The organism is Acidipropionibacterium jensenii, from assembly GCF_005890135.1.
GTDB classification, from domain to species: Bacteria; Actinomycetota; Actinomycetes; order Propionibacteriales; family Propionibacteriaceae; genus Acidipropionibacterium; species Acidipropionibacterium jensenii.
In genome coordinates, this window is record NZ_CP040635.1 from 1,495,440 (window position 1) to 1,552,628 (window position 57,189).

52 protein-coding genes, 1 pseudogene and 1 riboswitch (2 of these 54 running past the window's edge) are annotated in these 57,189 nt (G+C 69.7%); of the genes and pseudogenes, 33 read left to right on the forward strand and 20 right to left on the reverse strand.

What is annotated here, in order from left to right; all coding sequences use genetic code 11:
• From FEZ32_RS06525 to FEZ32_RS06565, 9 genes are all read left to right on the forward strand, one after another.
• On the forward strand, positions 1-250 hold the final stretch of the coding sequence (locus tag FEZ32_RS06525; protein ID WP_028702201.1) for an ABC transporter substrate-binding protein. Its footprint begins 1,595 nt before the window's first position; 250 of the gene's 1,845 nt are visible here — the last part of the coding sequence; the start codon falls outside the window, past its left edge; it ends in the stop codon at positions 248-250.
• A gap of 126 nt (positions 251-376) precedes the next feature.
• Positions 377-1,408: an ABC transporter permease gene (locus FEZ32_RS06530; RefSeq protein ID WP_028702200.1), complete on the forward strand. Its 1,032-nt coding sequence runs from the start codon at positions 377-379 to the stop codon at positions 1,406-1,408.
• A 116-nt stretch (positions 1,409-1,524) separates the two neighbouring features.
• Entirely contained in the window at positions 1,525-2,331 is an 807-nt protein-coding gene (locus FEZ32_RS06535; protein ID WP_236082195.1) for an ABC transporter permease, read from the forward strand.
• A 3-nt stretch (positions 2,332-2,334) separates the two neighbouring features.
• Positions 2,335-3,993 carry an ATP-binding cassette domain-containing protein gene (locus FEZ32_RS06540; RefSeq protein ID WP_138680258.1) on the forward strand — a complete coding sequence of 553 codons (1,659 nt, stop codon included), beginning with the start codon at positions 2,335-2,337 and terminating at the stop codon, positions 3,991-3,993.
• Positions 3,990-5,060: a S66 peptidase family protein gene (locus tag FEZ32_RS06545; protein WP_138680259.1), complete on the forward strand. Its 1,071-nt coding sequence runs from the start codon at positions 3,990-3,992 to the stop codon at positions 5,058-5,060. Before FEZ32_RS06540 ends, FEZ32_RS06545 begins: the two co-directional genes overlap by 4 nt.
• A gap of 1 nt (position 5,061) precedes the next feature.
• The gene (locus FEZ32_RS06550; RefSeq protein ID WP_127822634.1) at positions 5,062-5,520 is read left to right on the forward strand and encodes an Lrp/AsnC family transcriptional regulator; all 459 of its coding nucleotides are present in this window, start codon (positions 5,062-5,064) and stop codon (positions 5,518-5,520) included.
• A gap of 64 nt (positions 5,521-5,584) precedes the next feature.
• Positions 5,585-6,460 (forward strand): serine hydrolase, encoded by an 876-nt coding sequence (locus FEZ32_RS06555; protein ID WP_138680260.1) that lies wholly within the window; start codon positions 5,585-5,587, stop codon positions 6,458-6,460.
• A complete protein-coding gene (locus tag FEZ32_RS06560; RefSeq protein ID WP_138680261.1) occupies positions 6,457-7,515 on the forward strand; it encodes a C45 family autoproteolytic acyltransferase/hydrolase in 1,059 nt (352 codons plus the stop codon). The genes FEZ32_RS06555 and FEZ32_RS06560 overlap by 4 nt, the downstream gene beginning before the upstream one ends.
• Complete coding sequence (locus FEZ32_RS06565; RefSeq protein ID WP_028702193.1) at positions 7,512-8,348, forward strand: serine hydrolase; 837 nt, start codon at positions 7,512-7,514, stop codon at positions 8,346-8,348. Before FEZ32_RS06560 ends, FEZ32_RS06565 begins: the two co-directional genes overlap by 4 nt.
• A 210-nt stretch (positions 8,349-8,558) precedes the next feature.
• Here the strand turns inward: FEZ32_RS06565 and FEZ32_RS06570 are convergent, their stop codons facing one another.
• From FEZ32_RS06570 to FEZ32_RS06580, 3 genes are all read right to left on the reverse strand, one after another.
• Entirely contained in the window at positions 8,559-8,897 is a 339-nt protein-coding gene (locus FEZ32_RS06570) for a P-II family nitrogen regulator (protein WP_028702192.1), read from the reverse strand.
• The gene (locus tag FEZ32_RS06575) at positions 8,894-10,201 is read right to left on the reverse strand and encodes an ammonium transporter (protein WP_338028410.1); all 1,308 of its coding nucleotides are present in this window, start codon (positions 10,199-10,201) and stop codon (positions 8,894-8,896) included. The genes FEZ32_RS06570 and FEZ32_RS06575 overlap by 4 nt, the downstream gene beginning before the upstream one ends.
• A gap of 212 nt (positions 10,202-10,413) precedes the next feature.
• The gene (locus tag FEZ32_RS06580; protein ID WP_138680262.1) at positions 10,414-11,364 is read right to left on the reverse strand and encodes a serine hydrolase; all 951 of its coding nucleotides are present in this window, start codon (positions 11,362-11,364) and stop codon (positions 10,414-10,416) included.
• Positions 11,365-11,480: 116 nt separating this feature from the next.
• On the opposite strand from FEZ32_RS06580, the gene FEZ32_RS06585 reads away from it, so the two are divergent.
• Positions 11,481-12,260 carry a hypothetical protein gene (locus FEZ32_RS06585; protein ID WP_097798289.1) on the forward strand — a complete coding sequence of 260 codons (780 nt, stop codon included), beginning with the start codon at positions 11,481-11,483 and terminating at the stop codon, positions 12,258-12,260.
• Between the two features lie 48 nt (positions 12,261-12,308).
• On the opposite strand, the gene FEZ32_RS06590 is transcribed toward FEZ32_RS06585, so the two are convergent.
• Positions 12,309-12,797 (reverse strand): SixA phosphatase family protein, encoded by a 489-nt coding sequence (locus FEZ32_RS06590; RefSeq protein WP_138680263.1) that lies wholly within the window; start codon positions 12,795-12,797, stop codon positions 12,309-12,311.
• A 120-nt stretch (positions 12,798-12,917) separates the two neighbouring features.
• On the opposite strand from FEZ32_RS06590, the gene FEZ32_RS06595 reads away from it, so the two are divergent.
• Complete coding sequence (locus tag FEZ32_RS06595) at positions 12,918-13,919, forward strand: acetylxylan esterase (protein ID WP_138680264.1); 1,002 nt, start codon at positions 12,918-12,920, stop codon at positions 13,917-13,919.
• A gap of 40 nt (positions 13,920-13,959) precedes the next feature.
• Here FEZ32_RS06595 and FEZ32_RS06600 read toward each other — a convergent pair whose 3' ends face one another.
• Positions 13,960-14,976 (reverse strand): TRM11 family SAM-dependent methyltransferase, encoded by a 1,017-nt coding sequence (locus FEZ32_RS06600; RefSeq protein ID WP_138680265.1) that lies wholly within the window; start codon positions 14,974-14,976, stop codon positions 13,960-13,962.
• A gap of 146 nt (positions 14,977-15,122) precedes the next feature.
• Positions 15,123-15,683 carry an inorganic diphosphatase gene (locus FEZ32_RS06605; RefSeq protein ID WP_097798292.1) on the reverse strand — a complete coding sequence of 187 codons (561 nt, stop codon included), beginning with the start codon at positions 15,681-15,683 and terminating at the stop codon, positions 15,123-15,125.
• Between the two features lie 175 nt (positions 15,684-15,858).
• Here FEZ32_RS06605 and dacB point away from each other — a divergent pair, with 175 nt between their 5' ends.
• From dacB to FEZ32_RS06685, 16 genes are all read left to right on the forward strand, one after another.
• The gene (dacB, locus tag FEZ32_RS06610; RefSeq protein WP_244937818.1) at positions 15,859-17,229 is read left to right on the forward strand and encodes a D-alanyl-D-alanine carboxypeptidase/D-alanyl-D-alanine endopeptidase; all 1,371 of its coding nucleotides are present in this window, start codon (positions 15,859-15,861) and stop codon (positions 17,227-17,229) included.
• A 63-nt stretch (positions 17,230-17,292) separates the two neighbouring features.
• The gene (tilS, locus tag FEZ32_RS06615) at positions 17,293-18,297 is read left to right on the forward strand and encodes a tRNA lysidine(34) synthetase TilS (RefSeq protein ID WP_138680267.1); all 1,005 of its coding nucleotides are present in this window, start codon (positions 17,293-17,295) and stop codon (positions 18,295-18,297) included.
• A 69-nt stretch (positions 18,298-18,366) separates the two neighbouring features.
• Positions 18,367-18,918, forward strand: coding sequence for a hypoxanthine phosphoribosyltransferase (hpt, locus tag FEZ32_RS06620; RefSeq protein WP_097827229.1), 552 nt, complete (start codon positions 18,367-18,369; stop codon positions 18,916-18,918).
• A gap of 78 nt (positions 18,919-18,996) precedes the next feature.
• Entirely contained in the window at positions 18,997-21,270 is a 2,274-nt protein-coding gene (gene ftsH / locus FEZ32_RS06625; protein ID WP_138680268.1) for an ATP-dependent zinc metalloprotease FtsH, read from the forward strand.
• 62 nt (positions 21,271-21,332) lie between these two features.
• Entirely contained in the window at positions 21,333-21,941 is a 609-nt protein-coding gene (gene folE, locus FEZ32_RS06630) for a GTP cyclohydrolase I FolE (RefSeq protein WP_036980618.1), read from the forward strand.
• Between the two features lie 102 nt (positions 21,942-22,043).
• Positions 22,044-22,853 carry a dihydropteroate synthase gene (folP, locus tag FEZ32_RS06635; protein ID WP_414973661.1) on the forward strand — a complete coding sequence of 270 codons (810 nt, stop codon included), beginning with the start codon at positions 22,044-22,046 and terminating at the stop codon, positions 22,851-22,853.
• A 71-nt stretch (positions 22,854-22,924) separates the two neighbouring features.
• Complete coding sequence (gene folB, locus FEZ32_RS06640; protein ID WP_028702180.1) at positions 22,925-23,317, forward strand: dihydroneopterin aldolase; 393 nt, start codon at positions 22,925-22,927, stop codon at positions 23,315-23,317.
• Positions 23,308-23,868, forward strand: a complete 561-nt coding sequence (folK, locus tag FEZ32_RS06645; protein ID WP_028702179.1) for a 2-amino-4-hydroxy-6-hydroxymethyldihydropteridine diphosphokinase — start codon at positions 23,308-23,310, stop codon at positions 23,866-23,868. The genes folB and folK overlap by 10 nt, the downstream gene beginning before the upstream one ends.
• A complete protein-coding gene (locus FEZ32_RS06650; protein WP_138680269.1) occupies positions 23,865-24,425 on the forward strand; it encodes a DUF3180 domain-containing protein in 561 nt (186 codons plus the stop codon). Before folK ends, FEZ32_RS06650 begins: the two co-directional genes overlap by 4 nt.
• Before the next feature lie 171 nt (positions 24,426-24,596).
• Positions 24,597-25,193 (forward strand): cell division topological specificity factor MinE, encoded by a 597-nt coding sequence (locus tag FEZ32_RS06655; protein WP_236082604.1) that lies wholly within the window; start codon positions 24,597-24,599, stop codon positions 25,191-25,193.
• Positions 25,194-25,724: 531 nt separating this feature from the next.
• Positions 25,725-26,045: a histone-like nucleoid-structuring protein Lsr2 gene (locus FEZ32_RS06660; RefSeq protein ID WP_138680270.1), complete on the forward strand. Its 321-nt coding sequence runs from the start codon at positions 25,725-25,727 to the stop codon at positions 26,043-26,045.
• A 331-nt stretch (positions 26,046-26,376) separates the two neighbouring features.
• Entirely contained in the window at positions 26,377-28,923 is a 2,547-nt protein-coding gene (locus tag FEZ32_RS06665) for an ATP-dependent Clp protease ATP-binding subunit (protein ID WP_138680271.1), read from the forward strand.
• Between the two features lie 112 nt (positions 28,924-29,035).
• Positions 29,036-29,884, forward strand: coding sequence for a protein NO VEIN domain-containing protein (locus FEZ32_RS06670; RefSeq protein WP_138680272.1), 849 nt, complete (start codon positions 29,036-29,038; stop codon positions 29,882-29,884).
• A gap of 159 nt (positions 29,885-30,043) precedes the next feature.
• Positions 30,044-31,864 carry a hypothetical protein gene (locus tag FEZ32_RS06675; protein WP_138680273.1) on the forward strand — a complete coding sequence of 607 codons (1,821 nt, stop codon included), beginning with the start codon at positions 30,044-30,046 and terminating at the stop codon, positions 31,862-31,864.
• Complete coding sequence (locus FEZ32_RS06680; protein ID WP_138680274.1) at positions 31,864-32,751, forward strand: hypothetical protein; 888 nt, start codon at positions 31,864-31,866, stop codon at positions 32,749-32,751. Before FEZ32_RS06675 ends, FEZ32_RS06680 begins: the two co-directional genes overlap by 1 nt.
• Complete coding sequence (locus FEZ32_RS06685; protein WP_028702173.1) at positions 32,748-33,527, forward strand: DUF6339 family protein; 780 nt, start codon at positions 32,748-32,750, stop codon at positions 33,525-33,527. Before FEZ32_RS06680 ends, FEZ32_RS06685 begins: the two co-directional genes overlap by 4 nt.
• 36 nt (positions 33,528-33,563) lie before the next feature.
• On the opposite strand, the gene FEZ32_RS06690 is transcribed toward FEZ32_RS06685, so the two are convergent.
• On the reverse strand, positions 33,564-33,998 hold the full coding sequence (locus FEZ32_RS06690) for a pyrimidine dimer DNA glycosylase/endonuclease V (RefSeq protein WP_097798305.1): 435 nt from the start codon (positions 33,996-33,998) through the stop codon (positions 33,564-33,566).
• Complete coding sequence (locus FEZ32_RS06695; protein ID WP_138680275.1) at positions 33,995-36,163, reverse strand: MMPL family transporter; 2,169 nt, start codon at positions 36,161-36,163, stop codon at positions 33,995-33,997. The genes FEZ32_RS06690 and FEZ32_RS06695 overlap by 4 nt, the downstream gene beginning before the upstream one ends.
• Before the next feature lie 105 nt (positions 36,164-36,268).
• Between FEZ32_RS06695 and FEZ32_RS06700 the strand changes: the two genes are divergently transcribed.
• Both FEZ32_RS06700 and FEZ32_RS06705 read left to right on the forward strand, forming a co-directional pair.
• The gene (locus FEZ32_RS06700) at positions 36,269-37,168 is read left to right on the forward strand and encodes a TIGR01777 family oxidoreductase (protein WP_138680276.1); all 900 of its coding nucleotides are present in this window, start codon (positions 36,269-36,271) and stop codon (positions 37,166-37,168) included.
• Positions 37,165-37,854, forward strand: coding sequence for a rhomboid family intramembrane serine protease (locus FEZ32_RS06705; RefSeq protein ID WP_097798308.1), 690 nt, complete (start codon positions 37,165-37,167; stop codon positions 37,852-37,854). The genes FEZ32_RS06700 and FEZ32_RS06705 overlap by 4 nt, the downstream gene beginning before the upstream one ends.
• Positions 37,855-37,960: 106 nt before the next feature.
• Here the strand turns inward: FEZ32_RS06705 and FEZ32_RS06710 are convergent, their stop codons facing one another.
• Complete coding sequence (locus tag FEZ32_RS06710) at positions 37,961-38,560, reverse strand: nucleoside/nucleotide kinase family protein (RefSeq protein ID WP_232020914.1); 600 nt, start codon at positions 38,558-38,560, stop codon at positions 37,961-37,963.
• 455 nt (positions 38,561-39,015) lie between these two features.
• Positions 39,016-39,134: riboswitch (TPP riboswitch) on the forward strand.
• Positions 39,135-39,199: 65 nt separating this feature from the next.
• Between FEZ32_RS06710 and FEZ32_RS06715 the strand changes: the two genes are divergently transcribed.
• The 4 genes from FEZ32_RS06715 to FEZ32_RS06730 are packed head-to-tail and all read left to right on the forward strand — an operon-like array spanning position 39,200 to position 43,450.
• Positions 39,200-40,282 (forward strand): thiamine ABC transporter substrate-binding protein, encoded by a 1,083-nt coding sequence (locus FEZ32_RS06715; protein ID WP_138680277.1) that lies wholly within the window; start codon positions 39,200-39,202, stop codon positions 40,280-40,282.
• The gene (locus FEZ32_RS06720; RefSeq protein WP_244937819.1) at positions 40,279-41,946 is read left to right on the forward strand and encodes an ABC transporter permease; all 1,668 of its coding nucleotides are present in this window, start codon (positions 40,279-40,281) and stop codon (positions 41,944-41,946) included. Before FEZ32_RS06715 ends, FEZ32_RS06720 begins: the two co-directional genes overlap by 4 nt.
• Before the next feature lie 8 nt (positions 41,947-41,954).
• Positions 41,955-43,034, forward strand: coding sequence for an ABC transporter ATP-binding protein (locus FEZ32_RS06725; protein WP_244937820.1), 1,080 nt, complete (start codon positions 41,955-41,957; stop codon positions 43,032-43,034).
• Between the two features lie 50 nt (positions 43,035-43,084).
• Entirely contained in the window at positions 43,085-43,450 is a 366-nt protein-coding gene (locus FEZ32_RS06730; protein WP_175415750.1) for a ParB N-terminal domain-containing protein, read from the forward strand.
• A gap of 4 nt (positions 43,451-43,454) precedes the next feature.
• Here the strand turns inward: FEZ32_RS06730 and FEZ32_RS06735 are convergent, their stop codons facing one another.
• From FEZ32_RS06735 to FEZ32_RS06780, 11 genes and pseudogenes are all read right to left on the reverse strand, one after another.
• Positions 43,455-44,885, reverse strand: coding sequence for an MFS transporter (locus FEZ32_RS06735; protein WP_138680278.1), 1,431 nt, complete (start codon positions 44,883-44,885; stop codon positions 43,455-43,457).
• A gap of 245 nt (positions 44,886-45,130) precedes the next feature.
• Entirely contained in the window at positions 45,131-47,428 is a 2,298-nt protein-coding gene (locus tag FEZ32_RS06740) for an FAD-dependent oxidoreductase (RefSeq protein ID WP_217496590.1), read from the reverse strand.
• 228 nt (positions 47,429-47,656) lie between these two features.
• Positions 47,657-48,544: a LacI family DNA-binding transcriptional regulator gene (locus FEZ32_RS06745; protein WP_232020916.1), complete on the reverse strand. Its 888-nt coding sequence runs from the start codon at positions 48,542-48,544 to the stop codon at positions 47,657-47,659.
• A gap of 24 nt (positions 48,545-48,568) precedes the next feature.
• Positions 48,569-48,682 (reverse strand): annotated as a pseudogene (locus FEZ32_RS14200) (LacI family DNA-binding transcriptional regulator); the annotation flags it as partial.
• A gap of 103 nt (positions 48,683-48,785) precedes the next feature.
• Entirely contained in the window at positions 48,786-50,234 is a 1,449-nt protein-coding gene (locus FEZ32_RS06750) for a catalase (protein ID WP_138680280.1), read from the reverse strand.
• A gap of 218 nt (positions 50,235-50,452) precedes the next feature.
• Positions 50,453-51,223, reverse strand: a complete 771-nt coding sequence (locus FEZ32_RS06755) for an HhH-GPD family protein (RefSeq protein ID WP_138680885.1) — start codon at positions 51,221-51,223, stop codon at positions 50,453-50,455.
• A 150-nt stretch (positions 51,224-51,373) separates the two neighbouring features.
• On the reverse strand, positions 51,374-52,690 hold the full coding sequence (hemL, locus tag FEZ32_RS06760; RefSeq protein ID WP_138680281.1) for a glutamate-1-semialdehyde 2,1-aminomutase: 1,317 nt from the start codon (positions 52,688-52,690) through the stop codon (positions 51,374-51,376).
• A gap of 137 nt (positions 52,691-52,827) precedes the next feature.
• Positions 52,828-53,757 carry a porphobilinogen synthase gene (gene hemB, locus FEZ32_RS06765; protein ID WP_244937967.1) on the reverse strand — a complete coding sequence of 310 codons (930 nt, stop codon included), beginning with the start codon at positions 53,755-53,757 and terminating at the stop codon, positions 52,828-52,830.
• A gap of 77 nt (positions 53,758-53,834) precedes the next feature.
• Complete coding sequence (locus tag FEZ32_RS06770; RefSeq protein WP_244937821.1) at positions 53,835-54,596, reverse strand: uroporphyrinogen-III synthase; 762 nt, start codon at positions 54,594-54,596, stop codon at positions 53,835-53,837.
• Complete coding sequence (gene hemC, locus FEZ32_RS06775; RefSeq protein ID WP_236082606.1) at positions 54,593-55,540, reverse strand: hydroxymethylbilane synthase; 948 nt, start codon at positions 55,538-55,540, stop codon at positions 54,593-54,595. The genes FEZ32_RS06770 and hemC overlap by 4 nt, the downstream gene beginning before the upstream one ends.
• A 256-nt stretch (positions 55,541-55,796) precedes the next feature.
• Positions 55,797-57,189: the 3' portion of a protoporphyrinogen/coproporphyrinogen oxidase gene (locus FEZ32_RS06780; protein ID WP_097798318.1), read on the reverse strand. 8 nt of this gene lie beyond the right edge of the window; 1,393 of the gene's 1,401 nt are visible here — the last part of the coding sequence; its start codon lies off the right edge, out of view; its stop codon occupies positions 55,797-55,799.

Consider the following 57,189-nt stretch of genomic DNA (forward strand, 5'->3'; position numbering starts at 1 on the left):
CGCCAACTCGCTGGAGGCCTACCGGTCCGACCGGTTCACCGGATTCGAGCTGCAGCCCGCCAAGGGCGGCATCATCGCCAACCAGGCCGGCTACTGGGGCTACCTCACGGTGGCCCCGGTGAGCGGTTCGAACAACGCGTCCAACTCGCACACCGGACTGATCGTCGGAGGGATCGTCGTCGCGGTCCTGGTGATCGCCGGCGTCGTCTGGGTGCTCGTGCGGCGTCGTCACGCCGACGAGACCGAGTGATCCACAGATCGGGGACGCCGGCCAGCGCGCCGGCGTCCCCGATCTTCCTGCCGGCGTGACGCCGCACCGCCCCCTGTGCGCCGGTGCCCGCGCGCCACGCCACTGCACAACTTTGAAGGAGCCGTCATGAGCACAGCCCTCACCCCCACGGTCGCCGCCCAGGAGACCGACGAGCCGCCGCGCGGCGTCCCGGCGATCCGATACCTGCTGTCCAAGCTGGGCGGAGCGGCGATCTCGATGGTGCTGGTGATCCTGCTCGGCTTCTTCGCCTTCAAGCTGATCCCCGGCGACCCGGTGGCCCGGATGGCCAAGGAGCGTCCGATGAGCGCGGCCCAGATGGACCAGCTGCGCGAACAGCTCGGCCTCAACAAGCCGATGATCGTCCAGTTCTGGAACTACCTGGTCAACGTCTTCACCCTGAACTTCGGCGACTCCTATGTGTACAAGCAGTCGGTCGCCAGCCTCATCGGGGAGTACTTCTGGAACACCATCCTGCTCACCGGGACCGCCGCGGTGATCGCCATCGCGCTGGGACTGTGGCTGGGCCAGAGGTCGGCCTGGAAGCACGGCTCCTGGTTCGACCGGATCACCTCCGGCACCTCCCTGGTGTTCTGGTCGGTGCCCACCTTCTGGCTCGCCCTGCTGCTGCTGATGGTCTTCGGCGGCTCCCTGCACTGGTTCCCGACCGGCGGGATGACCAGCCCCTCACCACCGACCGGGACCTTCGACAAGGTCCTCGACGTCGCCTCGCACATGGTGCTCCCGGTGATCACGATGGTCGCCGTCGTCTACGCCCAGTACGTCATGGTGATGCGCGCCTCCCTCATCGAGGAGATGAGCGCGGACTACCTCACCACCGCCCGGGCCAAGGGCCTGCGCGAGGACAAGGTGCGCAGCCGCCACGCGGTGCCCAACGCCCTGCTGCCGACCGTCACCCTGGTCTTCATGCACATCGGCGGGCTGATCGCCGGTGCCGTGACGGTCGAGACGGTGTTCTCCTGGCCCGGTCTGGGAAAACTCACCTATGAGGCGATCAGCGGACCGGACCTGCCGCTGCTCCAGGGGACCTTCGTGGTCTTCTCGGCGATCATCATCGTGACCAATCTGCTCGCCGATCTCGTCTATCGTCAGCTCGACCCGAGGGTGAGGACGGCATGAGCGCCACCACATCGACCCCGACCTCCCCGACCAGCTCGGCCCGCGCCATGGCGTGGAGCCGGCGGGCGGCCTCCGCCCGCGAGTTCTGGCGGGAGTTCCGGCACTACAAGGCCGGCATGATCGGCCTGGGGATCCTGGTCGTCATCATCATCCTGGCCATCCTGGCCCCGGTGCTGGCCCCGACCCGGATGCTCGACCTCACCCAGCTGCTCCAGAGCCCGCGATACGCCCCGCCCTCCTGGGCCCACCCCTTCGGCACCGATGACCAGGGCCGGGAACTGTGGGTGCGGATGCTGTGGGGGTCCCGGGTCTCCCTGGTGGTCGGCTTCGCGGCCACCGCGATGTCGATGATCATCGGCACCATCATCGGGATCGCCGCCGGCCACTTCACCGGCTGGGTGGGCGGTCTGCTGATGCGGATCGTCGACTTCTTCCTGGTGCTGCCCTCGCTGATCCTGGCGATCGTGCTGTCCTCGGTGCTGGAACGCGGCGTGATGACGATCGTCATCGCGATCGGCCTCACCTCCTGGGCCGGCACCGCCCGGGTGGTGCGCTCCCAGACCCTGTCCATCGAGTCGCGCGACTACGTCGAACGGGCCCGGGTGCTGGGCGGTGGGCACTGGCACATCATCTTCAAACACCTGCTGCCGGCGGTGATGCCGCTGGTGCTGGCCAACACCACCCTGACGGTCGGGTCGGCGATCATCGCCGAGTCGACGCTGTCCTTCCTCGGTCTGGGTGATCCCTCCAAGCAGTCCTGGGGCACCATCCTCAAGAACTCGATGGACCTGTCGGCGGCCACCAGCGGCTACTGGTGGTACGTCCTCATCCCCGGCCTGGCCATCCTCCTCGTCGTGCTGGCCTTCACCCTGGTGGGCCGGGCCGTGGAGACCATCGTCAACCCAACCCTGAGGAGCCGATGAGCCATGCCCGATCTCATCTTCGACGACGTCTCGATCACCTATCAGACCTCGGGACGCCATGACCGCGGGCAGGTGCACGCGGTGCGCCATGTCAGCCTGGACCTGCCGGCCGGCGGCACCCTCGGGGTGGCCGGGGAGTCCGGTTCGGGCAAGTCGACCCTGGCGATGAGCGTGCTGCGGCTGCTGCCCAGGAATGCCACCCTCACCGGATCGGTGCGGATCGGCGACACCGATGTGGCCGACCTGTCCTTCGGCAAGCTGCGGTCGGTGCGCTGGGCGGAGGCCTCGATCATCTTCCAGGGTGCGATGCACTCCCTCAACCCGGTGCACACCGTGGGCCGCCAGATCCTGGAGGCCCTCGAGCTCCACGTCACCGACCGGTGGCCCACCGAGAAGGCGCGCAAGCAGCGGGTCAAGGACCTCATGAAGGTCGTCGACCTGCCCGCCGAGAAGGCCGAGTCCTACCCGCACGAGCTGTCGGGGGGCCAGAAGCAGCGGATCATGATCGCGATGGCGCTGGCCTGCGAACCCGACATCATCGTGGCCGACGAGCCGACCACCGCCCTGGACGTCATCGTCCAGAAGCAGATTCTCGACATGATCAACGAGCTGGTCCACGAGCGGGGCATCTCGCTGATGATGATCAGCCATGACCTGTCGGTGCTGGCCACCGCCTGCTCCCGGATCGCGGTGATGAAGGACGGCGGGCTGGTCGAGGTGGGTCCGGCACAGCAGATCTGCCTGGACCCCAAGCAGCCCTACACCCAGCAGCTGGCCTCGGCCTTCCCGGTGATCGGCGACCCGGCATCGCGGATGCACCCGGTCACCCGCCGGGAGCAGGCCCCCAGGCCGCCCGTCGACGAGCGCCACACGATGACTGACGAGGTGCTGCTGGAGGCCCACGGCCTCAATGTCACCTACCGGGCAGGGCGCACCCCGGTGCACGCTGTCAAGGATGTCGACCTCACCATCCACAACGGCGAGATCCTGGCCCTGGTCGGTCAGTCCGGGTCGGGCAAGTCCACCCTGGCCAGAACCGTGCTGGGCCTCCAGCCCGCCGACGACGGGTCGACCATCCAGTTCCGCGGGGCCGATCTGCCCACCCGCAGCAGGGCGGTCCGCGCCTTCCGCCGGCAGGTCCAGATGGTTCTCCAGGACCCCTCGGCGGCGCTCAACCCCAAGCTCAGCGTCTACGAGTCGGTGGCCGAGGGGCTGCGCGTCCAGCACTTCAGCGGCAGTGAGGAGGAGAGGGTCGCCGAGGCCCTGCAGTCCGCCGAGCTGATCCCCGCAGAACGCTATGTCGGAGCCATCCCCCAGGAGCTGTCCGGCGGTCAGCTCCAGCGGGTGGTGATCGCCGGTGCGCTGGCGATCCACCCGGAGGTGCTGGTCGCCGACGAGCCGGTGGCCTCCCTGGACGCCTCGGTCCGGGGCGAGATCCTGGCCCTGCTGCTGTCGCTGCGCGAACGGCTGGGGCTCAGCGCCCTGGTGATCACCCATGACCTGGGTCTGGCCTGGAACATCGCCGACACCGTCGCGGTGATGTACCAGGGGCGGATCGTCGAGCACGGGCCCGCCGAGGAGGTGCTGCTCCACCCGCAGCACGAGTACACCCGGACCCTGCTGGCGGCCGCCCCGAGCATCCGAGGCAGGGCAGCGGCATGACCTCTCCCACCATCCAGGAGCCGGCTCCGGCGACCCCGGCGACCCCGGCAGACCCGGCGGCCCCGTCAGGCCGTGCGGGCCGGGTGGCCGGGTGGCCCCAGGCCTACCTGGACCGACCGCCGTTGCAGTCCGGAGACGTCGTGCAGCTGGTCGACCCCTCGGGGCCCAGCAGTGCCGAGAGCGTCGAGCGGGCGGTGGGCTACCTGGAGGGCTGGGGGCTCAGCGTCCGGGTGGCGGCCCACATCCTGGCCCGCGACTCCCGGGCCGACTACCTGGCCGGGTCCGACGAGCTGCGCCGGGCCGATCTGGTGGAGGCCTGGACCGACCCGGAGGTCGACGCCGTGGTGTGCGTGCGCGGCGGATACGGGGCGATGAGGCTGCTGGACGGCATCGACTGGGCCCGGATGGCCGCGGCCACCCCTCGTCGTGACGGCCGTCCGAAGCTGCTCACCGGCTCCAGCGACATCACCGCCCTGCACGAGGCCTTCCGGTTCCATCTGGGAGTACCCAGCCTGTTCTGCCCGATGCCGGGGAATGACGTCTTCAGAGACTCCGCGGCGATCCGCCAGGACGTCGGCCGCTGGCTCCTGGAGCCCTGGCGGAACCGCCAGATCGTCGGGCCGCGCGCCGAGGTGCTGGTGCCCGGGAGGGTCTGCGGCAGCTTCCGGGGTGGGAACCTGTCCCTGCTGGCCGCCGGTATCGGGGCTCCCGAGGCCGTCGCCCGGACCGGGGACCAGCCCGAGATCCTCTTCCTGGAGGACATCGAGGAGGACCTCTACCGGCTCGACAATCTCATGATCCAGATGGCTCGCAGTGGTCGGCTGGCGGCCGCCTGCGGGATCGTGCTGGGATCCTGGCACGACTGCGCCCCGCCCGACCAGGTTCGTGCCCTGATGGCCGAGTACCTGACGGGACTGGGGGTGCCGGTGCTGTGGGAGCAGGGCTTCGGCCACGATCCCGAGGCCCTCAGCGTCCCGCTCAATGTCACCGGGGTGCTGGACCTGGCGGTCGGCCGGGAACCGCGACTGAGTGTCGGCCGCCCGCAGCGACCGGGAGCCGGGGACTGAGATGCCCCGCGGTGAGGGACTGGACCGCCAGGACCACCGGCTGCTGGCGCTGCTGGCCTCCGACGGCCGCGCGAAGCTGTCGGCGCTGGCCGAGGCCACCGGGCTGTCGGTCTCGACCGTCCAGACCCGGGTCCGCCGGCTGGAGGAGATCGGCGCGATCACCGGCTACCGCGCCCTGGTCTCCCCGGAGACCCTGGGCTGTCCGCTGGCCGCCATCGTCGAGATCTACGCCGACCCGTCCCTGGACGAGGAGGTGCCCCTGGCGATGGAGAAGATCAGCCAGGTGCAGTCCTGCTGGTCGGTCGCCGGGGACGCCACCCATCTGGTGCTGGTGCGGGTCGGCGACGCCCAGGAGCTGGAGCAGGTGATCAACCAGATCCGCTCGGCGGTGCACACCCGCACCCGGACCACGATGGTGCTGCGCTCCCACTTCGACCGCGTGGTGGCCCCGAAGGTCTAGCCTGCGGACGTCTGGTTGACCGGGGAGGGGGAGTGGCCTCCTCCCCTCGAGGAGAAGGAACTCAATGTCTGTGGTGCTGCCCCCGTTGGACCCCCGGATCACCTGGTCGATCCAGGTTCTGGACGCCACCGCCGAGCCCGGCTCGGCCGCCCCGGTGCTGGCCGAGCACACTCCCACCCAGGTCTGCCGGACCGCCAGTGTCGGCAAGCTCTTCCTGCTGGTGGAGGTCGCCAACCGGCTCCAGGACGGCCGACTGGCCTCCGACCAGAGGATCGAGATCCCTGACGAGCTGAGGGTCGAGGACTCCGGCCTGCTCTACCGGATGAGCGACCAGCGGCTCACCGTCGTCGACGCCGCACTGCTGGTCGGCGCGGTCAGCGACAACCTCGCGACCAATGCGCTGGCCCATCTGGTGGGGATGGACGCCGTCCACGCCGTCGCGCGGGAGCTCGGCTACCAGCACACCCAGATGCTCGACTACATCCGCAACGAGCGGACCCCCGAGGTCCCCTGGACCACATCCTTCGGCTGCGCCGCAGAACTGGCCGATCTGATCCGGCGGCTCGGCGAGGGATCGGCCCCCGAGCACCCCGGCGCCGAGCTGCTGAGCGATCCGGTGCGCTCCCGGGTCCTCACCTGGCTGGCCGCCGACACCGACACCTCGATGCTCGCCGACTCCTTCCTGCTCGACCCGCTGGCCCATGTCGGCCCGGAGTACCAGCAGATGGTGCTGCACCACAAGACCGGCTCCATCGACACCGCCCGGATCGAGGTGGGACATCTCGCCGGGCCGGCCGGCCGGGTCGCCTACGCGGTGGCCGCCAACTGGGCCGACGGCACCGATCTGCGGGCCGCCGCCGTCGACACCATGCGGGCCATCGGCGAGCAGATCCGCCACCATGTCACGGGTCTGGCGCGCGAGGACGCGGGGCTGTCATGAGTATCACCAGGCTGCCCGAGGTCTCGGGTCTGGAGTGGACCCTCATCAGCGGCTCCCGCGCCGAGGCGATGACCGATCTGGGACGCGCCCACGCCGACCAGATCGCCGCCTGGCGAGCGCTGCCCAGCTGGGCCGGGCTGGTGGAGCGCGCCACCGGCCCCAGCCGCCCGGTCTTCGAGGCGGTGGTCGCCTCGACCCGCAGACTGCTGCCCGTCGAGTCCCAGGAGCTGGACTGGCTCGCGGCGGGGGCCGGGGTGCCGGCCGAGGAGCTGTGGGCACTGAACCTGCGGGGCGACCTGGGCCGCGACGGCACCGGCTGCTCGGACCTGTGCGCCGCCGACGGCCAGGGGCTGTGGATGGGCCACAACGAGGACGGCGACCGCGAGCTGGCCCCGCTGGTGAGGCTGGTGAGCCTGCGGATCGACGGGGACCCCGCGATGACGGTGGTGTGGTACCCCGGCATGCTGCCGGCCAACTCCTTCGTCACCACCTCGGCGGGGCTCAGCTTCGGGATGGACCACGTCCCGGTGCGCACTCCTCTCACCGGAGGCGCCGGACGCCACCTGGTGGCCCGTCACGCCCAGCGACAGTCGACCGGTCAGGCCGCCCGCGCGGCCCTGACGGAGGTCCCCTGCGCCGGCGGGTTCGCCTTCGACGTGGCCGACGGGCCCGGCGGGCGGGCCGACATCATCGAGAACGCCGCCGGACGCCAGGCCTGTCAGAGGGCCGGCGCGGGGGCGCTGCGTCACACCAATCACCTGCGGATGGTCGACGGCACCCGGCCCGGCCTGGCGGTGGCACCCGACGACCGGTGGCTGGCCGAGTCCCGCACCCGGGTGGCACGCCTGCGGGCCGTCTCGCCGCGGGTCGGGTCGGCCACCGATGTGCTGGCCGCGCTGCGCAGCGAGGGGGTCCTCAACCGCAGCGAGGGCCTTTACACCTTCGCCACCACGGTGGTCGACCCGGTAGCCGACCGGATCTGGGTCCAGACGCAGGGCCCGGCGTGGTGCGGGGTGCTGAGCGCCTTCGCCACCGGGGAGAGGATCACCGCATGACCATCAGTTGTCGAGACATCCCGCAGAGACTGCGGGAGGTGGCGGGGGTGCGCTGGTCGGCCCGGGCGGTCGACATCGACTCCGGCCAACTGCTCGCCGAACTGGATCCCGACCGCGTCCAGGACACCGCCAGCGTCGGCAAGATCTTCATGCTGCACCGGCTGCTGCACGAGGTGGACGCCGGCCGGCGCAGCCTGGAGGACCGCGTCACCCGGCGTCCGGCGGAGTGGATGGACAACTCCGGGCTGTGGTACCTGCTGCAGCAGAACGACCTGAGCCTCTACGACGTCGCCGCCCTCATCGGAGCGGTCAGCGACAACGCGGCCACCAACACCCTGGTGCGGGTGATCGGGCTGGACGTCGTCCAGCAGCACACCCGGGAGCTGGGGTACCGCGACTCCGGGCTCGACGACTGCGTGCGCTGGCCGATCCCGCCCGGCGCCCCGAGGACCCTGTCCCACGGGACGGCGGCCGAGCTGGTCCGGTTCTGCGCCCGGCTGGCCCGCGGCCAGGACCTGTCGCGCTCCTCGGCCGATGTCCTGCAGCGCTGGCTGGGGGCCGGGATGGATCTGTCGATGGTCGCCTCGGCCTTCGGTCTGGACCCGCTGGCCCACTACTACTTCGACCGCGACATCTGGCTGTGGAACAAGACCGGCACGATCGGCGTGGTGCGCGCCGACATCGGGGTGGTGATGAGTCCCCGGCGCCGGATCGGCTACGCGGTGCTGGCCAACTGGGACCGCTCGGTGCAGATGGGCGAGGGGGTGCGCGACGAGGTGCTCGCCGCGATGGCCGACGTCGGCCGGGCGCTGCGCACCGAGCTGGCCGGCTGAGCCGCCGGGCTCAGCGGCCGGCGTCCCGTCGGGCTGGTGCCGGGGAAGGACGGCGAGGCCCGCCCCGACACGGAGGTCTGACACCACGCGGGAGTCCGAGGAACCGGACACCACACAGACTCTGTGACGGGACGGGGGGATTGTGGTGCGCCTCACGGGCGCGGAGACGCCGAGCCGGTCATGGCGTCCATGACCGGCTCGGCGTGTGGGTCAGATGGCGGCATCTCCACGCTCGCCGGTGCGGATCCGGATGACCTCCTCGATGGGGGTCACCCAGACCTTGCCGTCGCCGATCTCACCGGTCCGGGCTGCGTCGCAGATGGTCTTGGTGATCTCCTCCCAGGCGGTGTCGCTGCTGAGGATCTCGATGCGGACCTTCTCGACGAAGTCGATGGTGAACTCGGCTCCGCGGTAGACCTCGACGTGGCCGCGCTGGCGGGCGTAGCCGCTGGCCTCCGAGATCGTCATTCCGGCGATTCCGACTTGCGCGAGGGCGACCTGGACGTTCTCCAGGGCTGCCTGCTGGACGATGGCTGTGATGAGTTTCATGCCTTCGCTCCCGTCTTGTCGGAGTCTTTGGAGCTGCTGGAGGAGGACGGGACCACGAGGGAGTCGCGGATCCGCATCGAGGTGTAGCGGACGTTGGACAGGTCGTAGCCGGCCTCGGCGTGCTCCACCAGGTCAATGCCGGTGAGCTCCTGCTTGGTGGTGATCCGGATGCCCATGGTCTTCTTGATGGCGTAGGCGATGATGAAACTCACCACGAAGCTGTAGACCATGACGGCCAGGGCGCAGACCAGCTGGATGCCGAGAAGCTTGGCGGAGCCGCTGTAGAACAGTCCGGAGCCGTTGGCCTCCAGGGATCCCTCGTGGCCCAGGGCCATGTAGTTCGGATCGCCGAGGAAGCCGATCAGCACGGTGCCGACGAAGCCGCCGACCATGTGGACGCCGACGACGTCGAGGGAGTCGTCATAGCCGAACCGGTACTTGAGTCCGACGGCCAGGGCGCAGACGATGCCGCAGAGGAAGCCGACGACGATCGCGCCGAGCGGGGAGACCGCGGCACAGGCGGGGGTGATGCCGACCAGGCCGGCGACCATGCCGGAGGCGGCGCCCAGGGTGGTGGGGTGTCCGTCGCGGATCCGCTCCACGAGGATCCAGCCGAGGAAGGCGGTGCCGGCACCCAGCAGGGTGTTGATCCAGGCGTAGCCGGCCACCTCATTGGCGCCCAGCGCCGAACCGGCGTTGAACCCGAACCAGCCGAACCACAGGCCGGTGGCGCCCAGCATCACCATGGTGGTGTTGTGGGGGCGCATCGGCTTGGAACCGAATCCGACGCGCTTGCCCAGCACGATTGCCAGGGCCAGAGCCCCGGCGCCGGCGTTGATGTGGATCGCGGTGCCACCGGCGAAGTCGACGGCGTGCATCTTGTTGAGGATCCAGCCGGTGCCGAACACCCAGTTGGCGGCCGGGAAGTAACAGAGGATCGCCCACAGGGCGCTGAAGACGATCCAGGCGGAGAACTTCATCCGGTCGGCGGCAGCGCCGGCGACCAGGGCGACGGCGATGATGGCGAAGGCAGACTGGAACGCCGCGAAGGCGTACATCGGGATGGTGCCGACCTCCTGGCCGATCACACCGTGCATTCCCATGTACTGGAAGGGGTTGCCGCTGAAGCCCTTGGCATCGCCGAAGGCCATCGAGAATCCGAAGAGGATCCACAGGACGGCGACGGTCGCCATCGGGATCACGGTCATCATGAGCATGTTGAGCACGCCCTTGGCGCGCACCATGCCTCCGTAGAAGAACGCCAGTGCCGGGGTCATCAGGAGCACGAGTGAGGCGCTCGCCAAGACCCAGGCGGTATCACCCGCGCTGATCTCAAGGATAGGTAGTGGTGTCATGCCCCGTATTCTTGAGGCGCTGCGTTGCGGAGCAGTTCAGTCGCTGTTACCGGCGTGTGACAGCTTGGCAGGGCGTGTTACGGACACGCTACAGAGCACGCCGGGACGGACGTTCCGGCCGGCGGCGGGACGCCGTCAGCACCGCCCTTCAGCACCGTCCTTCAGCACCGTCCCTTCGCGGCACCTGCCGGCAGGGCCCTGACCAGGGCGGGAAGCCGCGTGGCCAACTGATCGAGGGCGGCGGTGCCGGCGGCGAAACTCCCGTCCGGGGCCCGTGCCGCCATCGCGACCGCGTAGCTGCGTCCCGAGACGGTCACCAGGCCCACCTGGCGCACCAGATAGTGCCCCGAGGTGTCGGGCCCCCAGCCGCCCTTGAACCGGGCTCCCGGCAGGGTCCCCAACCCCCACCGCTGGTCCTGCTCGATCTGGCCCATCAGCTTCAGCAGGCCGGCGTCGTGCGGCCGGCAGGCGGCGGTGGCCAGGAAGGCGGCCTGGTCGTCGAGACGCCATGAGGTCTGTCCGAGCACCGAGAAGTCCGGCCGGGTGCGCACCCTGGCCGGGACCGTCGTGGTGTCCCCGCGGGCCACCAGCTGGGCCTTCACCGCGGATGCGGCGGCGGCGTCGGTGCCGAGCCGTCGGGTGAGTCGCTCGGCGGCCGCGTTGTCGGAGGAGATGATGGCGGCCCGGACATCGGCGTCCCCGAGGGTGGCGGTGCCGGCGCTGAGCGAGGCCATCACCAGCGGCACCTTGATGGTCGACCAGGCCGCGCCGGCGCCCAGGGTCCCGGAGGTCCACGGCCGGCCGGTGGAGCCTACCGGGGTGATGGACAGGCCCATCGCGGCACCGGTCGAGGTGCTGACCGCGTGCACGGCCGCGCTGGCCGGTGCAGGGGCGGGGGAGGCGGGGCTGCGGGAATCGGCAGGACTATGCGTGGTGGCAGTCTGCTGTGAGTGCGGGCCGGCGGAGGGGCGGGTGGCCAGGGCCGTCGCAGGGCCCCCGGAGGGGTGCCGGGAACCCGACGCCGAGCCGCCTCGGTGGCCGGCCCGGGTCGCTGCCAGGATCGCCGCCGCGGCGATCACCGCGACGACGACTGCCACGACGAGGGTGCGCATGGCGCGCCGGTCCTGTGGGATTCTGGTCGGAGAAGACGGGGGCACCCTTGTATTCTGGATCATCGGGATGACAGAAGGGGGCACTCCACGTGTTCTGCGCGAGGTGTGGAGCCCGATTGGGGGCTCTGGAGACCACCTGTCCGAGGTGCGCCCTCGACCTGCGTCTGGCCGGCGCTGTGCGGCTGACCGACCCGGCTCTGGACGCCCTGGCCCGCCAGGAGTCCCCCGATCTGACCCGTCCTCGGGTGCGTCGCCCCACCCTCCCGGGCACTCCTCACTCCGGCCTGCCGGGTCCGTCGGCTGCGGTGCCCCCGGGACCTCCCGATGAGGCCGTCACCCGGGTGATCCCGGCGTTCGGCGCCCTCGGTGCGGGCGGCTCCGACGATCCGGACGCCACAAGGGTGATGCCGGTGATGCCGGCCCCCGGTCGCGAGCAGGACTCCGAGATGACTCAGGTCATCGGGCAGTCGGCACCCGACGAGGCGCCCCGGCTGCTCAACCCACCCACACCGCATCAGAGCCCGTCGCGACCCTCCTCGCGGGTCGTGCCGCGTCCCCAGGGGCACCACCAGGAGGGCAGCCTGCCCTCCACCTGGTTCCGCGACCCTCAGGCCGAGTACGCCCAGGCGGTCCGAGCTCCCGGTGAGTCTCCGGCGCCGGTCTTCAACGCGCCACCTGCTCCTCGGCCGGCACCCGAGCCGCCGAGCCTCCACCACGGCCCGGAGCTGAGCGAGAACAGACGGCTGGTCCCGCTGCTGGTGATCATTCTGCTGGTCGCGTTGGCAGTGCTGGCCGGTCTCGTCTGGTGGGTGTTCAGCGGATTCACCTCCAAGGCCGTCGAACCGCTGCCGCCGACGGGAACGGTCTCCGCCCCGGCGGTGCCCGGAGCGGCCTGAGCCGGGCCGACCCACTGGTCGGCCACCGATCCCCTCAGCGGGTTCGACTCAGAGGCGCTGGATCCCGCGCAGGACTCCGGTCCGGGAGGGGTCGAGAACCCCGTCCCAGGGCCAGTCGAGGGAGATCTCGGTGAGGGTCGCCGGCGGGTACCAGCGGGCGATCTCCTCGGACCGGACCGGATCCTCCGACGACAGCTCGGCCGCCAGCGCCGGAACGGTCGGCGCGTGGCCGACCACCAGCAGGGTGGACACCTCCTCGCCGACCTCCGAGATCCGCTGCCTCATGGTGTCCACCCCGCAGGAGTAGAGGGCCCGCATCACCTCCACCGGGCAGCTCAGTCCGGTGGCCTCGAAGGTCTCGCGGGTGCGCAGGGCCGAGGAGCACAGCGTCAGGTCGACCCCGCGCAGCTCGAGCGATCGGCCCACCTCGGCGGCCTGTCGGCGTCCCACCGCGGTGAGCGGACGCTGGGAGTCGCCGGACCCGGTGACCGGACTGTGCGCGGGCTGAGCATGTCGCAGCAGGAACAGTGTGTGCACCCGGCCATCCTGTCACGGGGCCGTTGCGCCCCCGGGGACAACAGCAGCCGGAGAAGCAGCAGCCGGGACACCAGCACCCGGAGCAGCAGCGACCCGGTGGCGGCTCGTTACGATGAGGCCATGCCGCTGACCGATCTGTCGCTGGAGCAGTCGCGAGACTTCCGCCCCGAGATCCCCGAGCCCGAGGACTTCGAGTCCTTCTGGGGGACCACCCTGGACCAGCACGAGAGGCTCCCCCTCAACACCTCGCTGACCCCCTTCGACAACCGTCAGCGGGTCGTCGACACCTGGGATCTCAGATTCGACGGATACCTGGGGACGCCGGTGTCGGCCTGGCTGCACGCACCGGCCGGGGCCACCGGTCCGCTGCCCGTCGTCGTCCAGTACAAGGGGTACAGCTCCTCGCGCCGGGTGCCCTTCGCGACCCCCTTCGCGGCGGCCGGCTATGCGCACATCGTCGTCGACCCGCGCGGCCAGGGCTGGGCCCACCCGACCGTCGTCGACACCGCCCCCGACGACGGCCCCTGGGGAGGCGGGTCCGGAGCCCCCGGATTCATGACCCCCCATCTCGACGATCCGGCGAACCACTACTTCCGGCGCCTCTACGTCGACGCCTTCCGGGCCCTTCAGGTGGCCCGATCGCTGGACCTCGTCGACCCCACCAGGGTGGCCCTGGTCGGCCACTCGCAGGGTGGCGCCCAGGTCGCCGCGGTGGCCGGGCTGGCCGCGATGGCCGGTATCCCGGTGAGTGTGGCGTGCGTCGACTCGCCCTTTCTGTCGTGCATCCGCCGGTCGGTGGACCTGGCCGCCTCGGGGCCCTACCTGGAGGTGGTCTGCTGGCTGCGGACCCACCCCTACCTGGTGTCGCGGGCCTTCCAGACCCTCAACCACTTCGACATCGTGCACTTCGCCCGCAGGGCCAGCACCCCGGCGCTGTTCTCGGTCGCGATGATGGACGCCACCTGCCCGCCGTCGACGGCCTGGGCCGCCTACAACGCGTGGGCCGGTGCGGCCGGCGGGGTGACCAAGGACATCACGGTGTACCCCTTCGCCGAGCACCCCGCCGGCGAGGAGGTCCAGACCTGGAACCAGCTGGGGCTGCTGGACCAGATCCTGCGGTAGCCCTGTCCGGTAGCCGGTAGCTGTACCGCGGGGTGGGACGTCAGTCCACCGGCCGGACGGCCACCACCAGGTCGCGCTGGATGGAGGAGTCCACCCGGTGCGAGAAGTGGGACCACTGGGGGCCGGTGAGCGGGGTCAGCCCGGCCTCGGCGAGGATCGACTCCAGATCCTCCCGGGACAGTCCGTGGGTGTTCCACGACATGCCCAGAGCCCCACCCTTGCGCAGCTGGGAGGCCCAGACCGGGACGGCCTCGGCGAGCAGGCCGGCGGGGGAGCGGTGGGCGCCGGAGCCGGTGTGGGCCCCGTGCACGACGCCGTAGGGGGCGTCGGTGACGATCGCGTCGAAGGTCTTGCGCCCCCACAGCTCCGCCGAGTCGCGGGTGTCGCCGGGCAGCGCGGCCATGGTGAGCGGTTCGACGCCGGGAAGTCTCAGTTCGGCGTCGAACCGCTTGCCCAGGGAGCGTCCCTCGCGGCGCAGCTTGGAGACCCGGGTGGTGTGCTTGAGCCGCTTGCGGCGCAGCCAGGTCGACAGGTGGGCGGCCATCGCCTCGAGGGCCTTGGCGTCGTCGTCGATGCCGAAGGCGTCGTGACCCTCCAGCCAGCAGGTCGACAGGGTGGTGCCCCGTCCGCACATCGGGTCGAGGATCGCCAGTCGCTGTCCGTCGTCGCGGCGTCGGGCCGGGCCGGCCTCCAGACCGGCCAGGGTGACGTTGAGCAGCAGCCGGGTGAACTGCTCATTGGTCTTGCCCTGGTACTTCGGGATGGTGACCAGGTCGTCGTCGACCAGGTCGGTGCGGGGCAGCGCCACCGGGCGCAGCAGATCTCCCTCGACGAGGTAGCAGGCCATCGTCGCCGATGCCCGCGAGATCGTCGCCAGCTGCGGGCCCTCCAGGGGGTCGACGTCGGCCGCCAGGTAGTCCACCCCGGCCAGCTGTGTGGGGGCGACCGTGCCGATCCCGGGGCAGATGAGGGTCAGCTCGGCCGATGACAGTTCGGGGGACTGGCCCGCGTAGACGTGGTTGGCCGAGGGGGCGAGAAGGATGAGACAACGTGGCACCGCCACATTCTGGCACGCACCCGTGCGCCGGGGATCCGAGCGGGGTCAGCGAGCCCCGGCGCAGGAGGAGGGAGTCGCCTCCCCCTCTGCGTCATTCCAGCCCTCTCCGTCATTCCAGCTGAGTCATCAGTCCGAGTCGGTCCGGCTCAGGCGAGGTTCACCTGGTGGTGCTCGTAGGGGGTGCCCTTGGCGCGGTCGAAGGAGCTGTCGATCTCCGCCTCAGCGAGCAGCCGGCCGGTCCAGGTGGCGCCCTCGACGGACTTGCCGGGCTCCAGGTCCTTGTAGACCGTGAAGAAGTGCTCGATCTCCATCAGGGTGAGGTTGCCGACGTCGTCGATGTCGCGCAGGTAGTCGCGGCGGTGATCGGCGGTGGCCACGCAGAGCACCTTGTCGTCACCGCCCATCTCGTCCTGCATCTGGAACATCGCGATGGCCCGGCACTCGATGAGGCATCCGGGGAAGGTCGGCTCCTGGAGCAGCACCATCGCGTCCAGCGGGTCGCCGTCCTCGCCGAGGGTTCCCTCGATGTACCCGTAGTCGTAGGGGTACTGGGTGGAGGTGAACAGGGTGCGGTCCAGACGGATGCGACCGGTCTCATGATCCATCTCGTACTTGTTCTTCGTTCCCCGTGGAATCTCGATCGTCACGTCGAAGGTCATACCCTCGGGCTTCTGGGTGGGGAAGAAGTTCTGAAAGTCGTCGGTCACTGTTGACCCTCTCTTGTGCTGGACGCTCGGATGGCGGAAACTGTATCCCCAGTGATGAGGAGGAGGCCGGGTGGCGAAGCATCGTTGGCGGTTGTCTCAGTCTGCGCGTTTTCTCATTCTCACACTTGTGCTAGCAGTTCTAGCAGGTGCCAGCGCAATCTGGGGGAAACCCGTGATGACAGCCGTCGGCCTGATGCGCCCCGCCTCGGCCTCCGCACTGCCCTCCGGTCTGTACTCGCCGACCCCTGATGCGGGCGGTCCCGGAGGCAACGGAGTGGTGGGCGCGGCGACCCCGCAGCCCAACTCGAGTGTGCCGGCGGATCCCGCCCGGGTGGCCGCCCGGATCGCCGCGATCAAGCCGGCCCCCAGTGGAACCCTCGGCGGAGTCGCGGTGGACCTCAGCAGCGGCACCACTCTGTACTCGCGCGATCCCGGGGCGATGCTGATCCCCGCCTCCAACCTCAAGGTGCTCACCGGTATCGCCCTGTTGGACGCCGTCGACGCCGGCACCCGGTTCACCACCAAGGTGGTCCGCTCGGGCGGGAGTTCCTCGCCTGCTGCCGCCGCATCCGGCTCGACCCCGGCATCCGGGGGGACGCCGGTCGCCCTCACCCTGGTCGGGGGCGGCGACCCCTACCTCCAGTCGGTCCCCTCCACGGCCTACCCCGAGTTCGCCTCGACGCTGAATCTGGCCCGTTCCACCGCCGCAGCCCTCAAGAAGCAGGGGGTCTCCTCGGTGACCCTCGGCTACGACGCGTCGCTGTTCTCCGGTCCGAACTGGAACCCGGGCTGGAGCGCCAGCTACGCCGACCAGGTGACCCACATCAGTGCGCTGTGGGTCGACGAGGGGATGCCGGGCGGGTCCGGCGCCCGCTCGACCACTCCCGCCCTGCAGGCCGCCCAGGTGTTCGCCGGCCAGCTGCGGGCGGCAGGCATCACCGTCTCCGGGACGCCGGCCGCCACCAAGGCCGCCAGCGGCGACAGCACGGTGGCGGCCGTCCAGTCGGCCACCGCCGAGGACCTGCTCAAGAGGGCCCTGCTGTCCTCCGACAATGCCGCCACCGAGGTGCTGAGCCACCAGATGGCGATCGCCACCGGCAAGCCCGCCACCTTCGCCGGGGCCGCCGCGGCCCTCCAGCAGCACCTCACCCGGATGGGCGCCTGGGGGTCCGGCGCCGTCATCCAGGACGGCTGCGGACTGTCGCGAGGGAACCGGGTGAGCGCCACCATGCTGGAGCGGGCCTGGCGCTACGCCCTGCGCACCTCGCGGACCGAACCGATTGCCGACCTGGTTCCGGTGGCCGGGGTCTCGGGCTCCCTGTCGGCCCGCTTCCAGAGCCCGGGCGAGGTGGCCGGACGAGGACTCGTGCACGCCAAGACCGGCAGCCTCACCGGCGTCTCGGCGCTGTCGGGATGGGTGCGCACCGCCGACGGCAGGGTGGTCGTCGCGGCGCTCATCCTCAACAACTCCGCCGACCCGACCGCGGCCCACACCTGGCTGGACTCCGCCTGGTCGGCACTGGCCTCCTGCGGCTGCACGCCGTGACCCGGGCCCGACTGCGGTCGCACGCGGTGACGGTGACCCGGCTGCCGGCGGCGGGCTGATCGCGTGGCACGACAGGAACTCGGCCCGCACAGTCTGCGGGTCGCCCAGCGGGTCGCCGAGATGCTCGACGGCGTCGAGGCGGCGGTGGTGGGGTGCTCCGGAGGGCCGGACTCACTGGCCCTGGCGCTGGGCGCCGACTGGGCGGGCCGGCGCACCGGAACCCGGATCACCGCGGTGATCGTCGACCACCGGCTGCAGTCCGGATCCGACCGGGTCGCCGCCGAGACCGCCGAGCTGCTCGCCTGGCGCGGGATCGACGCGGTGATCCGGCAGGTCGACGTGCGCGACACCGGGGAGGGCCCCGAGTCCGCCGCCAGATCGGCCCGCCGGGCCGCTCTGCTGGAGGTCGCCCAGGGGCGCCCGGTGCTGCTGGGCCACACCCTCGACGACCAGGCCGAGACGGTGCTGCTCGGTCTGGCCCGCGGATCGGGGGTCACCAGCCTGGCCGGCATCAGACCCCGGGCCGGATCCTTCTGGCACCCGCTGCTGGAGATCCGCCGCACCACCACGGTGGCCGCCTGCCGGGAGTGGGGAGTCCGTCCCTGGCACGACCCGCAGAACGCCGACCCGGTCTTCCGGCGCAGCCTGGTCCGCCGCTCGACGCTTCCGGTGCTGGAGCAGGATCTGGGCCCCGGGGTCGCCGAGGCGCTGGCCCGCACCGCCGTCCTGATGCAGGGGGAGGACGCCGTGATGGCCGATCTGGCAGACGCCTGGCTGGCCCGGCACGCCGTCCTGCCGCAGGACCTCGCCGGGGACCAGTCGCTCCCGGCCCTGCCACTACCGACTCTGCCGCTGCCGGACCTGGTGCGCGAGCCCCGCGGCCTGGCCCGCCGGGTGGTGAAGGCCTGGCTGCAGCGGGCCGGGGTGGAGAGCTCCTTCGTCCATGTCGAGGCGGTGCTCGACCTCCAGCACGCCAGGGGAGGGGCCGGCGTCGACCTGCCCGGAGCCCGCGTCACCCGGCGCGGACGGCGTCTGGAACTGAACCGGGGAGACGAGAACTCGAGCTGAGACCGGCCCTGGAGGCCGGGCCGGCGGACCGGGACGCCGCACGACTCCGGTACCGGTAGGCTTCGCTGCGTGCGAGCTGCTGATCTGCCAGACGATCTTGAACGCGTCCTCTACTCCCAGGAAGAGGTGGCCCATCGCATCGACGAGGTGGCCGCCGTCATCGACAAGGACTACGCCGGACGCGACCCGCTGCTGGTGGGTGTGCTCAACGGCGCGGTGATGACCATGGCCGACCTGTGCCGGGCCATGAAGATCCACTGCCAGATGGACTGGATGGCGGTGTCCTCCTACGGCGCCGGGACCCGGTCCAGCGGCGTGGTGCGGATCCTCAAGGACCTCACCACCGACATCGAGGACCGCGACGTGCTGATCGTCGAGGACATCATCGACACCGGCCTGACGCTGTCCTACCTCGTCCAGAACCTGCGCACCCGCAACCCGCGCAGCCTGGAGATCATGGCGATGTTCCGCAAGCCTGAGGCGATCTCGGCTCCCGTCGACGTCAAGTACATCGGCTACGACATCCCCAACGAGTTCGTCGTCGGTTTCGGGCTCGACTACGCCGGGCGCTACCGCAACCTCACCGACGTCGCGACCCTCGCCGAGCACGTCTACAAGTGATCGCGACCGGCCGGGGGGAGTCGGTATCCGCTGGTATGGTCTGAAGCTGTCCCTCCACACCCCGGCACTAGGCAGTACATGAAAAACGCGAAGAGCATGTTCCGCGGTCCTCTGGTATGGATCGTGATTGCGATCATCGCCATCATCACGGTGCTCAATCTCACGAGTTCGATGACCGGGGCGAAGGACATCCCGACCTCCCAGGCGATCACGATGATCAACGGGAGTCAGAAGCTCAAAGAGGTCGATCTCACCGACGGCGACCAGATCATCAAGATCACCGACGCCAATGGCGACCAGTTCAAGTCCAACTGGATCGGACAGCAGAGCAACCAGATCATCACCCAGCTGGACAAGCGGGTGGACGCCGGAACTCTGGAGCGCTGGAACGGGACGAATCCGGGAGTCAGCGTCTGGAAGTCCCTGCTGGTGAACTTCCTGCCCTTCCTGGTGCTCGGCATTCTGTTCTTCTGGATGCTCAGTTCGGCCCAGGGCATGGGCGGACGCGGCGGGGTGATGAACTTCGGGAAGTCCAAGGCCAGCGTCGGCACCAAGGACACCCCCAAGACCACCTTCAAGGACGTCGCCGGCGTCCAGGAGGCCATTGACGAACTCCAGGAGATCAGGGAGTTCCTCGCCGAGCCCGCGAAGTTCCAGCGGGTCGGCGCCAAGATTCCCAAGGGCGTCCTGCTCTACGGTCCTCCCGGTACCGGCAAGACGCTGCTGGCCCGCGCCGTGGCCGGCGAGGCCGGGGTGCCATTCTTCTCCATCTCCGGTTCCGACTTCGTCGAGATGTTCGTCGGCGTCGGCGCCTCCCGGGTCCGCGACCTGTTCGAGCAGGCCAAGGAGGCCGCCCCGGCCATCATCTTCATCGATGAGATCGACGCCGTCGGCCGCCACCGCGGTGCCGGCATGGGCGGCGGCCATGACGAGCGCGAGCAGACCCTGAACCAGCTGCTGGTCGAGATGGACGGGTTCGACGTGCACGGCGGGGTCATCCTGATCGCCGCCACCAACCGTCCCGACGTGCTTGACCCGGCCCTGCTGCGGCCCGGCCGTTTCGACCGCCAGATCGCGGTGGAGGCCCCCGACATGGAGGGCCGCGTCAAGATCCTCAAGGTGCACTCCGAGGGCAAGCCGATGGCCGACGACGTCGACCTGGAGAGCATCGCCCGACGCACCCCCGGGATGACCGGCGCCGATCTGGCCAATGTGCTCAACGAGGCGGCCCTGCTGACCGCCCGCAACAACCTCGCGGTGATCGGCAATGCCGAGCTGGACGAGGCCATCGACCGGGTGATCGCCGGTCCGCAGAAGAAGACCAGGATCATGGACGAGCACGACCGCCTGGTCACCGCCTACCATGAGGGCGGACACGCCCTGGTGGCCGCGGCGATGCCCGGTACCGATCCGGTCCAGAAGATCACGATCCTGCCGCGCGGACGCGCCCTCGGCTACACGATGGTGATGCCCGACTCCGACAAGTACTCCCAGACCCGCGGCGAGCTGCTGGACCAGATGGCCTACATGATGGGTGGGCGTGCGGCCGAGGAGCTGATCTTCCACGATCCCTCGACCGGTGCCTCCAATGACATCGAGAAGGCCACCCAGGTGGCCCGCGCGATGGTCACCCAGTACGGCCTGTCGGCCCGGGTCGGTACCGTCCAGCTGGGTTCGGGAGACTCCGAGCCCTTCCTCGGGATGACCGCCGGCCAGCAGCGCGACTACTCCGAGGCCACCGCCTCGGTGGTCGACGAGGAGGTCCGCGGCCTGCTGGAGAATGCCCACCAGGAGGCCTTCGACTGCCTCATCGCCAACCGTCCGGTGCTCGACGAGCTGGTCCGCCAGCTGTTCGTCAAGGAGACCCTGAACAAGGCCGAGGTCGCCGAGATCTTCACCAAGCTCACGATGTGGCCCCAGCGCGGCGCCTTCACCGGCTCCGACAAGCGGATTCCCTCCACCGTCCCGCCGATCACCCCGGTGGCACCGGCCGCGAAGGTCGGCGCCGCCGCCCAGCCCGCCCAGATCGGCGCCTCGGGGTCCGGTGCCGGACAGGCCGCAGCGCCCAGCGACAACAACAACGGTCAGGGCGGCCAGGGTGGTCAGGGTTGGCAGCCGCCGGCCAACTGGGCTCCCCCGGGTTGGGAGTCGGGCCAGTCGGCGCCCTCTCAGTCGGCACCTTCTGATTCCTCTGCTCAGCCGGGTCAGTCTGACCCGTCGCACCAGGCCGGTCCCTCCGCCCAGCCGGGTCAGCCCGGCGAGTCGGGACAGGGCAGCCAGCCTGGACAGTCCGGCGAGTCGGCGCAGGGCGACGACGGATCGTTCCCGCACAGCCCGTGGGCGCCGCGCTGAGTGCGGCACCTTTCCCCGGGCGCTCCTAGGATCGTGGCGTGAGCATCGATTCTGAGCACTCCATGGTGGGTCAGGCCCTTCCGCACAGCGGGCCCTCGAGCACAGGTTTCGTCGACAAGCCGCGGGCCGCGGCCGCGGTCCGCGAGTTCCTCGCGGCGATCGGTGAGGACCCGGACCGCGAGGACCTCCTGGAGACGCCGATGCGGGTGGCCAAGGCCGCCGAGGAACTGTTCGCCGGGATGCACACCGATCCGGCGGAGGTGCTCTCCAAGACCTTCGACATCTCCCACGACGAGCTGGTCCTGGTCCGCGACATCGAGGTGCAGTCCTTCTGCGAGCACCACCTGCTGCCCTTCGTCGGGGTGGCCCATGTCGGCTACATCCCCTCCAAGGACGGCCGGGTCACCGGGCTGAGCAAGCTCGGCCGGCTGGTCGACTGCTACGCCAAGCGGCCCCAGGTCCAGGAGCGCCTCACCACCCAGGTGGCCGACGCCCTGGTGCGGTACATCGGCGCCCGCGGCGTGATCGTGGTGGTGGAGTGCGAGCACATGTGCATGACGATGCGGGGGGTCCGCAAGCCAGGGTCCCGCACGGTGACCTCCGCGGTGCGCGGCATCCTGCGCGATCCGGCCACCAGGGCCGAGGCGATGGGGCTCATCACCAACGGGTGACCCGCGCCGGGTTTCCCGGATGGAGCCGCGAGTCGGCATGATGAACCCGTGATTGACGTCGATCCCCGAGACAGCGCGCCGCACCCGGCGCGAACCCTCGTGATGGGTGTGGTCAACGTCACCCCCGACTCCTTCTCGGACGGCGGGATGTGGCTGGACCCCGACGATGCCATCAGCCATGCCCGCGGTCTGGTCGACCAGGGGGCCGACATCGTCGACATCGGCGGGGAGTCGACCCGTCCCGGGGTGGCCCGGACCCCGCAGGCCGAGGAGCTGCGCCGGGTGGTGCCGATCGTCTCCGCGCTGGCCGACTCCGGGGCGGTGATCTCGGTCGACACCATGCGGGCCGAGGTGGCCCGGGCGGCCATCGGTGCGGGAGCGCAGATCATCAACGACGTCTCGGGCGGTCTGGCCGACCGCGGGATCCTCCCGGTGGTGGCCGACGCCGACGTCGACTATGTCGTGATGCACTGGCGCGGTCCCTCGGCGACGATGCAGAGCGTCGAGCTGACCCACTACGACAATCTGGTGGGCGACGTCGTGGCGGAACTGTCCGAGCGGGTGGCGGACGCCGAACGGGCCGGCGTCGCGCGCAGCCGGATCATCGTCGATCCGGGAATCGGATTCTCCAAGAACGGACGGCAGAACTGGCGGCTGCTGCAGGCGATCGACACCGTCCAGGAGGCCTTCGCCGATCTGCGGCTGCTGTGGGGGGTCTCCCGCAAGGGGTTCCTCGGCGGCCTGCTGCACGACCCGGATCCCCGGCCGCCGCTGGGCCGCGACGCCGCCACCCAGGCACTGACCTGCTGGTGCGCAGCCCACCACGCCTGGGCGGTGCGCACCCACGAGGTTCGCGGGAACCGGGACGCCTGCGAGGTCTTCGCCCGGCTGCGGGTCTCGGAGGGGGCCTGAGGCCCGGCCCCCCGGGGAGGGGACGACACCGGCGACCCCGGTGGTGCTCGGGGGCACGGTAGCCTCGCAGCATGGACACTCGCGACGACATCGGGCACATCCGCCTGAGCGGGATCACGGCGATCGGCCACCACGGGGTGCTGGACTCCGAGAAGCAGAACGGCCAGCCCTTCGTCGTCGACGTCGACCTGTCCGTACCCCTGGAGACTCGTTCCGACCAGCTGAGCGACACCGTCAACTACGCTGTGCTCGCCCAGGGAGTGGTCGAGGAGATCCAGGGAGAGCCGGTGGATCTCATCGAGACCCTCGCCGGCCGGATCGCCGACCGGTGCCTTGCCGCCGCCGGCACGACGCCGTCGGTCGGGCAGGCCGTCGAGGTGACGGTCCACAAGCCTCATGCTCCCGTCGGTGTGACACTGAGCGACGTCGCGATAGTCATCAGGAGGAATCGGACATGTCAATGACGAGGGACACCGAACCCAGGATCGACGTGGAAACCCTGGGAACCATGCGGGCGCTTCGAACCGTGGTGTTCAGCCTGGGCGCCAATCTCGGCGACACCATCGACACCCTTCAGGGGGCCGTCGACCTCATCTGCGAGACGCCGGGGGCAATGCCGGTGGGGGTCTCGCCGGTGTATCTCACCACCCCGGTCGGCAAGGCCGATCAGCCCGACTTCCACAATCTGGTGCTGGTCGTCGAGTCCACCCTGGAGCCTCGGACCCTGTTGGAGCGCGGCCTGGCCATCGAGGACGGCTACGGACGCGAGCGCCTCGAGGTGAACGGTCCGCGGGTCATCGACGTCGACCTCATCCAGGTCGGTCACCAGCGCATCGACGAGCCCGATCTCAAGCTTCCCCATCCGCGCGCCTTCGAGCGCGCCTTCGTGCTGGTCCCCTGGGCCGACGTCGAGCCCGACGCCGAGCTCGAGGGCCGTGGCCCGATCGCCGACCTGCTCTCCGGCATGGACACCTCCGGGGTGCGCAAGGTCGGCCAGGAGGTCACGCTGTCGTGACGCGGTCGTTGCCGCCCCTGGAGGATCCGCCCGAGCCCGAGCCCAGCGGGGATCTGCGTCCCACCGACCGACGTGCCGTCGTGGTCGCCGCCCTGTGCGGGGCGGTGGTCGGCTGGTTCGTGCTCAGCGTCTTCTTCCTCACCGAGGCGATGGTGCCGATCCTGCCGTGGTCCCTGCCGGTGATCCTGGCCGTGGTCGCCATCGGGGTGTGGATCGATGCCCGGGTGCTGAGCAGGAAGGTCCACGACCCGCACCGGGAGGTCTCGCCGACCGAGGGGCTGGTGAGCCTGGCCCTGGGCAAGTCCGTGGTGCTCACCGGGGCGGCCCTGGCGGGGGCGTGCATCGTCTACATCATCACCTTCGTGCGCCAGGTGGCCATCCCCTATCCGCGCCAGAGGGTGATCACCGGAAGCGTCACCGCGGTGGTCTGCGTCCTGCTGGGACTGGCCGGATGGGTGCTGGAGAGGGCCTGCCGGGTGCCTCCGGACGGTGAGGACCGTCACCTCGAGGGTGCAGATCCGGGCCGTGCGGGCGGCGACAGTCAGCCGGCACACTGAGAACAGCCGAAGAGAATCCGAAAAATCGGGGTTCGCTGGGCGACGTGTCGGGCGTTTGGGGACGGACAGTAGTGAAATGTCCCGGCACATCTTGTTAGGATTGCCACCGTGAGTGGCGCACAGGGGAAACGAATCAGCAAACCGTCCAGTGATCGTCGCGGGGTTCTCGCGATGTTGATAGTCTGCACGGTCCTTGCCGTGGCCTGTGCAGTGATCCCCTCCATCTGGGCCGCCCGAGCCGGGGTCCTGGTGGCCCTGGTGATGGCCTGGGTGTCGGTGCTGATGGCATGGCGCGAGATGGAGAGCATCCGCACCGCTCACCTCGCCGAGCTCAAGGCGGTTCGCCAGGCCTCGGTCAAGGAGGAGCAGCGCCACCACAAGGAGTCGATGGACATGATCGACACCTTCGCCAACCGGGTGGGCATCCTCTCCAAGTCCCTGTCCGACACTCGCGGAAAGCTCGATCGCGCCGAGAATGAGCTGTCCACCCTGCGCGGCGACAAGGCAGCCCTTCAGTACAAGGTGGCCGCCGGGAACAAGAAGGTCAACGCCCTGGAGTCGCGGGTCGCCGAGCTCGAGACCGAGCTGGCCGGCATTCTTGCCGACGCCGAGGCTGGTCGCGTCGTCGACCTGCCGGGCCGCACCCTCGCCGACGCCGGTGTGCCGAGCGCGGGAGAGATCTGGGAGACCGGATCGGTTCCCACCGTCGTCGACATGTCTCGCGTCGACTTCCCCGGCGATGATCAGGTGGAGCGCAAGCACGCCTGACCCCCACAGATCACTCGAGAAGGGCTCCCCGGCCACCGGCCGGGGAGCCCTTCTCCTGTTCGGGTCTGGATCCCTTGACCGGTGTTCTGACAGGGGCGCACCAGTGACAACGCCAACGGCGCCGCGCCGCACGCAGACGCTCCCGGGTGGCTTTCCTCATTCACAGCAGGCCGTGGTATCGGAAGCCTGAAATTTGGCCACAGCATGGAAACGGTGGGATGATCCCTGCCGGGCTCTGCGGAGTTCGTGATTCGCGTATCTGAACTGGTGATACCCGGACAGCCTGAGCGAGGGCTGTGATGCCGTCGCAGAATCGGAGATGGGCTGGTTCAGCGCTTTGAGCCGGCATCTTCGGGTGTACCCTCCGCTGTTAGCGTTTTAGGGTCTTCTCCTGGCAAGTGAACACAATCGGTGAATTATTTCTGTAATCGGCTTGAAAACTGGACCCCTTAATCCTTAACATTGCATCAGATCGGTCGGGAGGGGGAACCAGGGCCCGATCGTGTTGGTCAGAACTTTGGAAGGAACACCATGGCACAGAGGGTTCGTGTTGACCTTGTCGACGATATCGATGGCACTCCCGCCGACGAATCAGTCGCTTTTGCTGTCGATGGCGTGAACTACGTCATCGATCTTTCGGCTGCAAACGCGCAGAAGCTGCGTGACAGCCTCGCGGTGTGGATCGGAGCGGCCCGCCGTACCGGTGGTCGTCGCAGCCGTGGGCACCGCCCCTCCGGCGGCCCGACCGCCAACGAGATCCGTCAGTGGGCCCAGAGCGAGGGCCTGGAGGTCTCGGCCCGTGGCCGGGTCTCCAATGAGGTGCGCGCCGCCTACGAGAAGGCTCACCTGTGATCCGACGGTCCTGAACGACCTGTGCTGCGCCGGCGACCCGACAGGGTCGCCGGCGCAGCTGCGTCCCCCCACGCCGGTCCCGCGCCGGTCCCGCGTCCGTGCCCCTGCCGCCCGGTCCCCGGTGAGGAGACCAGGGGAGAAGGAGGAGTCTCCCAGCGGATCGGGGAGGGGGCGCCAGACCGCCTCGATCCGGGCTCAGAACCGGTCTGCACGGCGTCGTTGCGCGGCCGGCGAACGACGGGACTCAGGTCCTGTCAGGGGGCGTTACTAGACTGTCCAAGACAGCGGGTGTCCCTTCGGGGTCGCCCGGGTCCCGTCACAAGGAGACTTCATGTTCGAACGGTTCACAGACCGGGCACGTCGGGTCGTCGTCCTGGCCCAGGACGAGGCCAAGGCCCTGAACCACAATTACATCGGCACAGAGCACCTCCTGCTGGGTCTTATCAGCGAGGGGGAGGGAGTTGCCGCCAAGGCGCTCGAGTCCCTGGACATCTCGCTGGAGGCAGTCCGGGCCCAGGTGGAGGAGATCATCGGTCACGGCAATTCGACGCCGACCGGCCATATTCCTTTCACTCCTCGAGCCAAGAAGGTCCTGGAGCTGAGCCTGCGCGAGGCTCTCCAGATGAACCACTCGTACATCGGCACCGAGCACATCCTGCTCGGCCTGATCCGCGAGGGGGAGGGCGTTGCTGCCCAGGTGCTGATCCGCCTGGGGGCCGATCTCAACACGGTGCGCAACACCGTCCTGCAGCTGCTGCAGGGCTACCAGGGCACCGACAAGGAGGCGGCCACCGCCGGGGCTCCCGATGTGGGGCCGGCGGCCTCCTCGGGCACCGTCCTCGACCAGTTCGGCCGCAACCTCACCCAGGCTGCCAGCAATGGCGAGCTGGATCCGGTGATCGGCCGTGAGAAGGAGATCGAGCGGGTGATGACGGTGCTGAGCCGTCGCACCAAGAACAATCCCGTTCTCATCGGCGAGCCCGGAGTCGGCAAGTCGGCCTGCGTGGAGGGTCTGGCCCAGGCGATCGTGCGGGGCGACGTCCCCGAGACGCTGCGGGACAAGCAGATCTACAGCCTCGATCTCGGTTCCATGGTGGCGGGTTCCCGCTACCGCGGCGATTTCGAGGAGAGGATGAAGAAGGTCCTCAAGGAGATCAAGACCCGCGGTGACATCATTCTGTTCATCGACGAGATCCACACCCTGGTCGGTGCGGGTGCCGCCGAGGGAGCGATCGACGCCGCCAGCATCCTCAAGCCGATGCTGGCCCGCGGCGAGCTGCAGACGGTCGGTGCGACCACCCTCGACGAGTACCGCAAGCACATCGAGAAGGATGCCGCTCTGGAGCGCCGGTTCCAGCCGATCCAGGTTGCCGAGCCGTCGATCCCGCTGACGATCGAGATCCTCAAGGGACTGCGCGACAAGTACGAGGCGCACCACAAGATCACGATCACCGACGAGGCCATCTCCTCGGCGGCGAATCTGGCGGCCAGGTACGTCCAGGACCGCTTCCTGCCCGACAAGGCGATCGACCTGATCGACGAGGCGGGCGCCCGGATGCGGATCCGTCGGATGACCGCACCGCCGGACCTGCGTGAGGTGGACGACAAGATCGCCCAGGTGCGCATCGAGAAGGAGGCCGCGATCGACGCTCAGGACTTCGAGCGCGCCGCCGGCCTGCGGGACGACGAGAAGAAGCTGATCGTCGAGCGCGACCGCAAGGAGACCGAGTGGAAGAACGGTGACGACTCCGCCCCGGCGGTGGTCGGCGAGGAGGAGATCGCCGAGGTGCTCTCCAGCTCCACCGGCATCCCGGTCTTCAAGCTGACCGAGGAGGAGTCCACCAGGCTGCTCCACATGGAGGAGGAGATCGGCAAGCGGTACGTCGGCCAGGAGGAGGCCGTCAAGGCCCTGTGCCGGTCGATCCGTCGTACCCGCGCCGGCCTGAAGGATCCGAAGCGTCCGATGGGTTCGTTCATCTTCGCCGGGCCCTCCGGCGTCGGCAAGACCGAGCTCACCAAGGCGCTGACGGAGTTCCTGTTCGACGACGAGGATGCTCTCATCACCCTCGACATGTCGGAGTACTCCGAGAAGCACACGGCGTCGCGGATGTTCGGTTCCCCGCCAGGATTCGTCGGTTACGAGGAGGGTGGACAGCTCACCGAGAAGGTGCGCCGCAAGCCGTTCTCGGTGATTCTGTTCGACGAGATCGAGAAGGCCCACCCGGACATCTTCAACTCGCTGCTGCAGATCCTCGACGAGGGCCGGCTGACTGATGCCCAGGGCCGGGTGGTGGACTTCAAGAACACGGTCATCGTGCTCACCACCAACCTCGGTACCCGTGACATCTCCAAGTCGGTGAACCTCGGCTTCTCCAAGGCCGGGGACGAGGAGTCCAGCTACGAGAAGATGAAGTCCAAGGTGACCGAGGAGCTGAAGGGCCACTTCCGCCCCGAGTTCCTCAACCGGCTCGACGAGATCATCGTCTTCCACCAGCTGTCCCGCGAGGACATCCTGCGGATCGTCGACCTGATGATCGGCCAGCTGGAGGAGCGGATGGGCGACAAGGACATGAGCGTGGAGGTCACTCCCGCCGCCAAGTCCCTGCTCGCCGATCGGGGCTTCGACCCGTTGATGGGCGCCCGGCCGCTGCGCCGGACGATCCAGCGCGACGTCGAGGACCCGCTCGCCGAGAAGATCCTGTTCGGCGAGGTCAAGCCGGGTCAGATCGTCCTGGTCGACGTCGCGCCGGAGGGATCCGAGGAGCCGTTCACCTTCACCGGTACGGCCCGCGAGGAGCTCCCCGACGAGGTGCCCGCCGAGCTGGTCGGGGACTCGGGGACCTCTCCCTCGAAGAATGATCAGCCGGGCAACGACTGATCCGAGAGGTCCACACAACCGAATACCCGAGCCGGGCCCCCACCTGATGGTGGGGGCCCGGCTCGTGTGTGGCCTGCGCTGCCCCAAAGGTTGTGGCCGATAGAGTACTGCCGTGGCCAGAAATCCTCCCTGGAGTGCAGCTGAGAACGCGGTGACAGTGCAGGCATATCTCGACATGCTGGAACAGGAGCTCACCGGTCAGTCTTTCAACAAGAAGGAAATCAACCGCCGTGTGATGGCCGCGACTGGCAGGGCTCACAGATCGGTGGAGGACAAGTTCCAGAACATCTCGGCTGTGCTGCGCGACGACAGGTGCGTCTATGTCGATGGCTACGCGCCGCTGAGCAACTATCAGCAATCGTTGGCCGATGAAGTGAGAGCGCAGCTGGCACGCAGGCCTCAGCTCTTCTCAGAGATGGATGCGGCAGTTGATGCACCGGCGGCCGCTCGCCTCGAGATCTCGTGGAAACTCTCCGATCCGCCATATGGAGTCGACATTCAAGTCGGTCGACACGGATCCTCGGAGAAAGGATTCCACACCGACTATGTTGCTCGAGAAGCCGCCAACCGAAAGCTGGGACAGGCCGGCGAGATCGCGGTCTTGGAGCTGGAACGCGCCCGACTGCACAGCGCCGGCAGAAGCGATCTGGCCGACCGGATTCGCCATGTCAGCAAGGAAGAGGGAGACGGGCTCGGCTACGACATCCTTTCCTACAATCCGGCTGGAGGTCGACGACTCATCGAAGTGAAGACCACCCGCCGGTCGAAGTACTGGCCGATGGTCGTGAGCCGCAATGAGATCTCCGTGAGCGAGCGCGAAGCCGGGGAGTACGTGCTGTCGCGAGTCTTCGCATTCGCATCAAAGACGGTTGGCCTGTACGAACTCGACGGAGCAATCACCCAGACCTGCGTACTCGACCCACTGAACTACCTGGCCCTTCCCAAGGCCAGAGTCGCCTGAGGGTGAGACCCTCAGCAGTGCCGCCGCCGATCGGATCGCGGATGCTTCGGTCTTGTCGGCGAGGGGCGGTAGGTTTGCTGGCATGAGTCTTGCGCCCCTGATGAGCTGCGTCGGCGGAGTCTGGAACGATGGCCGTGTCCGGGGACGGGTGACCTGCCGATGATGACATTGGACTGGGTCGCCAAGCCCTTCGGAGCCGGCGATATCGCCGGTGACGGCACCAAGAAGCTGCTGGGGACCAGCGTCGCCACGCCCAGCCTGCTGCTGCGCGAGACCGCCCAGAACTCCTGGGACGCCCGCGCAGACGGCGTCATCCCCGAGTACCAGATGCGTTTCCGCACGCTGTCCCAGGACGCTCTGGAGGTGCTGCGCGACAGCGTCTTCGCCACCGCCAACCCCGCCTCCGAGCTGGCCTCGGCACTGGCCGGGGAGACCATCGAGGCCATCGAGATCCACGACCGCGGCACCTCGGGCCTGGGCGGACCCACCAACAACGACTCCCAGGTCGGCCAGGACGACTCCACCAACTACCGCGACTTCGTGCTCACCGTCGGCGCGCCCCGCGGCCGCTCCCTGGGCGGCGGCACCTACGGGTTCGGCAAGTCCGCGGCCTTCCGCGCCTCCAGCTGCGGCACGCTGGTGATCTGGACCCGCATCCAGACCGCCCCCGGACAGTTCGAGGAGCGGTTCATCGCCGCCGCCGTCACCTCCAGCTTCCTGATGGACGCCAAGCGCTACACCGGCCAGCAGTGGTGGGCGCTGCGCTCGTCCGACGGCCATCCCGCACAGGTCCAGCCGGTTCTGGGGGCCGACGCCCACGCCCTCGGCGAGGCGGTCTTCGAGCGGGGATTCGGTCCCACCGAGACCGGCACCTCCCTGCTGCTGCCCGCCCCGGTCTACGACGACGGCCGCCAGGCCTTCATCGCCGAGGCCTGCACCGCGGTCCCGGTCAACCTGTGGGCCAAGCGTCTGGCCGACCAGGCCGAACGGCGACAGATGACGATCAGCGTCGTCGTCGACGGCGAGTCGGTGCACATCCCCGAGGCCGCCGACTCCCGGGTGCTGGCCGCCAAGGAGGCCTGCCTGGAGGCGGTGCGAGCCGCCCAGGCGACCTCCGAGAACCCCGAGCCCGCGCACTCGTCGGCCGCCGACCTGGTGACCGTCGAGGAGATCTGGTGCCGCAACCCGAAGAAGCTGGTCGGTCACCTGGGGCTGGCCCCGTGCGCCGTGCCGCCGGGGGACCCCTTCAAGTCCGCCGAGAACCGCGTCACCCTGATGCGCAACTCCGCCGAACTGGTCGTGGAGGACCGCGAGTACCCCAACTACCGCAACATGATCGGTGAGTGGGTCGGCGTCTTCAAGCCGGTCCCCGAGATGGATGCCGACTTCTCGGCCGCCGAGCCGCCCACCCACGACTCCTGGAACCCCAGCGCTCTGGAACCCGCTCAGAAGCGGCTGGTCAACACCGGGCTGCGCCGCATCGGCGAGGAGGTGCGCACCTTCCTGGCGCCGGCCGACGCCGTGGAGGCCGAGCAGCCCGCCGAGGCCGCCAGTCAGCTCGCCTCGGCCCTGGGAGTCCTCGCCCGGCCCGTCTCGGCCTCCCGCAAGTCCGCCGGCAAGCGCAGGGGCGGCAAGGCCAAGGATGTCCGCGCCCGCACCTCGAAGGTCGAGGTGCTCGGCTACGAGCTGGTCCCGCCCTCCGAGCACGGAGACCCGACCATCGCGGTGACCCGGTTCACCCTGCACGCCCGCTCCGACGGCCAGTACGTGCAGGTGACCCCCACACTCGACATCGGGATCGACGGGCGTTCCTCGCTGGGCGACTCCGACGAGATCTACATCTCCGCGTGGCAGACCTCCGAGGGCACCCGCTACGACTACGACGGGATCCGGGTCCGGGCGGGGGAGACCTTCACCGCCGACGTGAGCTATCCCGACGGGGTCGCCATCGACTGCAGTTTCCTGGGAGAGGACGCCTGATGAGAGTTCAGCCATTCCGGGCGGTGAGCCCGGCCGCGGTGAGCTGCTCGGTGCCCGCCCTGCTGCTCGACGGCCAGCGCACCGGACCCGACGAGAGACCGGTCGACTGGACCTACATCTCCGACTTCGCCATCACCGGCCAGATGTCCATCGACGCCGCTCGGGTGGCCGCCGAGAGCGGCCTGAGCGCCGACGACGGGATGGCCCGGCTGCTCGCCGTGCTGCGGGTCGACTGCCCCTCCACCGGACGCCGATTCCTGTGGGCGGCCCCCATCGGACCCGACCACCCCGCCGCCGAGATCACCGTCAAGGTCCCCGGCGGCACCGCCGCCCAGGACCTCGAGGTGCGCTACGAACTGGTCCTCGACGGACCCGACGGGATCGCCCCCGACAACCGCGCCGCCTACCTCAAGGGCAGCCGGCTGTTCACCGGCGAGGAGCCCTTCCGGTTCACCCTCGAGGGGGACGACGCCGTCTTCCCCGTCGAGGCCGTCCGGTTCCGCGGCGGGGAGTTCCCCCGCGACGCCGCCTGGCTGGTGAAGTTCTCCGCCGACGATCTCAACGCCCCCTTCCTCGGGTCGGTGAGGCTCTTCGTCAACAAGGACCACCCGGCCGCCGAGGCCCTGCTGGGAGCCGACAACAGCATCGCCCAGCCGATCATCATCCGCGACATCCTCACCCAGATGCTCGTCTCGGTGGCACTGACCGCCGGCGACGAGGCACTCGACGAGTTCGACGAGGGCAGCACCGGCGCCTGCCTGGAGGAGCTGTGCGCCAGCTACCTCGACACCACCCTGCGCGGGGCCGTCGACGTGCTGACCAGAGATCCCGGAAGCCTCCTGGCGCTGCTGCAGGCCGGGACCGGATTCCTCAAGGAGTTGAAGTGAGTTCCGTCGTCATCCCCCGGCTGCGCGCCGGGGAGGCCATCCAGCTGCTCGCCGATCACGCCCGCCGACTCGGCGAGGGCACCACCGCCGACTACCTGGTCGACACCAGCCGGATCTCCACCGACGATCCCGGTGCCGGACCGCTGCCCGACTCCCAGCAGGTCGACGCCTGGCGGGAGGCCATCGTGGCCCGCCTCACCGGCTTCGACCTGCACACCAAGGAGGGTCGCGACGGCTACGGCATGGAGCTCGGCCGGGCGATCGCCGAGGTGATCGACCCGATCGGCTCCGACGCCTCCCACGACGGCGTGTGGTCCTACCTGTCCCTGCGGGTGCTGCCGGACGTCGTCCTCGCCCGATGGCCCGGGGAGACCATCGTGGGGGAGCTCAGGCTTCCCGCCGACCGGTGGATCGGCGCCCAGAGCGGCAACCAGGACCGCAGCTACCTCAAGCAGTCCTGGCGGCGCTGGCAGATCCTCGGACCGGTGATGGTCGACGCCGACCCGCTGTTCGGCGAGGCCGAGTTCGCCGCCATGCTGGGCCGGCCCTCACTGGCCCGCGACCAGCGTCTGATCCGCCAGGCGGCCACCGCGATCCTCAGCTACGGTGCCGGCCAGCCCGGCGGACGCTCCGAGTTCGCCCGCAAGTTCATGGCGCTGATCGCCGCCCGCACCGGATCGATGCTGCTGGACATTCTCAGCGACGAGGAGCTGCGCGACTTCGTCGAGGAGGAGGCCTCCAGCATCGTGCGGTCCCGGGCCCGTCGAGGAGTCTGACCGCCCGGGCCCCACCGCCCGGGTCGCCGATCCCGGTCAGCCGCGCTCCCAGTCCTCGACCGGACCGGGCACCGGCTGGAACAGCGGATGGGGACTCGGCTCGTCGTGCTCCCAGCGAGCCGCGTCCTGGGGGCTGCGCTGGGCCAGCTTGGCCCCCAGATGGCGCCACTCGAGGTCGAGCTGACCGGTGGTGACCGGGATGAGCGGTGGCGGCGTCTGTCCGCAGGGCCGCAGGATCAGCGTCGTGTTGAAGTGGTAGCCCCGCGCGGTGGCCTCCCGGCCGAGGCCCTCCAGGTAGCAGCCGACCGCGGCCAGCGGATCGGTCTGGGCGCGGAACCGGTTGAGCTGGGGATGGTTGCGGTACCCCTTGGTGCGGCCGGCCAGGACCGCCTGGGCCAGCAGACTCTCCCGCCAGCAGGCGACCAGCCCCATCCGGTCCAGATGGCGCGGGTTCAGAGACCAGAGTCTCATCGGATCTCCTTTCCCCAGTGGGACGGCCACCAGATCGGCCGGCCGATGTCGTAGCAGAGCGCCGGCAGCAGCACCGCCCGCACCAGGAAGGTGTCGACGAGCACCCCGAAGGCCACGATGAAGGCGATCTGGACCAGGAAGAGGATCGGGATCACCGACAGCGCCGCGAATGTCGCCGCCAGCACCAGCCCCGCCGAGGTGATCACCCCGCCGGTGACCTGAAGCCCCCGGATGATCCCGGGCCGGGTGCCGTGGGCGCCGGACTCCTCGCGCACCCGGGTCATCAGGAAGATGTTGTAGTCGATCCCCAGCGCGATCAGGAAGACGAAGCCGAACAGCGGCACCGCCGGATCGGCCCCCGGCAGGTCCAGGACGGTGTTGAAGACCACCGCCGCCACCCCCATCGTCGCCCCGAAGGACAGCACGGTGGTGCCCAGCAGGACCAGCGGGGCGACCACCGCCCGCAGCAGCACCATGAGAATCACCAGGATCACCGCCAGCACCAGCGGGATGATGAGATTGCGGTCGCGCAGCGAGGTGTCGTTGGTGTCGATGGCGGTGGCCGTCACCCCGCCCACCAGAGCGGTGGCGCCGCCGCGGTCCAGCTCGGAGCGCAGATCGCGGACGGTCTGCTCGGCGGCATCGGAGTCGGCCGCATCGGCCAGGGTCGCCTGGAGGAGCACCTGGCCGTCGACCACCCGAGGCTCGGGCGCGGGGGTGCCCGGGCCGCCGAACCCGCCGATCCCCGACCGGGTCACCGGTGCGGTGCCCGCCGGGGTGTCGGCCGAGACGGCGACACTCTGCACCCCCGAACTCGCCAGCAGGACGTCGGCGACCTTCTGCAGGTCCGCCGAGCTGGTGACGACGAAGGCGGGACTGCCGGAGCCGCCGGGGAAGTGCTCGGCCAGGGCGCGCTGTCCGTCGCGGGCCTGGGAGGAGCCGAGCACCAGGTCGGACTGGGGCACCCCCTGGGCGCGCAGCTGGGTGATCCCCAGGGTGCACACCGCCAGGATCACGCAGGCCACCACCCACACCGTGCGCGGCCGCGTCGACAGCGCCCGTCCCGCCCGCGCCCACAGCCCGGTGGGGGAGACCTCGCCGGAGGCCTGCGGGTCGAAGTGCGGGACCCTGGGCCAGAAGGCGGCCCGTCCCATCAGCAGCAGCATCGCCGGGAGGAAGGTCAGCGCCGCCAGCATCGCGAAGACGATGCCGATGGAGGTCACCGGCCCCAGGGTGCTGTTGGACTTCAGCTCGCTGAGCATCAGGCACAGCAGTCCGGCGATGACCGTCCCGCCGGAGGCGACGATCGGCCTGACGGACCCCTTGAGGGCATCGACGGTGGCGGTCCACCGGTCCCTCTCGGCAATCAGCGCCTCCCGGTACCGGGCGACGTAGAGCAGGGCGTAGTCGGTGGCCGCCCCGATCACCAGGATGAACAGGATCCCCTGGGTCTGCCCGCTCAGCAGCAGCACCCCGGCCCGCGCCAGGTGCCAGACCACCAGCAGGGCCACCGTCAGCGCGGAGACTCCGGTCAGCAGCACCACGACGGGCAGCAGCAGGGACCGGTAGACGATCAGCAGGATCACCAGGACGGCCGCCAGGGCCACTCCCAGCAGCAGGGTGTCGATCCCCGAGAAGGCCTCCAGGAGATCCGCGGTGAATCCCGCCGGTCCGGTGACGAAGACCTCGATCCCCTCCGGTGCGGTCCTCTCGAGGGTGTCCCTGACCCGGTCGACCGCCTCGCCGACGTCGGCGTCCCGGTCGATCGGGACGAAGGCCTGGATGGCTCGGCCGTCCTTGGAGGGAATGGCCGGGGAGCCCTGGCCGGTCACTCCCTGGACCGAGGCCAGCCCCTGGACCGCCTTCTGCAGGGCGCCGGTCTGGCTGCGGGTCAGCGGCGAGCCGCTGGTCATCACGACCACCGCGGGGATCGCCGAGGAGTCGTTGAACTCCCCGATCAGCTCCTGGACCCGGGTCGCATCGGCCGATCGCGGAAGGTAGGCGGTGGCGTCGTTGGAGGAGACCTCGTCGACCCGACCGAAGTAGGGTCCGCCGACCCCCGCCCCGGCCAGCCAGATGAGGATGAGCAGGGCGGGCACCAGCACCCTCAGCCAGCTGCGCGGAGTCCTGGAGGCGCTCCGGTGGCCGGAGGGGTCGTTGTCCATGCGGTCATAATAGGCGCGCCGTCGCCCACCCCGCGAGGCTGCGACACACCCGTCCGCTCCCGGCGATCATGAGACGGGCCGGGGACGGCTTCCTACACTTGGCCCATGCGCATCGCTATCGGAGGCTTCGCCGGACTGCTGGGCAGCGCCCTGGTCACGGAGCTGCGTCGACAGGGCCACGAGGTCGTGACCCTCACCCGTCACGAGCCCATCGAGGCCAGCGACAGACGGTGGGACCTCGACACCCTGTCCATCGCCCCGCCCTTCCTGGACGACGTCGACGCCGTCATCAACCTGGCCGGCGAACCCATCGCCCAGGGACGCTGGACCGAGGACCGCAAGCAGCGCATCCTCTACTCCCGCCTGGACACCACCCGGATCGTCACCCGGGCGCTGGAGAGTTCGAAGCGGTGCAAGATCTTCCTCAACGGATCGGCCGTCGGCTACTACGGCCCGCGCGGCGACGAGTGGGTCTGCGAGCATGACGGCGCCGGCGACGGATTCCTCGCCGGAGTCTGCCGGCAGTGGGAGGCCGCGGCCTCCGAGGCCCCCGACGACGTCCGCGTCGTGATGCTGCGCACCGGCCAGGTGATCGCCCCCCAGGGCGGATTCCTGGCCAAGCAGCGGCCCATGGTGCGGCTGGGGCTGGCCGGCAGGATGGGCTCGGGGCGGCAGTACCTGTCGTGGATCAGCCTGCGCGACCACATCCGGGTGATGATCGCGGCCCTCACCAACCCCGAGATCGTCGGGCCGATCAACCTGGTGGCCCCGATCCCGGTGACCAATGCCGAGTTCATCGCCACCTACTCCGAGTACCTGCACCGCCCCCACATGCTGCCGCTGCCCACCTCGGCGGTCCGGATGATCTTCGGCTCCGAGCTTGTCGACGAGGCGCTGCTCGCCGGCCAGCGGGTCCGCGGCGAGGTGCTCGGCCGGATCGGGTTCGAGTTCGACGACCCCAGCCTCGCCCGGGCGATCGCCACCGCCGAGCGGGGCAGGCGGTGAGCCGGCAGAACACTCGCCCGGTCCCGGTGGTCACCTGGACCCTCATCGGCATCTGCGTGCTGGTGTGGGCGGTCGAGCTCACGGTGCCGGGATTCATCGACGACATCGCGCTGTCGGCCGCGGCCGGGCGCGAGGAGCCGTGGCGGTTCCTCACCTCGGCCTTCGCCCACGCCGAGAACATCACCCACATCGGGTTCAACATGTGGGCGCTGTGGGCGGTGGGTCGCAGCCTCGAGGGATTCCTGGGGCGGGCCCGCTACATCGCCAGCTATCTGCTGTCGGCCCTGGCCGGCAGCACCCTGTTCGTGGTGATGGCCTCGCCGGTACCGAACGGGACGGCGATCGTGCCGGGCTGGTACGACGGCCTGGTCGGCGCCTCGGGGGCGATCTTCGGGCTGTTCGGCACCCTGCTGGTGGTGCAGCGGCGACTCGGCGGGTCGACCAGGCCGCTGTGGATCGTGCTGGGGCTCAACGTGGCGCTGGTCTTCTTCATCCCCGACATCGCCTGGCAGGCCCACGTCGGAGGATTCCTGGCGGGCCTGGTGACCGGCGTGGTGTTCTTCGAGGACACCGAGCGGGTGCGCCGCGGACACCGGCCGATGACCTGGTGGGCGCTGGCCGGACTGCTGGCGGTGATGGTGATCCTGGTGGTTCTGAAGTACCTCATCACCCCGGTGCCTGGCTGAGCCCCGGATCCGGCAGGTCGGCGGGTGCGCCCCGCTGAAGGTGAGGGGCTGAGCCCCGGATCCGACAGGTCGGCGGGTCCGCCCCGCTGACGGTGAGGGGCTGAGCTCAGCCCACCACGATGTCGGCCAGGGTCCGGGGGCGGTGCCGCAGCCAGTGGAGCTCCTCCTGGACGGCCCACATCTGCCAGTAGGGGGCGAACATCTCGCCGTCGCGGTCCAGAGCCCGTCGTCTGCGGGTCCGCGGGTCCGCCTCGCACCAGATGCGGGTGGTGGCCATCGCCGCCGAGACCGGGGTGAGGGCCCCGCAGCACTCGACGAGGATCGCCGCCCGGGGGTCCAGCTCGCGCCGGTCGCCGGGGGCCTTCGCGGCCCAGTCCCACGGTCGGTACCCGGCGTCGTGGTCGGCCAGGATCTTCTCGGGGACCATCCGCCACGCCGCCGACAGGCCGGCCCAACCCGGGTAGAAGTCGTCGTGGACCAGCTGCCAGGGCGCTCCCGGCCGCCGGTCCAGGATGCCGACCAGGGCCTCGGCGAGGGTGGACTTGCCCGATCCCGAGCCGCCGTCGATCAGGACCACCGGTCGTCGTCCGGCGCCGTCGGCCGCAATCCGATCGACGATGGGGTCGGCCTCGCCAGGGGAGAAGGTCTCGGCCGGCCCGTGTGGGGAGCGCGCTGGTGGGCGGTCGGCAGCCTGGTGAGGTCTCACGGGGCACCATCATCCTCCGGTGGGTGGGAGGAACTGTGGACCCGCATCGGAATCCGGGGCACAGGTGCACTGGACCGTTCCCGGTTTGGTGTGCGATCTTCGGGTGAGTTCGCCGGGGGATCGAACACGAATGGGCGTGGTGTGGGGCCGTGGGGCCGATGTCGGGCCTGGTGTGGGGTTGTGGGGTCGATGTCGGGCCTGGTGTGGGGGTTTCTGTTCGATCTTGGGTTGAACTCACCGGAAGATCGAACACCAACGGGCCTGTGTGGGGGTTGTGGGTCTGGTGTCGGGCCTGGCCCGGGTTTGTGTTCGATCTTGGGTTGAACTCACCGGAAGATCGAACACGAATGGGCCTGGGTGGTGTCGTCCCCCGGCCTGGGTGGGGTCGTCCCCCGGGTCTGGCGGCGTCGTGTCGGACGTCAGCAGGCCCCTGGCGGACGGACTGATAGAGTCTTCGGCGTCGACAGGGGAGCACGCAATCGTGCTGAGAGTGCCGAGAAGGCAGACCCTCGAACCTGATCCGGACCCGCACCAGCGGGATCAACCCGGCGTAGGGAGTCGAGAATCTCTCCAGGCTCTTTCGTCAGGGCCAGCCGCCCGGACGCGAGCGCCGGGCCCCTCCATGAGGAGGAGAAGGCAATGTTCGGGATCCGAGACCGTCACGCAGGACTGGCCGTTCTGCTCGCCGCAGCGATGGCACTGGCCGGGTGCGGGTCATCGGGCGGGTCGTCCAGCGCAGGCTCGGCCTCCGGCTCGGCCACCCCGTCCAAGGACGTCACCATCGTCACCCACGACTCCTGGGCGATGAGCAAGAACGTCGTCGCCGAGTTCACCAAGAAGACCGGCTACCGGCCCAAGTTCGTCTCCCAGGGGGACGCCGGCGCCGTCGTCAACCAGATGATCCTCACCAAGGACTCCCCGCTCGGCGACGCCGTCTTCGGCATCGACAACACCTTCTCCGGACGCGCCATCCAGGCCGGCGTGCTGGACCCCTACAGCTCCGCCGCGCTGCCCGCCTCGGCCAAGGACGCCGCCCGGGACACCGACGGCAAGCTCACCCCGATCGATCGCGGCGATGTCTGCATCAACGCCGACGACGGCTGGTTCTCCGCCAAGAAGCTGGCGGTCCCCACCACCCTCGACGATCTCGCCAAGCCCCAGTACAAGAACCTGCTGGTGGTCTCCAGCCCGGCCACCTCCTCCCCGGGAATGGCCTTCCTGGCAGCCACCGTCGGCGCCAAGGGTGAGAACGGCTGGAAGGGCTACTGGACCAGCCTCAAGAACAACGGCGTCAAGGTCGACAAGGGCTGGCAGGACGCCTACAACGTCGACTTCAGCGCCGGCCAGGGCAAGGGCAGGTACCCGCTCGTGCTGTCCTACTCGACCTCCCCGGCCGACACCGTGAGCAAGGACGGGAAGACCACCGCCACCTCCGCCCTGCTCAACACCTGCTTCCGCCAGACCGAGTACGCCGGGGTCATCCACGGCGCCAAGAACCCCGCCGGGGCGAAGGCCTTCGTCGACTTCCTGCTCTCCAAGGACGCCCAGGCCGACATCCCCGGGCAGATGTACATGTACCCGATCGACTCCTCGGTGGCGCTGCCCGCCGAGTGGAAGAAGTTCGCCCCGTTGTCCCCCAAGCCGTTCACCGTCGACCCGAAGACGCTGTCGGTCAACCGGAACACCTGGATCAAGGAGTGGACCGAGACGGTTCAGGGGTGAGGTCCTACCGGACGTCCCAGTGGGTGTGGCGCGCCTGCTGGCTGGTCGCCGGCCTGCTGGCCGTCGGCTTCCTGGCGGTCTTCTTCGCCGCCCCGGCGATCCACCTCATCGTGAAGGGGTTCATCGATGAGGAGGGCCACCCCACCCTCGCGGTGATGGCCCAGACCTTCCAGTCCTCGCGGACCTGGCGGATCATCCGGTTCACCCTGGGACAGGCGAGCCTGGGCACCCTGCTCTGCCTGGTGCTCGGCCTGTTCGGCGCCCACCTGCTCTACCGGGTGAGCTGGCCCGGACGCACCCTCGTCCGGGCCCTGGTCTCGGTGCCCTTCGTGCTGCCGACCGTGGTGGTCGGCGTCGCCTTCCGGACCCTGCTGGCCTCCAACGGCCGGCTCGGGTTCCTCGGCCTGGACGGGTCCTGGCAGGCCATCACCGCCGCCCTGGTGTTCTTCAACTACTCCGTGGTGGTGCGCACGGTGGGGTCCACCTGGGCCCAGCTCGACCCGCGCCGGGCCGACGCCGCCCGGGCTCTGGGGGCCGGTCCGCTGCGGGTCTGGCGGACCGTCACCCTGCCGGCCCTGGCGCCGGCGATCGCCTCGGCCGCCTCGGTGGTCTTCCTGTTCTGCGCCTCGGCCTTCGGCATCGTCCAGGTGCTCGGCGGTACCCAGTACTCCACCCTGGAGACCGAGATCTACACCCAGACCGTCGAGTTCCTCGACCTTCCCACCGCCTCCTCGCTGGCGGTGGTCCAGCTGACGGTCACCGGGCTGTGCCTGTTCCTGTCGGGTCGGGCCCAGCGCCGTCTGCAACGGTCCCTGGGCAGCGCCTCGCCGGGACCGCTGCGATTCCGGGGACGTCGCGACGGGCTGCCGGTGGTCGTCACCGCCGTCGTCCTGGTCGTCCTGCTGCTCGCCCCCGTGCTCACCCTGGTGGAGCGGTCCTTCCAGCGCGACGGCGTCTGGTCGATCGCCAACTACCGGGCGCTGATGTCGGCCGGGGACAGCTCCGGGATGGTCATCAGCGTCTGGCAGACCCTCATCAACTCCCTCACCACCGCGGTCTGGGCGACCCTGCTGGCGGTCGGACTGGGCGCGGTGGTGGCCCTGCTGCTGTCGCGGCGTCCCACCGGCCGGTGGGGACGGGCCGGGCTGTCGATCGGCGATGCGGCCTTCATGCTTCCCCTGGGGGTCTCCGCGGTGACCGTCGGATTCGGGTTCCTCATCACCCTGGACCGGCCGCCGCTGGACCTGCGCACCTCCCCGGTGCTGGTGCCGATCGCCCAGGCGATGGTGGCGATCCCACTGGTCACCCGGGTGCTGCTGCCGCCGTTGCGCGGGATCGATCCGCGTCAGCAGGAGGCGGCCGCGGCGCTGGGGGCGCCGCCGTGGCGGGTGCTGGGAACCATCGACCTGCCGGTGCTGGCGCGCGGCCTGGGGCTGGCGATCGGGTTCGCCTTCTCCACCTCGCTGGGGGAGTTCGGGGCGACCTCCTTCCTGTCGCGCCCCGATCGGATGACCCTGCCGGTGGCCATCGGCAGGCTGATCTCGCGGCCCGGCGCCGAGAACTACGGGATGGCGATGGCCGCCTCGGTGCTGCTGGCGGGGATGACGGTGGTCGTGATGGGGATCGCGGAGAGACTTCGACCACCGGAGGTGACGTCGTGGTAGGCGAGCAGGTGACGGATGAGGGTCTGGATGAGGGTTCGGAGGACCGCGTGGTGGACAAGGGTGCTGCAGGGCTGTCGGTGAGAGACCTGACGGTCCGCTACGAGCAGGGCGCCCAGCCCGCGGTGGACGACGTCAGTCTCGACGTTGCGCCGGGCCGGGTGGTCGCCCTGCTGGGCGCCTCCGGGTCGGGCAAGTCCTCCCTGCTGAGGGCGGTCGCCGGCCTGGTGCGGCCCGAGCGGGGGACCGTGCTGTGGGACGGCGAGGACGTCACCAGGGTGCCCGTCCACCGTCGCGGCTTCGGGCTGATGTTCCAGGACGGCCAGCTGTTCCCGCACCGGGACGTCGCCGGAAATGTCGGCTATGCCCTCAACCGGATGCCGCGGGGACGACGTCGCGCCCGGGTGGGGGAGCTCCTCGAGCTGGTCGGGCTCCAGGGGTACCAGAACCGGCCGGTCCAGGAGATCTCCGGCGGCCAGGCGCAGCGGGTCGCGCTGGCCCGGGCGCTGGCGGCCCAACCTCGGCTGCTGCTGCTCGACGAACCGCTGTCCAGCCTCGACAAGGCGCTGAGGTCCCGGCTGGCCTCCGACATCCGGGATCTGGTGCAGCGCACCGGGACGACCACAGTCCACGTCACCCACGACCAGGACGAGGCCTTCGCGGTGGCCGACCTGGTCGGGGTGATGGAGGCCGGGCGACTCGTCCAGCTCGACACCCCGGCCCGGCTGTGGGGCCACCCGGCCGACGCCGGTGTGGTGGAACTGCTCGGCCAGGGGCCGGTGGTCGCCCCCGAGCAGATGGCGGCCTGGTTCGGGGTGCGGGTCGAGGGGCCGGTGGCACTGCCGGTCGGGTCGCTGGTGGTGGAGGAGGCCCGGGAGTCCAGTGGTCGCGCTCCCGGGGCCGGTGGGATCAGCGCGGAAGTGGTCTCCTCGCGGTTCGTGAGGGGTCGCACCGAGGTGGAGGTGAAGCTGCCCGACGGGCGTCTTGCGGCGGCGGTCGTCGGTGGTGGTGCCCTCGGCAGAGAGCCCGGCGAGACGGTGGGTCTCGGCGTGGACGCCTCGGCTCTCGTGCACCTCCGGCCGGGACACTGACTGCCGGCTGCGGCGTCGACCCCGGTAGCCTGCCGCCCATAACGTGCATCGTGGTGCTTCCGACGCAGTTGGTCACCCGGTACCAGGTGGTCGACCGGGAGCTGGTCGGTGCACCGGCCGATGTGGTGGACACCCCCTCGCATCTGAACGCACTGGAACGCGACATCGCCCTCCACGGGATTCTCGTGCCCCTGGATCTGGCCTTCAACGAGGAGTTCGCCACCCTGGACGGCCATCACCGTCTGGCGGTGGCCCGGCGGTTCGGCCTGGCGACGGTTCCGGTCGCGCTGCGGCGTCTGACGCTGACGCCGCGCCCGTGGTGGGCCCAGACCATGGATCCGCAGGACTTCACCGTTCTGGACGCAGAGTGGTCGAGGGCCCATCGGATGATGGGCCCTCGACCACTCGACAGCTAGCCGATCAGCCAGCCTCGGGCGTCACCAGACGGGACTGTCGCTGGGACTTCTCTCCCCAGCGCACCGTCAGCAGCGCGACGATGGCGATGATCGGGCAGATGGCGATGACGAGCATCGTCGACTTGATGCCGATCGCGGCCAGCACGACCGGGAAGAAGAACAGGCCGATGGCCGATCCGACGCGACCCATGGTCTCCGACCAGCCCGTGCCGATGCCGCGGATCTCGGTGGGGTAGACGACGGCGGCCAGCGTCTTGGACAGCGGGCCTGGTCCGAAGGAGCTTCCGGCGAGCAGGAAGGCGACCAGGAAGACCGGGAGCAGGGACGGGTCCTGTCCGCCGTGGACTCCGATGAGACCCATCCACACCAGGCAGACCAGCACGATCGCATAGCCCACCAGGCCCAGCCTGCGCAGGCCGAGTCGCGAGGTGAGCCGCACCCCGAGCAGGCCGGCGAGCATGGCGAGGCCCTGGGCGCAGATCGTGGCGACGATTGTGGAGACCATGTCCTTGCCGAACACCATCGCGGCGATGACCGGGATGTAGAAGCCCACACCGTAGTACTGGAGCTGCTGAGCGAAGGCGCAGATCGACACCAGCACCGTCTTCGCCCGCTGCTTCTGGCCGAAGAGCTCCCTGACCCCGTGCTTCTGCTCCTCTTCCATCGTGTCATCGCTGCCGTCGGGCTCGACGATGACATTGAGGTCGTAGGTCTTGCCCAGCACGCCGGCGGCCTGTTCGAGAGTCTGATGCCTGGCCGACCACTGGGGTGATTCCTCGGAGTACTTCAGCCGCAGCACCAGGGCGACGACGGCGATGACTGCCCCGAATCCGACCGTGAACCGCCAGATGTGCGAGGTGACCGCGTTGATCGCGAACGGCAGCGCGATGCTGACGCCAAGAATGTTGGAGAATGAGGCCAACGGCTGCCAGAAGTTGATGAACTTCGCATTGGTCTCCTTGGTCAGCAGTTCGGCCATGAAGGAGAAGGCCACCGGCATGTCCAGACCGATTGCGATACCAAGAATTACGCGGAAGAACAGAACCATCCAGAAATTCACCGACAGGCAGATCCCGATCGGTGCGACCGTCAGCAGCACGGCGCAGATGATGAACAGTTTGTACCGTCCGGTGCGGTCGGCGATGATGCCGCCGGCCAGGGCGCTGGCGAGCGCTCCGAGTGCGGTCGCCGAGGTGATGAATCCGATCTGGGTCGCGGTCAGGCCGAGGTCCTGCGTCATCGAGCTGACGCCGATGCTCAGGCTCCCCAGGTCATAGGCGTCGGCGAGGACCGAGGTCATCGCGATCGCGAACAGAATTCCGACCCGAGGGGTGTTCCTGGGATTGTCCTCGAGGTATCTGAGGATATCGCGACGACTGTGGATGACGACCGTCTCGGAGGGTGCTTCTGGTGCAACTGCTGTTGTCATGTTCATGCCGCTCTTCCTTAAGGGCACGCAGGATATCGGGGGATCGTCACTGACCCTGACCGATCTTCATTCGATATTAAGTTCTGGTTGGTATGGGTGTCTTGTCAATTTATGGATGCCACTTGGGTCAGGCCCGGACATCAACGTGCGGGATGGTGTTCTCCGGTGCTCCCGGGGCCGGTCAGTACCCGGCCCCGGGATCTGGTTCTGTGTGCTGGCGCGCCCCGACGGTTCGCGACGGCGTCGTCTTCTCAGTCGGTGAGTTCCCGGCCCGGGTAGGAGGGCATGGTGCACACCGGGTGCTCGTAGGCGCGGATCTCGTAGACCCCGGCCGACGGATCTCCGTTGGTCTTCAGGGCGACCAGGCGCAGGCGGTCGGTCGTCACCGGGCTGTCGAAGGTGTGGACGACCCGGGTGGAGGTGTTGTCCTGGACACGGGCGAGGGTGTGCCAGCCATCGGCCTGCGCCGCCTGGATCTCGTACTCGCGCAGTGTCTGTGGGTCCCGGAAGAAGGGCGGATAGGCGTGGTACTCCCGCAGCAGATGGCCGGGGAAGGTCACCTGCACCTGGCGCACGGTCCGGGGCGCATCCCAGTCGAGCTGGATCCAGGCGGGCAGCGGCTCGGCCGGGTCCGAGCGCCACTCGTTGGTCGACCGGTGCGGCCGGGCCACCCCGGAGATCACCTCGCCGGGCTCGTAGCCGCGCTGGGCCGGGCTGACCCGGAAGGACAGCGTCTGGCCGGAGCCGAACCGGCGGTAGTGCCCGGGGCGGTCCTCGTAGGTGGCGATCTGACCCGGGAGCACCGCCGGGGAGATGTGCCACTCGACGTCGGGGGAGGCCTCCAGGTCGATCCGGATGTAGCTGGACCCCTCTGCCGCGGCCGCCGGGAGCGCGACATCCCAGTCCACCCAGGTGGGACCGCCGACGGGCACCGTCAGTTCGGTGGTGGCCAGTGGCTCACCCGGGTTGGACTGGTAGTCCCAGATGTCGGTGACGGGGTACAGCCGTGCGGTGAGGGTGACAGGGGCGTCGCCGTGGTTGGACAGGGCCAGCCCGATGGTGTCCAGCGGCTGTCCGGCACCGCGGATGATCCACTGGGCGGTGCGCCTCTCCAGCCGGCCGGTGGCCGGGAACAGCGGGTAGTCACGCCAGTACTCGACGCCACCCAGATGGCTCTGCGAGGACGGTCCGACCCCTCTGACCAGGTCCGACGAGCTCGCCGTGATCGTGGCGGAGCGGGCCAGGTCGGACGGGTCTGCGTTGCCGACGTGCACCAGGAAGGCGCCGTCGCGCAGCAGGGTCTGCTGCACGTCCGCCACATTGGCCATGGCGGCGTCGGCGACATTGGGGGCGGCGTGGTTGAGAGCGGCGGCGACGCCGACGGCCTGTCCCATCGAGGCACAGGTGCCGATGACCCGGGTCGCCGACAGTGCGGCGTGGGTGGCCGACATGTCGCGGCCCGCGAAGAACAGGTTGCTCAGCGCGCGTGAGGTCAGTGACGACAGCGGGATGGAGAACGGTCCGACGTACTTGGATCCCATCGACGCCGCGTGCGGATTGGTCCACTGGTTCGCGGTGGTGGGCTCGGCGACGTCCTTGAGGAGGCCGCCGATGGTGTGCAGGTCCATGTACCAGCCGCCGAAGGCCACCTCGTCCTCGTAGGCCGGGTTCTCCACGAGGTCCTGCTCGCGCAGGATGTGCCGTCCCTCGAGTCGACGCGACTCGCGCTTGCCGGGGATCTGACCGACCCAGTCCAGGGCCAGCGTGGCGGCGCGGGGGGACCAGTAGGGATCGCGGTTCTTGAGATAGTCCCAGATTCCCAGCACGTGTCGGGTCAGTTCGTGACGCAGCGTCTCGTTGTCGTAAAGGGTGTCCCACGGCGCACCGAGCTCGATCCACCAGTACCCGCACTCCAGGTGGGGCACCTTGCGGCCGCCCTTGAGGAAGAACCGCTCGTCGTCGTACCTGACGGCCCAGTCGGGAGCGTGGAACTCGGTGGGCGCACCGGTGTCGACCGTCTTGAAGCAGAGGGTCGAGCCCATCGTGTCGGAGGTCGCCTCGTCCGGGGCGTAGACCTCGCCGAACTCGCTGCCCGCCTCCATGCCCTGGCGACCGGGGTTGCCGGCGAGCTCGCCCAGTGTGCCGTCGCCGGTGCAGTCGATGAAGACGTCGGCGGAGATGTCATGGATGAGTTCCGCCCCCCAGGTCCGTGCCGTGATCCTGGTGATGCGGCCATCCACCACGGTCGCGTCCTCGACCCCGGTGTTGAGCTGGAGTGTGAGGTTCTCGGTACGAGTAGCCATGTCGTAGAGGACCATGTCCCACACCGAGTTTGTCCAGCCGTCCTCCCAGATCCGGGCATGGTTGACGACCCGGTCCTGGATCAGGGCCTCGGAGATCACGCCGGTCTCGCGGGCGTATCCGTGGAAGGCGGCGGCGCCGTGCGGCGTGACGCGCACCTCGGAGGAGGAGTTGCCTCCCAGCACTGGACGGTCCTGGATAAGGACGGTCCTGGCCCCGTGGCGGGCGGAGGCGATTGCCGCGGACACGCCTGCCATCCCACCGCCGGCGACCACCACGTCAAAGTGTTCTGAATCTGTGCGCATAGCCCTCTCTCCATCCCGACGACATGGTGACCTCGACAACGGGGTCCACGGCGCTTCGTTGACGCCATTCCACGACATCGTGGTTCTCTTCCACCCCAGGGTGGACCGGTCCACCTTTGTGGACCGGTCCACACACTACGCATGGGGAAATTTGAGGTCAATAGCCTGAGGCTATGAACTTCGAGGAATCGATGTGGACCGCACGATGAGCTTCGGCTGCACCCGGATCTGCCGTCCGGCGGCGTCGCCCAAGTGTGCATCAAGGAGAGTGGCGGCCGCGGTGGCGCCGATCTGCTGATTGTCGGGATCCATCGTTGTGAGCTGTGTCAGGTGGTAGCTCGCGACGGGTGCGTTACCGTAGCCGACCACTGCCACATCGGATCCCGCCTCCCCGATTGCTGCGAGGACACCCACAGCAGCCGGGTCGCCGGCTGTCGTGATGGCGGTGGGAGGGGTGTCGGAGGCGAGGAGCTCGCGGGCGCACCGGTAGCCTGCATCTTCCTCGAAGTCTCCCTGGATGATGGTGGATCGCGTGGCGAGTCCATGTCTGGACATGGACTCGCGGAATGCGTCGGCCCGAGCCTCGCCGACCTTCCCTATGCCGGCGATGTGCGCAATGTCCTGGTGGTCAAGTGCCACCAGATGGGTGATGACGGCGTCCATTCCCGCCCTGTCATCGGTGACCACCTCGGCAGCCACGGGCAGTGCGACATCTCGTGAACCCGCCACGACGATCGGGATCTGCGTGGCCAGGGTTTCCAGCGAGCGCATGTCCGGAACCGCTCCGACCACCAGGAGGCTCGCCGGCCGCAGGTCGTGGAGGAACGCCACCTGGGCCTTCTCCAGCTGGCGGTCGGCGCCGGGTTCGCTGAGGCTGGCCATGGACAACAGGACGTCGTGTCCGGCCGCTCTGAGTCGCCGGTAGGCGCCGGCGACGATGGGTGCGAGTGCCGGGGAGTAGAGATCGGCTATCACGACTCCGATGAACCCGCCATTGGGGCCGTTGAGCGCCCGCGCCGACCAGCTCGGTCGGTATCCCAGATCGTCAGCGGTGCTCATGATGCGCTTGAGGCTTTCCGAACCCACCCGATCCGGGTCGATGAAGGCACGAGACACGAGCGACTTGGACACCCCCGCCGCGGCCGCCACGTCCCTGATCGTGGGCCGCCTGCCACGCCCCTGCTCGCCACCAGTCATGTCCTCAGACTAACGATCCGTCGCACGGAAGTGGACACGCGCCACTTCTGGTGGGCGCCTGTGCGGGTGGGCAGTCGCGCGACCAGAAGCAGTCCTGGGCAGATCACACCCGCTTGGCGAGAGCCTCTCCCACCTCCTCGTCAATCTTGGTCCAGTACTCGATCATGTGGGTCTTCACGGGCTCGACCACATCGGTACCGACGATCTGGCCCTCGAGGGTGTCGACGAGGTCGGCGCGGTCCTGGTCGCTGAAGACGTCATGGACCAGCGAGTGCGCCTGGCCGAAGTCGTCGTCCTCGGCGTGCAGCCGGGCCGCCGAGCGCACCAGATCGCCATCATTCTCCCAGGAGTCATCGGCTGTGCCGCTGTCCTCGGCCCACGGCCGACCGTAGGAGTTCGGGGCGTACACCGGGGCATTCCCGGAGTGCTCCACGCGCATGTGCCCGTCGAAGGTGTAGGTGTTCGTCGGAATGATCGGACGGTTCACCTCGAGCTGTTCGAAGTTCGGTCCGATGCGGGTCCGGGCCGCGTCGTTGTAGGCGAACACCCGACCGAGCAGCATCTTGTCCGGTGAGAATCCGGTGCCGGGAACGGTGTTGGACGGAGAGACGGCCATCTGCTCGATCTGACCGAAGAAATTGTCCGGATTGCGATTGAGCTGGAACTTCCCGACCTCGATCAGCGGGTAGTCGCTGTGGGGCCACACCTTGGTGAGGTCGAAGGGATTGAAGCGATATCCGGCGGCATCCTCGTAGGGCATGATCTGCACCTTGAAGGTCCAGCTCGGATAGTTCCCCTCCGCGATCGCGCTGAAGAGGTCCTCGCGGTGGTACTCGGCATTCTTGCCGGCCAGCTGCATGGCCTCGGCATTCGACATGTTCTCGACGCCCTGGTCGGTGATGAAGTGGTACTTCACCCAGAACAGCTTGCCCTGTGCATTGATCCACGAGTAGGTGTGCGAGGAGTACCCGTTCATGTGCCGCCAGTCGCGCGGGAGGCCTCGCGGCCCCATCAGATACGACACCTGATGAGCCGACTCGGGAGACAACGTCCAGAAGTCCCACTGCATGTTGGGGGAGCGCAGCCCGCTGTCGGGCAGGCGCTTCTGGGACCGGATGAAGTGCGGGAACTTCATGGGATCGCGTACGAAGAAGATCGGTGTGTTGTTGCCGACCATGTCGAAGTTGCCCTGCTGGGTGTAGAACTTCAGCGCGAATCCGCGGACATCGCGCCAGGTGTCGGGAGAGCCCTGCTCGCCGGCCACGGTGCTGAATCGTGCGGCCATTGGCGTGTGACGGCCCGGCTGCAGGAAATCGGCCTTGGTGTAGGCGCTGACATCGCCGGTGATCTCGAGCTCGCCGAATGCCCCGGAACCCTTGGCGTGCGGGCTGCGCTCGGGAACTCGCTCGCGATTGAAGTGCGCGAGAGTCTCGACCAGATGGACGTCATGAAGGACGACCGGACCGTCCGTGCCGACGGTGAGCGAGTGCTCCTCGCTGACCGCCGGGGCACCGTTCTCGTTGGTCGGCGGGTTCTTCGGATCGATGGCCATTGTGAACTCCTCTCATTCTTCCCCAGCCCCGGATGAGTCGGGGTACTGCGTGGCCTCATCGGCTCACGCCAGCCGACGCATACGTGGCGTCCGGCTGTTTCGCCCATGCTTTCACGGGAGTCAAACGACTCGCAGCCGAAGTCGCAATCCCACCGGCGCAGGGCCCCAGTGCCACTTGCGGTACCGCAGCGGACGCACTGCCTCGGTGCTGCCTGCCATCACAGGCTCAGCGTTGAGTCCTTCTTGTGGACCAGACCGTCGGCGAGCAGGCTCGACAGGCACTTCTCGGCCTGGTGGCGTACCGGCCAGGCGGCCAGCGCCACCTCGACCTCGACGCCCCGTTCGGCATTGCGCACCAGATCCAGAATCACCCCGCGGCACTGCCGGTCGGTGCCCTTCCACGCCTGACCGCGCCGGACCGGGGCGCCGGTCATGGGCCTGCCGGCGGCCAGCCACCGGCAGTGGTCGGCCACCGGGCACCGGTCGCACAGCGGCGTCCGGGCGGTGCACACCAGCGCCCCCAGCTCCATCGAGGAGACCGCCCAGCGGGCCGCCTGGGCGTCGGAGTCGGGCAGCCAGCGGGACGCCAGCTCCCGATCGGCCCGGCTGGTCGACGAGCCGCAGTTGGCGACCCCGGTCTCGATGCGCGCCAGCACCCGTCTCACATTGGTGTCCAGCACCGCCGCCCGGCCCCCGAAGGCGAAGGAGACCACCGCCGCGGCGGTGTACTCCCCGACTCCCGGCAGGGCGAGAAGCGCCTGGTGGTCCGAGGGCACCACCCCGCCCAACTGACCGGCGATCGCAGTGGCACAGGCGTGCAGACGCAGCGCCCGGCGGGGATATCCCAGGCGCCCCCAGGCGGCCACCGCGGCGCCCGGGGCCTCCTCGGCCAGATCGTCGGGGGTGGGCCACCGGTCCATCCACTCGGTCCACGGCCCCACCACCCGCGACATCGGAGTCTGCTGGCTCATCACCTCGCTCACCAGCACCCCCCACGGGGTGGTTCCGGGACGACGCCAGGGCAGGTCGCGGCCGTGCTCGCCGAACCAGACCGAACAGGCCGCCCGCACCGCCTCCCGCTCGGACACGGTGAATGGCTCGGGACGGTTCGACCCGTCCGGCACAGCGTCCTCGGTCACTCAGCCGATCACCTTCGCGGCGGCCCGGCAGGCGCCCGGCAGCGCCTCGGAGAAGACCTCGAGGGCCTGGTCATCATGGGCATCGGAGAGGAACCAGGCCTCGAAGCAGCTGGGCGGAAGGTTGACCCCGGCGTCCAGCATGGCGTGGAAGAAGGCCGTGTAGGCCTCGGCGTTCTGCGTCTTCGCCTGCCGGTAGTCGGCCACCCCGTCGCGCGCCGGCGTCGATCCCAGGAACATGCTGAACAGGTTCGAGGCGTTGTTGATGACGAAGGGCACCCCGGCGCGCTCCAGCTGCTCGGCGAGCACCTGGCGCCACTGGTCGGAGCGGTCGTCCAGACGCTGGTAGACGTCGTCGGTGGCCAGCTGCAGGGTGCGCAGCCCGGCGATGGTGGCCAGCGGGTTACCCGAGAGGGTGCCCGCCTGGTACACCGGCCCGGTCGGCGCCAGCAGGTCCATCACCTCGGCCCGCCCTCCCAGGGCCGCCAGCGGCATCCCGCCGCCCACCACCTTGCCGAAGGTGAACAGGTCGGGCTCAAACCGCTCCCCGTTCTGCTGCTGGAACCCCCAGAATCCCGACGGTCCGCACCGGAAGCCGGTGAGCACCTCGTCGATGATCATCAGGGCGCCGTGCTCGGCGGTTATCCGCCGGATCGCCGCATTGAACCCGGGACGGGGCGGCACCACTCCCATGTTCGCGGCCGAGGCCTCCACGATCACCCCGGCGATCTGGTCGCCGCGGGCCGCGAAGGCCTCCTCCAGGGCGGCCTCGTCGTTGTAGGGCAGCACCAGGGTGGACGCCGTGACCCCGGCCGGGACGCCGGCCGAACCGGGCATCCCCGCGGTTGCCACTCCCGACCCGGCCTCGGCCAGCAGACCGTCGGAGTGGCCGTGGTAGTTGCCGGCGAACTTGATGATGAGGTCGCGCCCGGTGGCCCCGCGGATCAGCCGGATCGCGGTCATGGTGGCCTCGGTGCCGGTCGAGACGAAGCGGATCTTCTGGGCCAGCGGCACCCGGGAGTGGACCTCCTCGGCCAGCTCGGTCTCGGTGGCGGTCGGAGCCCCGAAGGACAGCCCGCGGGAGGCGGCGTCCTGGACGGCGGCGATCACCTGCGGATGGGCGTGACCCATCAGGGAGGGACCCCAGGTGCACACCAGGTCGAGGTAGCGGGTCCCCTCGGCGTCCCACAGCCACGGACCGGAGGCCCGCTGGATGAACCGCGGCACCCCGCCCACACTGCCGTAGGCGCGCACCGGCGAGTCGACCCCGCCGGGGATGACCGATCTCGCCTCGTCGAAGAGTTCAGCGTTACTGCTCACAGTGGTCCCTTCCCGGGGCTCCGGGCCCCAGATATTGCTCAGACGGAGATGATTCGACAGACAGGCTCAGACAGGGATGGTTCGACCGGGATGCCCCGGACACAGATGCCCTGGACGAACCGGCGACGGGGTCCGGATCAGTCCCGGAACCAGCCCGCCGCCTCGATCGAGAAGTAGCTCAGGATGACGTCGGCGCCGGCCCGGGCGATCGAGGTCAGCGACTCGGTGATGCACCGGCGCCGGTCGATCCAGCCGTTGGCGGCCGCCGCCTCCAGCATCGCGTACTCGCCGGACACCTGGTAGGCGGCCACCGGCACCGGGGAGATCTCGGCGACGTCGGACAGCACGTCGAGGTAGTGGGAGGCCGGCTTGACCATCACCAGATCGGCCCCCTCGGCCAGATCCAGCAGGGTCTCGCGCATCCCCTCGCGGCGGTTGGCGGGGTCCTGCTGGTAGGTCTTGCGGTCGCCCTTCAGGGACGAGTTGACCGCCCCGCGGAAGGGGCCGAAGAAGGCCGACGCGTACTTCGCCGAGTAGGCCAGGATCGACACATCGGTGAATCCCTCGGAGTCCAGGGCGTCGCGGATCACCGCGATCTGGCCGTCCATCATTCCCGAGGGGGAGACCATCTGGGCCCCCGAGCGGGCCTGGGAGACGGCCATCTCCGCGTACAGCGGCAGGGTCGCGTCGTTGTCGACCCGACCGTCGGGGGTCAGCGCCCCGCAGTGGCCGTGGTCGGTGAACTCGTCGAGGCAGGTGTCGGCGCAGATCACCAGCTCGTCGCCGACGGCCTCGCGCACCGCGGCGATCCCGCGGTTGAGGATCCCCTCGGGGTTCCAGGCCTCCGAGCCGATCTCGTCCTTGCGGGTCGGCACCCCGAACAGGTCGATGCCCCCGATGCCGGCCTCGGCGGCCTGCTCGGCCAGCTTCTTGATCGACTCGGTGGTGTGCTGGTACTGGCCGGGCAGGGTGGAGATCTCGCGGGCCTCGTCGATCCCCTCCACGACGAAGACCGGCAGGATGAACTGGGACGGGTGGACCCTGGTCTCGGCGACCATCCGGCGCATCGCGGCGGTGGTGCGCAGCCGGCGCGGCCGCTCGAGGGGAACCAGTGCGGGATTGAGCGTGCGGGCGGGGAACTTCGTCATGACAGGACACTTTCTACTGCGGTGAGGATGGCCTCGGGAGTCGGCTCGGCGGCGATCGCCGAGGCGGGATGGCCGAGCTCCTCGAGGGTGCGCGCGGTGGGACGTCCCATCGCGATCGGGTGTTGATGGGCCTTCCAGACCAGTCCGGCCCCGGTGACCAGACGGTCCAGGGCGCGGGCGATCGAGGAGGAGGTGACCACCACGGCGCCGATGGCGGGCCAGGCCTGGGCGATCACGGGCGGCAGCGCGTCGAGGGGTTCGGTGGTGTAGAGGTCGACCCGGGTGACCCGGCAGTCCTGGGCCGTCAGCCCCTCGGGCACGGTGTCGGCGGCCAGCTGGGAGACGGGCAGCAGGACCCGGGCTCCCGGATCCGGCCAGTCGGTCACCAGTCCGGCTCCAGACTGGTCGCGGGGCACCAGGTCGACGTCGACCCCGGCGCCGGCCAGGGCGGCTCCGGTGGCCCGCCCGACGGCGGCCACCCTGACGGCGATCTGCTTCAGCAGTCCGGCCGCGTCGAGCTGTTCGACAGCCCGGCGGCTGGTGAGCACCAGCCAGTCCTGCGGTCCGGCCCCCTCCAGCCACTGGGAGACCCTGGGCAGGGCGCCGTCCAGCTCGACGGTGCGGGTGACGGCGTGGTGGATGACGCCGAGTCCGGCGTGCTTGAGGGCCGCCCCGATCCGGTCGCCGGCGGAGTCGCGGGGCAGCAGGACCGGCGGTCGGATGATGCCGGCGTCGGTGGGGGAGACCATCGAGGTCATCGCGTCGCCTCCTCGGGACCGGCCTTCGAGGCGTGCAGGTCGGCGATCCGGGCGGCCCCCTGGTCCAGCAGCTCCCGGGCGACCTGGAGGCCCAGGGCGTGAGCGGCTCCGACCAGGGTGGCGATCTCGTCGGCCTTCTCCGGGGGACGGTCGGGCAGTTCGAGACCTGCCTGGGACCGCACCGAGCGGGTGCCGTCGACCGCGACGACCGCGGCACTGAGATCCAGCACGCCCTTCCGGACCCGGGCCAGACAGCCGACCGGGGCGGCGCAGCCGGCCTCCAGGCCCGCCAGGACGGCCCTCTCGGCGGTGGCCGACAGTCGGGTGTCGAGGTCGTCGATGGCCCCCAGCCCCCGCGCCAGCACGCCGTGGCGGGCATCGGTGGTGCGGCACTCCACGGCCAGCGCCCCCTGGGCGGGGGCGGGCAGCATGACCGAGACGTCGAGAGCCTCGCTGATGTCGCCGCCGCGGCCCAGCCGGCGCAGCCCGGAGGCCGCCACGACGACCGCATCCAGGTCCTCGCGGCCGCCGAAGCCCTTGACCCGGCCCACCCGGGTGTCGACATTTCCGCGGATGTCGACCACCTCGAGATCGGGACGGGCCGCCCTCAGCTGGGCGGCGCGACGCGGCGAACCGGTGCCGACCCTGGCTCCGGCGGGCAGCTCGGCGAGCCGCAACCCGTCGCGGGCCACCAGGGCGTCGTGCGGGTCCTCGCGCTGCGGCACCGCGGCCACCACCAGGCCCAGGGGCTGGGCGGTCGGAAGATCCTTGAAGGAGTGCACGGCGATGTCGCACCGTCCGGCCAGCAGGTCGGCGCGGATCGCCGAGGCGAACACCCCGGTGCCGCCCATCTGGGACAGCGGGGTGGAGATGACATCGCCATGGGTGGTGACATGGACCAGCTCGACGTCCAGACCGTGCCCGTCGAGGGCCCGGGCGACCATCGTCGACTGGGTGGTGGCCAGTCTGCTGGCCCGGGTGCCGAGTCGTACGGGTGTGCGCTTCTGCGGGGAGGTGGGCGCTGTTGAGGTGCGACGACTCATATCCGCCATCCTCTCACGGCGTCGGTGGAGCGAGATCGGGCCGGGCGCACGCTCCGGACCGACAGGTGCTCCCATCGGGTGCACCGATCACTCGGGGAACTGGGGGTATCGGCCCTGCAGCCGCAGAACAGACCGTTCCCCGAGTGTCTGGTGCAGCTCACACCAGCCGTTCGGCGGTGCGTCGGGCGTGGGGCACCAGGGCGGCTATCCCCGAACCGGAGGCCCACGCCCCGGTGAGCCCGAGGCCCTGCTGGTCGGCGATCCGGGAGTGCAGGCCCTGCACCCAGGAGCGGGTCTCGGGAGTGGTCGGGGCCAGCGCACCCGTCCAGTGGATGATCTGGGAGTCCACCACCTGGTCGGCCCTCAGTGAGACTCCAGTCAGCGCGGCGGCATCGGCCACCGCCTGTTCGACCGACAGCTCCTGGGCCTGCTGGCCGCCGCGTCCGTAGCTGATCCGCAGCAGGTGCAGACCAGTCGGGCAGGAGGCGGTGAGGCTGGGCCACTTGGCCGACAGGTGGGTCAGCGCCTTCGCCTGGACGCCGGTGGACCCGGAGGCCACCAGCATCCCGTTGCCGCGCGGGCTGTCGTCGAGTCCGGGGGCGCGGATCGCCAGGTTGACGTGGGCGATCGGCGCGCCGGGGGTCAGCTCGGGACCGTCGACATCGATCACCTGGCCCAGCAGCGGCCGGGCGGTGACCGCCGAGCAGGCCACCACGACACGGGGGGCAGTGAGATCGAGGGGGTCGCCGTCGGGTTCGGGGGGCAGCGCCGGGTCGACGCCGCGATGGGTGCTGGCGGCGTTCACGATCCAGCCCTCCCCGCCCCGGCTCAGCCCTCTGGCGCCGGTGCGGGTGAGAATCCGACCGCCGGCCTCCAGAATCTGGGCGGCCAGGGTCTGGGGCATCAGGAACATCCCACCCGAGACCGAGGCCACCACCGGCTTGACCGGTCCGTCCCCCTTGAGCAGTGCCACCGCACCCGCCAGGCTGCCGGCCCGGTGGACCGCATCGGTGAGCCCGGGGGAGACCACCTCGGTGGCCAGCAGGTGGGGGTCGGCGGCATGGATGCCGCCGGCGATCGGGGCCACCAGACGCCCCAGCACCTGGCTGCCCATCCGCTGCTCCACCAGCGAGCCGAGATCGGCCGGCAGCGTCTCGGGGACCGGCCGGCTGTCCAGCTCGGCCGCCCGGCGCGCCCCCTCGACGCCCAGGGCGGTCAGCACATCGGGGGCTCCCAGATCGGCCGGGATGCCGAGGATCGCCCGGACCGGCATCGCGAAGGGGCCGTCGTCGAACCACACCCAGCTGGGCGCCGCCCTCGGGTACTCGACGGTGAGGCCGAGCTCACCGGCCAGCGCCTCGGTGTCGGGGATCCGCACCGCCCAGCCCTCGGCGCCGATGTCATAGGAGACCCCGGCGATCGTCGAACCGGCGACCAGTCCGCCGGTGTACCCGCGGGACTCCAGCAGCACCGGCCTGAGCCCCGCCCGGGTGAACTGCCAGGCCGCGATCAGTCCGGCCATCCCGCCGCCGATCACGACCGCATCGACT

Bases quoted from the DNA above. Each gene is read 5' to 3' on its own strand.
- FEZ32_RS06530 (WP_028702200.1), top strand. From the start codon at position 377: ATGAGCACAGCCCTCACCCCCACGGTCGCCGCCCAGGAGACCGACGAG.
- FEZ32_RS06535 (WP_236082195.1), top strand. From the start codon at position 1,525: ATGATCGGCCTGGGGATCCTGGTCGTCATCATCATCCTGGCCATCCTG.
- FEZ32_RS06540 (WP_138680258.1), top strand. From the start codon at position 2,335: ATGCCCGATCTCATCTTCGACGACGTCTCGATCACCTATCAGACCTCG.
- FEZ32_RS06545 (WP_138680259.1), top strand. From the start codon at position 3,990: ATGACCTCTCCCACCATCCAGGAGCCGGCTCCGGCGACCCCGGCGACC.
- FEZ32_RS06550 (WP_127822634.1), top strand. From the start codon at position 5,062: ATGCCCCGCGGTGAGGGACTGGACCGCCAGGACCACCGGCTGCTGGCG.
- FEZ32_RS06555 (WP_138680260.1), top strand. From the start codon at position 5,585: ATGTCTGTGGTGCTGCCCCCGTTGGACCCCCGGATCACCTGGTCGATC.
- FEZ32_RS06560 (WP_138680261.1), top strand. From the start codon at position 6,457: ATGAGTATCACCAGGCTGCCCGAGGTCTCGGGTCTGGAGTGGACCCTC.
- FEZ32_RS06565 (WP_028702193.1), top strand. From the start codon at position 7,512: ATGACCATCAGTTGTCGAGACATCCCGCAGAGACTGCGGGAGGTGGCG.
- FEZ32_RS06570 (WP_028702192.1), bottom strand. From the start codon at position 8,897: ATGAAACTCATCACAGCCATCGTCCAGCAGGCAGCCCTGGAGAACGTC.
- FEZ32_RS06580 (WP_138680262.1), bottom strand. From the start codon at position 11,364: ATGCGCACCCTCGTCGTGGCAGTCGTCGTCGCGGTGATCGCCGCGGCG.
- FEZ32_RS06595 (WP_138680264.1), top strand. From the start codon at position 12,918: ATGCCGCTGACCGATCTGTCGCTGGAGCAGTCGCGAGACTTCCGCCCC.
- dacB (WP_244937818.1), top strand. From the start codon at position 15,859: ATGACAGCCGTCGGCCTGATGCGCCCCGCCTCGGCCTCCGCACTGCCC.
- ftsH (WP_138680268.1), top strand. From the start codon at position 18,997: ATGAAAAACGCGAAGAGCATGTTCCGCGGTCCTCTGGTATGGATCGTG.
- folE (WP_036980618.1), top strand. From the start codon at position 21,333: ATGGTGGGTCAGGCCCTTCCGCACAGCGGGCCCTCGAGCACAGGTTTC.
- folP (WP_414973661.1), top strand. From the start codon at position 22,044: ATGGGTGTGGTCAACGTCACCCCCGACTCCTTCTCGGACGGCGGGATG.
- folB (WP_028702180.1), top strand. From the start codon at position 22,925: ATGGACACTCGCGACGACATCGGGCACATCCGCCTGAGCGGGATCACG.
- folK (WP_028702179.1), top strand. From the start codon at position 23,308: ATGTCAATGACGAGGGACACCGAACCCAGGATCGACGTGGAAACCCTG.
- FEZ32_RS06655 (WP_236082604.1), top strand. From the start codon at position 24,597: ATGTTGATAGTCTGCACGGTCCTTGCCGTGGCCTGTGCAGTGATCCCC.
- FEZ32_RS06660 (WP_138680270.1), top strand. From the start codon at position 25,725: ATGGCACAGAGGGTTCGTGTTGACCTTGTCGACGATATCGATGGCACT.
- FEZ32_RS06665 (WP_138680271.1), top strand. From the start codon at position 26,377: ATGTTCGAACGGTTCACAGACCGGGCACGTCGGGTCGTCGTCCTGGCC.
- FEZ32_RS06675 (WP_138680273.1), top strand. From the start codon at position 30,044: ATGATGACATTGGACTGGGTCGCCAAGCCCTTCGGAGCCGGCGATATC.
- FEZ32_RS06680 (WP_138680274.1), top strand. From the start codon at position 31,864: ATGAGAGTTCAGCCATTCCGGGCGGTGAGCCCGGCCGCGGTGAGCTGC.
- FEZ32_RS06690 (WP_097798305.1), bottom strand. From the start codon at position 33,998: ATGAGACTCTGGTCTCTGAACCCGCGCCATCTGGACCGGATGGGGCTG.
- FEZ32_RS06695 (WP_138680275.1), bottom strand. From the start codon at position 36,163: ATGGACAACGACCCCTCCGGCCACCGGAGCGCCTCCAGGACTCCGCGC.
- FEZ32_RS06700 (WP_138680276.1), top strand. From the start codon at position 36,269: ATGCGCATCGCTATCGGAGGCTTCGCCGGACTGCTGGGCAGCGCCCTG.
- FEZ32_RS06715 (WP_138680277.1), top strand. From the start codon at position 39,200: ATGTTCGGGATCCGAGACCGTCACGCAGGACTGGCCGTTCTGCTCGCC.
- FEZ32_RS06735 (WP_138680278.1), bottom strand. From the start codon at position 44,885: ATGAACATGACAACAGCAGTTGCACCAGAAGCACCCTCCGAGACGGTC.
- FEZ32_RS06745 (WP_232020916.1), bottom strand. From the start codon at position 48,544: ATGAGCACCGCTGACGATCTGGGATACCGACCGAGCTGGTCGGCGCGG.
- FEZ32_RS06750 (WP_138680280.1), bottom strand. From the start codon at position 50,234: ATGGCCATCGATCCGAAGAACCCGCCGACCAACGAGAACGGTGCCCCG.
- hemB (WP_244937967.1), bottom strand. From the start codon at position 53,757: ATGCGCCGGATGGTCGCCGAGACCAGGGTCCACCCGTCCCAGTTCATC.
- FEZ32_RS06770 (WP_244937821.1), bottom strand. From the start codon at position 54,596: ATGACCTCGATGGTCTCCCCCACCGACGCCGGCATCATCCGACCGCCG.
- hemC (WP_236082606.1), bottom strand. From the start codon at position 55,540: ATGGTCGCCCGGGCCCTCGACGGGCACGGTCTGGACGTCGAGCTGGTC.